The following is a 57,671-nucleotide window of genomic DNA, read 5'->3' as shown; positions in this document are numbered from 1 at the left end:
ATGGGCCACAGTCCGTAAGCAAAGCCATAACCGGCGGCGGCGAACGCCATGTCGACCGGCATCTGGAAGGCAAAGATCGCCACGGCAATGGACAACGCCAGGGTGATGCTGCCGGCCACGTGGCCTTTGAGGCGGAACACCGCCAACGCCAGGAAGAAAAACACGATAGGGATAACGGCCGCGAGGGCGGAGATGCCGAGACTGCCGAGCGGGGTATAGAGCTGTTGCCAGGTTTGCATATGGGGTGGCCCCTAATTGTTGTTGGTCAGGCACTGTGCAGCGTTCTTGGTTAATTGGTAATACCAATTTACAATCGCTGTTGGCTAGGGTAAAAGCGTTATGTGCGGTGTGTCAATTTGCCGCCCTAAAACTTTTGTCGAATAAGCCGTGCGCAATGCTGCTGACCGGTTTGATCGAGCGTCGTCTTGCCAGGTGCTGGCGTCGCGCCAATAGGCCAGAATAGAGAGCCCGGCGAGCGGTCGGGATCGTGGAGAATTGAGTTATGGGGTTTGATCAGATTCGTCAGCGCCGTTTGTCTGACGATATTGTCGAGCGGCTCGAGGGGATGATCCTCGAAGGCACGCTAAAGTCCGGTGAGCGCTTGCCGGCTGAACGTGCACTGGCCGAGCAGTTCGGCGTGTCACGCCCTTCGTTGCGCGAGGCGATTCAGAAACTGGCCGCCAAGGGCTTGCTGGTCAGTCGTCAGGGCGGGGGCAATTATGTCGTCGATTCGTTGGGGTCGACCTTCAGCGATCCATTGCTGCACCTGCTGGAAAATAACCCCGAGGCGCAGCGCGATCTGCTGGAGTTTCGCCACACCCTGGAAGCGTCCTGTGCTTATTACGCGGCATTACGCGCCACTGATGTGGACCGTGAGCGGCTGACAGCTGCGTTTGAAGTATTGCAGGATTGTTATTCGCGTCATGACGACGTGAGTCGGGCCGAAGAAGGCGCGGCGGACGCCAGTTTCCACTTGGCCATTGCTGAAGCCAGTCATAACGCGGTGTTGCTGCACACGATTCGCGGGCTGTTCGATCTGCTCAAGCGCAATGTGGTGACCAACATTGGCGGCATGTATAAACAACGCACCGAAACCCGCGACATGCTGATCACGCAGCACCGGGAGTTGTACACGGCGATTATCGAAGGGCGAGCGGAGCAGGCGCGGGAAGTCTCCAGTCGACACATTTTGTATGTGCAGGAAGTGCTGGAAGAGGTGCGTCAGGAAGTGCAGCGTATGGCTCGGGCGGAGCGGCGCAAGGGGATGTAGTCAGTTGGATTTGCGATGATTTGTGCTATCGCCTTCGCGAGCAGGCTCGCTCCCACACTGTATTTGTGAGCGACACAAAACAAATGTGGGAGCGAGACCGGCTTGCCGGCGATGGCGGTATCAAGCAGCAGGGGAATTAATCTTCCTTGCCCTTGTTGCGCACAGCACGCGCCAATTCACGACCGGCGTCGCGTTCGCGTTCGGTGTCACGCTTGTCGTATTCCTTCTTGCCCTTGCCCAGCGCGATCTCGCACTTGACCATGTGCTTGCTCCAGTACCAGGACAAGCACACGCAGGCATAACCTTTTTGCTGCACGGCGGTGGCCAGCTTTTCCAGCTCGCGACGGTTGAGCAGCAATTTTCGGGTACGGGTCGGGTCAGCGATGACGTGGGTGCTGGCCGTCATCAGCGGCGTAATGTGGCTGCCGAGCAGCCAGGCTTCGCCATCCTTGAGCAGCACGTAACTGTCGACCAGTTGCAGCTTGCTTGCCCGCAAACTTTTTACTTCCCAGCCGGCCAGGACCAGACCAGCCTCGAACTTATGCTCGATGAAGTAATCGTGTCGCGCCTTTTTGTTCTGCGCGATGGTCCCTGTGGGGTGTTTCTTCTGTTTAGCCATAGGGGCGGCATTATAGGGAGTTGCGCGCGAGTCGGCTACGGTATCGCTACGTGCTTGAGCAGGTTGATTGAATCCCGGACAATGCGGCCTCTTTTTTGAACGCTTGGGCGTGATAACGATGTCGACAGACAAGGTTTCTGTCCACGGCAGTTGGGCTAGCCGCTGGGTCTTCATACTCGCCGCGACCGGTTCGGCCGTGGGCCTGGGTAGTATCTGGAAATTCCCGTACATGGTCGGCGTCTACGGCGGCGGGGCTTTCGTGCTGATGTTCCTGGCCTGTATCGCGCTGATTGGTGTGCCGGTCATGTTGGCTGAAACCCTGATCGGGCGTCGTGCACGGCAAAGTCCGGCCAACGCCTTGAAGGTGCTGGCGCTGGAGGCAGGGCACTCGGCCAAGTGGTCCTGGGGCGCTTTCGCCGGGATGATCACGGCGTTGCTGATCCTGTCTTTCTATAGCGTGGTCGGCGGCTGGTCGCTGGATTACATCATCGACATGGGGCGTGGCGATTTTCAGGGGGTGACGGCTGATCAGGTCGGCGCGTACTTCGGCAATGTGATTGCCGATCCGTGGCGCCTGACACTTTGGCACACGATTTTCATGCTGCTGTCGGCCGTCGTGATCGCCAAAGGCGTGGTCGCCGGGCTTGAGCGCAGCTTGCGCATCATGATGCCGCTGCTGTTTGTGATGGTTATCGTTCTGCTGGGTTACAGCATGACCACCGGCCATTTCATGGATGGTGTGCATTTCATGTTCGACTTCCACCCGGAAAAAGTCCTCGACGGTTTGCTGCCCGCCATGGGTCACGCGTTCTTTTCGCTGAGTGTGGGTGTTGGCTCGATCATGATCTACGGCGCTTATATGCCGAAGCACTCGTCGATTTCCGGCACTATCGTCGGCGTGGCGCTGCTCGATACGTTCGTTTCGTTGGTGGCCGGTCTGGCATTGTTTCCGATTGTGTTCGCCGCGGGTCTGAACCCGAGTGAAGGCCCTGGCCTGATGTTTGTCAGTCTGCCATTTGCCTTTGGTAACGTAGCGTTTGGCCAGTTGATGGGCGTAGTGTTCTTCGTGCTGGTCGCGGTCGCCGCCTGGAGTTCGGCGATTTCACTGCTGGAGCCGATGGTTGCGTACCTGGTTGAGCGCACCAAAGTCAGCCGCGCCTGGGTGACGTTCTGGTTGGCATTCATCTGCTGGTTCGTCGGGCTGGGCACGGTGTTTTCCTTCAATATCTGGAAGGAAGCCAAGTTTTTCGTGAACGAAGGCGGAATGTTTCACCTCTACCAATGGGGCGCGGCCGGCGGTCTGGACTTCTTTGGCGTGATCGACTTCTTCACCTCGCGGATCATGTTGCCACTCGGTGGTTTGTGTTTCGTGGTGTTTGCAGGCTGGATCATGGGGCGTGAAGCGGTGCGTGACGAGTTGTCGATCCGCAGCCCGATGCTGTTTGGCTTGTCCCTGTTCTTGATGCGCTATGTGGCGCCCATCGGCATTCTCGTAGTGTTTGCCGCCCAGCTGTGGAAGTGACGCTGACATGACGACGCATATTCAACGTTCGGCCCTGCTGCCGTACCCGGCGCAGGCCCTGTATGACCTGGTCAACGACGTAGCGCGTTATCCCGAGTTTCTGCCATGGTGCTCGGCTGCCGAGGTGCTGGAAAGCTCACCTGAGCATATGCGTGCCAGTGTGGGTGTGGCCAAGGGTGGTTTGAGTCAGCATTTCGTTACTCGAAACACATTAGTGCCCGGCCATTCGATCGAAATGAATCTTGAAGAAGGCCCTTTCACTCAATTGCACGGCATCTGGGTGTTCAAGCCGCTGACTGAGAAGGCCTGCAAAATCAGTCTGGACCTGTCGTTCGACTACGCCGGACCGATTGTTCGCGCGACGCTGGGGCCCTTGTTCAATCAGGCTGCCAACACGCTGATGGACGCGTTCTGCCAGCGCGCCAAACAGATTCATGGTTGAGTCCGTGATCGAGGTCGAGGTGGTGTATGCCGCCGTTGATCGTCAGGTATTGCAGGTGGTCGCTGTGCCTGAGGGCACATCGGTGCGCGAAGCGTTGCGCCGATCTACGGTCGGCGCTCAATTTCCTGAGCTGGATCTGGGTAATTGCCCGGTGGGAATATTCGGCAAGGTCATTGCCGACCCGCAGGTGCGCCCGGTTCAGGCAGGAGATCGCATCGAGATTTACCGGCCATTATTGGCGGATCCGAAGGAGGTTCGTCGGTTGCGTGCCGCCAAGGCGGCCGAGGCTAAAGCCCGGAATCAGTGAGTCGCTAAACGCTGGACAATAAAAAACCCGGATATTCCGGGTTTTTTATTGCGTCGCAAATTATTGCGGCGTGGTGCCCAGCGGTTCTGGCGTCGGGACTGGGACCGTTTCTACGCCGTCGACGTCCTTCTGGATCTGGTCCAGCAACGAACCTGGCTTGACCGGTTTTTCCGGTTTCGGCAGCTCGAGGTGTTCTACTGGTTCTTTGATTGGCGTGTCGGTGCCGAGAATGGCTTCATCGCGGCTCATGCCGGGCATGAAATCACCAGAAAGGCTGACAAGCTGATCATTTGAGTTGAAGATAACGGTAACGCGTTCCTGCTGGCGTTCACCGCCCCCCGGTTGCATGCTGTACAGATAATCCCAGCGATCGGCGTGGAACGTGTCGGTCAGCAGAGGGTTGCCCATGATAAACCGTACTTGCTTGCGGGTCATTCCCGGGCGTAACTGGTCTATCATGTCCTGCGTGACGACATTGCCCTGCTGGATGTCGATTTTGTAAACCCCGGGGAATGAACAACCGGCGAGTGCGAGCAGTCCCACAAAGGTGAAACTGGTTAGCAAGAGCTTGGTGTTTTGCATCGGTGGGCGACTTCCACTATCTTGGCTGGGACAACGTAAACGCCGATCATACCCGCATTAAGAGAAGCTGCGAAGCAGCATCGCGAGAAAGCTGACCATGGTTGAAAATAGCGAACTACGCAAAGCCGGCCTCAAAGTGACCCTGCCACGGGTCAAAATTCTGCAAATGCTCGATTCCGCCGAGCAGCGCCACATGAGTGCCGAAGATGTATATAAGGCGCTGATGGAGGCTGGTGAGGACGTCGGTCTGGCCACGGTTTACCGTGTACTGACTCAGTTCGAGGCAGCTGGCCTTGTGGTGCGGCACAACTTCGACGGAGGCCACGCGGTCTTCGAGCTGGATGATGGCAAGCATCACGACCATATGGTCAATGTCGAAACCAGCGAAGTGATCGAATTCTTCGACGAAGAAATCGAGCGCCTGCAGAAAGCCATCGTCGACAAGTATGGGTTCGAGATGGTTGATCACAATCTGGTGCTGTACGTACGCAAGAAAAAGTAAGCATGTCGCGCGAATTTCACATTCGCGAAACGAACGAAGGCGACCCCAGGGTCGCCTTCGTGCTGTCTGCCGTTCTTAAATTTTTGCGGTGACGACCATTTTTTTCGCGTGAGCCAAGGACTCCTTGGTCAGGTCGATGCCACCCAGCATTCGCGCCACTTCCTCCACTCGATCATTCTTGCTCAGCTTGGAAACGGCTGTGTGGGTCGCCTCTTCGCCGCGAACCTTGTGCACGAATAAATGTTGGTGACCCTGCGCCGCCACTTGCGGCAAGTGAGTCACTGTCAGCACTTGCCCGCGCTCTCCGAGGCGCCGCAACAACTGGCCTACGATCTCGGCGGTCGGACCACCGATACCCACGTCCACTTCGTCGAACACCAGTGTCGGTACACGAGAGGTCTGTGCGGTGATCACCTGAATCGCCAGGCTGATCCGCGATAGCTCACCGCCGGATGCCACTTTGGCCAGGGCCTTCAATGGTTGGCCAGGGTTGGCGCTTACCAGCAACTCGACCTGCTCAAGGCCGTTAGGCAGCAACTCATCACTGCTGTTAGGGCGCAGTTCGATAGTGAAGCGACCACCAGGCATACCCAGTCGTTGAATCTCTTGTTCGACGGCGCTGGCCAGGCTGCTCGATGCTTGATGGCGCAAGTCACTCAGCTCGCGCGCCTTCTCCTGATAATGGCGGGCATAGGAAGCTAGCTCATCGCTTAGCCGTTCGATGGATTCATCGTTGGCATTCAGGGTTTCGATTTCATCCAGCAGCCGCTGCTGCATCTCTGCGACTTCCGTCGGCTGGATGCGGTGTTTGCGGGCCATGGTGTAGATCGCATCGAGGCGTTCTTCCAGATATTGAAGTCGCGCCGGATCGGCGTCGAAATTGTCGAGGAAGCGGTTCAACTCGCCCACTGCTTCTTCTACCTGAATCTGCGCACTGGTCAGCAGACTGCTGGCTTCACCCAGGGCGCCGATCGAATTGTTGACGCTCGAGAGGCGGTTGAGGCTGACGGTCAGGGCGTTCAGGACATTGCCGGAATCACTTTCGCTGCACTGCTCGACGACTTGTCGGCAGATGCCCAGCAACGTTTCGGCGTTGGTCAGGTTCTTGTGTTCCTGTTCCAGTTGCTCCAGCTCGTTTTCACCGAGACCGAGGTTCTCCAGCTCTTCAAGTTGATAGCTGAGCAATTGATGCCGAGCGCGTTGCTCGTCACCGGAGTTGGAAAGGCGTTCCAGTTCCTGGCGGGTCTGGCGCCAGCGTTGGGCCGCCAGTTGGACCTGGCGGGCAAGGTCCGTCGCGCCGGCGTACTCGTCGAGCAGGCGGCGGTGGGTGTCGGTCTTGAGCAGCGATTGGTGTTCGTGCTGGCTGTGGATATCGATCAGCAGCTCGCCCAGGGCTTTGAGGTCGCCGAGCGGGCAGGGCGTGCCGTTGATATAGCCGCGGGAGCGGCCTTCGGCGGTGATCACCCGGCGCAGGATGCACGGGCCATCACTTTCGAGGTCGCGCTCGGCGAGCCAGGCGCTGGCTTCCGGGATGTCGACCAGGTCAAAGGTCGCCAGAATGTCGGCCTTGTCGGCGCCGGGGCGAACCACGCCACTGTCGGCTCGATCGCCCAGCGTCAGACCCAGGGCGTCGAGCATGATCGACTTGCCGGCGCCGGTTTCCCCGGTGATCACGCTCATCCCACGATCGAGTTCGAGATCGAGGTGTTCAACGATGGCGTAGTTATGTACGGACAGGTGCACCAGCATAAAGGCCGCTCCCAGGCTTTAGGTCTGGTTATTTATACAGTGTTTTATTTGCGCCTGACAATGCCCCTGCTTGGCTCTATTTGCTCGGTCTGACGAAATGCCTGGTGCATCGGCTAATCGCAATGCAGCGCTTTTTGTAGGGTTAATCACAACAACCCCCTTGAAGCTGATTTTTGCGGCCCCATATACCGGGGCAGAAGCGTGAGTTGAGCTCACGGACGATATTGAAAGGAGAAATCTATGGCTGACGAACAGACAGTGGATACGCAAAATCAAGACGCCAACCAGGGCTCCGCGGCTTCGGGTGAAGACCTGGCGGCTCGTGTACAAGTGCTCGAAGAGCAACTGGCAGGCGCGCAGGATCAGGCTTTGCGTGTTGCCGCCGATCTGCAGAACGTCCGCCGTCGCGCCGAGCAGGATGTAGAAAAAGCGCACAAATTCGCCCTGGAAAAATTCGCAGGCGATTTGCTGCCGATCGTCGACAGCCTGGAGCGTGGTCTGGAGTTGTCCAACCCGGACGACGAAACCATCCGCCCAATGCGCGAAGGTATCGAGCTGACCCTGAAAATGTTCCAGGACACCTTGAAGCGCTATCAGCTGGAAGCCATCGATCCGCATGGCGAACCGTTCAATGCTGTTCAGCATCAGGCAATGGCCATGCAGGAAAGCGCCGACGTCGAGCCGAACAGCGTGCTCAAGGTGTTCCAGAAGGGCTATCAGCTCAATGGTCGCCTGCTGCGCCCGGCCATGGTCGTGGTCAGCAAGGCCCCTGCGCCAGTTTCGCCTTCGATTGACGAGCAGGCTTGAAATTGGCCGCAAGGCCCCCATTTATAAGTCAAGCGTTTAAGTGCTACCGCAGTTAGCCACCACTGCTGCGGCAACCAAATCCAAAGTTTCGGGAGAGTGAACATGGGCAAAATTATCGGTATCGACCTGGGGACTACCAACTCCTGCGTCTCCGTGCTGGAAAACGGCGTAGCCAAAGTTATTGAAAACGCTGAAGGCGCGCGTACTACGCCGTCGATCATCGCTTACGCCAACGATGGCGAAATCCTCGTGGGCCAGTCGGCCAAGCGTCAGGCTGTGACCAATCCGCATAACACCCTGTACGCGGTGAAGCGTCTGATCGGTCGTAAGTTCGACGAGGAAGTCGTACAGAAAGACATCAAGATGGTGCCTTACAAAATCGCCAAGGCTGACAACGGCGACGCATGGGTGGAAGTGAACGGCCAGAAAATGTCGCCGCCACAAATCTCGGCTGAAATTCTGAAGAAAATGAAGAAGACCGCCGAAGACTACCTCGGCGAGCCAGTGACTGAGGCGGTGATCACCGTTCCGGCCTACTTCAACGACAGCCAGCGTCAAGCCACCAAAGACGCCGGCCGCATCGCGGGTCTGGACGTTAAACGTATCATCAACGAACCAACCGCGGCCGCTCTGGCTTACGGTATGGACAAGGCGAAGGGCGATCACACCGTGATCGTTTACGACCTGGGCGGCGGTACTTTCGACGTTTCCGTGATCGAAATCGCAGAAGTCGATGGCGAGCACCAGTTCGAAGTACTGGCCACCAACGGTGACACGTTCCTGGGCGGTGAAGACTTTGACATTCGCCTGATCGACTACCTCGTCGACGAGTTCAAGAAAGAAAGCGGCATGAACCTCAAAGGTGACCCGCTGGCCATGCAGCGCCTGAAAGAAGCCGCTGAAAAAGCCAAGATCGAACTGTCTTCGAGCATGTCGACCGATGTGAACCTGCCGTACATCACTGCAGACGCTACCGGTCCTAAGCACTTGAACGTGAAGATTTCCCGCGCCAAGCTGGAAGCACTGGTTGAAGACTTGGTTCAACGCACCATCGAACCTTGCCGCATCGCTCTGAAAGACTCCGGTATCGACGTTGGCGCGATCAACGACGTGATCCTGGTAGGCGGTCAGACCCGTATGCCACTGGTTCAGAAGCTGGTGACCGAGTTCTTCGGTAAAGAAGCTCGTAAAGACGTGAACCCGGACGAAGCTGTTGCCATGGGTGCTGCTATCCAGGGCGCGGTATTGGCCGGCGACGTTAAAGACGTTCTGCTGCTGGACGTCAGCCCGCTGACCTTGGGTATCGAAACCATGGGTGGCGTGATGACCGCGCTGATCGAGAAAAACACCACGATTCCTACCAAGAAATCGCAAGTGTTCTCGACTGCCGATGACAACCAGGGCGCTGTGACCATTCACGTGCTGCAAGGTGAGCGCAAGCAAGCGGCTCAGAACAAGTCCTTGGGCAAGTTCGACCTGGCCGAGATTCCACCAGCACCACGTGGCGTGCCACAAATTGAAGTGACCTTCGACATCGACGCCAACGGCATCCTGCACGTAGGCGCCAAAGACAAGGCCACCGGCAAGACTCAGTCGATCGTGATCAAGGCTAACTCCGGTCTGTCCGAGGAAGAAATTCAGCAGATGATTCGCGATGCTGAAGCCAACGCCGAGGAAGATAGCAAGTTCGCAGAGCTGGCCGCTGCCCGTAACCAGGGCGATGCACTGGTTCACTCGACGCGCAAAATGGTCGCAGATGCTGGCGACAAAGTGACCGCTGAAGAGAAGACTGCCATCGAAGCTGCAGTGGTTGCCCTGGAAGCCGCCGTCAAAGGCGACGACAAAGCTGCAATCGAAGCCAAGGTTGAAGAGCTGTCGAAAGTCTCTGCTCCAGTGGCGCAGAAGATGTACGCCGAACAGGCTCAGCCTGCTGAAGGCGCGGCACCGCACGACGAAAAAGCTGAAAAGGCTGACGACGTTGTCGATGCCGAGTTCGAAGAAGTCAAAGACCACAAGTAAGTTGTTGGTCGCCCGGTTGACTGCCTTCAGGCGGTGACTGGTAGGATGTCGCCGCGCGGGAGCTTGCTCCCGCGTTGGCGTGTCTGGAGTTAGCGAATTTTTACAGCATGCGACAGCGCTCGGATGTTGGGTATGGCCGGGAATGCTCCTGCTTTTCGAGCCGAAAGTACCGTAATGAATCAAAGACCAGGATCGTTGAATTGACGTGAGTTGGGTCCGGGCCTGTATTGGGGCTCAACGAGTTTGGCAAGGCTCAGGAGAGGTTTGCCGGACGTCCTTAAGAGTGCAAAGACTTATGGCAAAGCGTGACTATTACGAAGTATTGGGTGTTGAGCGTGGCTCAAGCGAAGCGGACCTGAAAAAGGCCTACCGTCGCCTGGCGATGAAGCACCACCCGGACCGTAATCCCGATGACAAAGCGTCGGAAGATATGTTCAAGGAGGCCAACGAGGCCTACGAAGTACTGTCCGATTCCAGCAAGCGCGCGGCCTACGACCAGTACGGTCATGCCGGTGTCGACCCAAGCATGGGCGGCGGCGGTGCCGGGTTTGGCGGTCAGAACTTCTCCGACATCTTTGGCGATGTCTTCAGTGACTTCTTCGGTGGCGGTCGCGGCGGTTCCCGTGGCGGTGCCCAGCGCGGCAGCGACCTGCGTTACACCCTGGAATTGAATCTGGAAGAGGCGGTGCGCGGTACCACCGTGAATATCCGCGTTCCGTCACTGGTCAACTGCAAGCCGTGCGACGGCTCGGGTGCCAAAAAAGGCTCCTCGCCAGTCACTTGCCCGACGTGCGGCGGTATTGGCCAGGTCCGCATGCAGCAGGGTTTCTTCTCGGTGCAGCAAACCTGCCCGCGCTGCCACGGCCAAGGCAAGATCATTTCCGATCCGTGCAGCTCCTGCAATGGCGAAGGTCGTGTCGAAGAGTACAAAACCCTTTCCGTGAAAGTGCCGGCCGGTGTCGATACCGGTGACCGCATTCGTCTGTCCGGCGAAGGCGAGGCAGGCGCTCAGGGTGGGCCGACGGGCGACCTGTACGTAGTGATCAATGTGCGCGAGCACGCGATCTTCCAGCGTGACGGCAAGCACCTGTTCTGCGAAGTGCCGATCAGCTTTGTCGATGCGGCGTTGGGCGGTGAGCTGGAGATTCCGACCCTCGATGGTCGAGTCAAACTGAAAATCCCTGAGGGGACCCAGACCGGCAAGCAGTTCCGTGTTCGCGGCAAAGGCGTTGCGCCAGTGCGTGGCGGCGGAGCAGGTGATTTGATGTGCCGTGTGGCGGTCGAAACCCCGGTCAACCTGGGTCGTCGTCAGCGTGAATTGCTGGAAGAGTTCCGCAGCTCCCTGGCGGACGACAACAGCCATTCGCCAAAAACCACCGGTTGGTTTGAAGGTGTGAAGCGCTTCTTCGGCGATTTGTAAGGAGACAGGCATGCGACGTATTGCAGTGATGGGCGCCGCCGGGCGCATGGGCAAAACCCTGATCGAAGCGGTGCAGCAAACGCCAGGCGCCGGTCTGACGGCTGCCATTGATCGTCCTGATAGCACGTTGGTTGGCGCAGATGCCGGTGAGTTGGCTGCGCTGGGCCGTATCGGTGTGCCGTTGTCGGGTGATCTGGATCGGGTGGTTGACGAGTTCGACGTGTTGATCGACTTCACGCACCCGACGGTGACGCTGAAGAACCTCGCGTTCTGCCGCAAACATCACAAGGCGATGATTATCGGCACCACCGGTTTCGGCGTTGAAGAGAAGCAATTGCTGGCGGAAGCGGGCAAGGACATTCCGATCGTCTTCGCCGCCAACTTCAGTGTCGGCGTCAATCTTTGCCTGAAGTTGCTCGACACGGCTGCTCGCGTGTTGGGTGATGATGTCGATATCGAAATCACTGAAGCCCATCATCGGCATAAAGTCGATGCGCCGTCCGGTACCGCTGTTCGCATGGGTGAAGTGATTGCCGATGCGCTGGGGCGTGATCTGAAGAAAGTGGCGGTTTATGGTCGTGAAGGCCAAACCGGCGCTCGTGCTCGCGAGACAATCGGCTTTGCCACCGTGCGTGCCGGTGACATCGTGGGTGATCACACGGTGCTGTTCGCTGCCGACGGTGAGCGTGTCGAGATCACCCACAAGGCGTCGAGCCGCATGACCTTTGCCAAGGGCGCGGTGCGTGCTGCGTTGTGGCTGGATGGTCGTGAGCCTGGCCTTTATGACATGCAAGACGTACTCGATCTGCGTTAAGATGCACCCGAAATCGGGTTCAAGCCCTGCGTTTGAGCCCGTTTTTACCCCGCCAAGCGACGACCTGTCGCATTCTCCAGCCTTTCGGGCTCATTGGCGGTAGACCAAAAATGCCTTTTTCTGTAAGCTACAGCTTTAGTGTGTCCACTAAAAGCGCGCAGAATTATTCGGTGAAGAAGCGGGGTGACGTGTCCATACGTCACTCCGCTTTTTTACAACCTGCGATCGCCCTTTCAGGCTTTATTTACGGGAGGTCTTCTTGACTAAGCCAGCCATACTCGCCCTTGCTGATGGCAGCATTTTTCGCGGCGAAGCCATTGGAGCCGACGGTCAAACCGTTGGTGAGGTGGTGTTTAACACCGCAATGACCGGCTATCAGGAAATCCTTACCGATCCTTCCTACGCCCAACAGATTGTTACCCTGACCTACCCGCACATCGGCAACACCGGCACCACACCGGAAGACGCCGAGTCCGACCGTGTCTGGTCCGCTGGCCTGGTCATTCGTGACCTGCCACTGGTTGCGAGCAACTGGCGTAACACGATGTCTCTGTCCGATTACCTGAAAGCCAACAACGTTGTGGCTATCGCCGGTATCGACACCCGCCGCCTGACGCGCATCCTGCGTGAAAAAGGCGCACAGAACGGCTGCATCATGGCCGGTGACAACATTTCCGAAGCCGCCGCCATCGCCGCCGCACAGGGTTTTCCTGGCCTCAAAGGCATGGATCTGGCCAAAGTCGTCAGCACCAAAGAGCAGTACGAATGGCGCTCGACCGTCTGGGATCTGAAAACCGACAGCCACGCGACCATCGACGCTTCCGAGCTGCCGTACCACGTGGTGGCCTACGACTACGGCGTCAAGCTGAACATCCTGCGCATGCTGGTCGAGCGCGGTTGCCGCGTGACTGTAGTGCCTGCGCAAACGCCTGCTGCTGATGTGCTGGCTCTGAAGCCGGACGGCGTGTTCCTGTCCAACGGCCCTGGTGATCCGGAGCCTTGCGACTACGCGATCCAGGCGATCAAAGATGTGTTGGAAACCGAAATTCCGGTATTCGGCATTTGCCTTGGTCACCAGCTGCTGGCTCTGGCCTCCGGCGCCAAGACCCTGAAAATGGGCCACGGCCATCACGGTGCCAACCACCCGGTCCAGGATCTGGACAGCGGTGTAGTGATGATCACCAGCCAGAACCACGGTTTTGCGGTAGACGAAGCGACCCTGCCAGCCAACGTTCGCGCGATCCACAAATCGCTGTTCGACGGCACCCTGCAAGGCATCGAGCGTACCGACAAGAGCGCCTTCAGCTTCCAGGGTCACCCGGAAGCCAGCCCTGGCCCGAACGACGTAGCGCCATTGTTCGATCGCTTCATCAACGAGATGGCCAAGCGACGCTGATCGCTCGTCTTGATGGTGCAAAGCTTGAGGGCGGTCCCGACACCGGCGGCCCCCTCAAGGCTTCAAAGATTGAACAAGACGGCTTGCCGACTGACCTGCGGATTTGAGTGACAAACCCATGCCAAAACGTACAGACATTAAAAGCATCCTGATTCTCGGCGCTGGCCCGATCGTTATCGGCCAGGCCTGCGAATTCGACTACTCCGGCGCCCAGGCCTGTAAAGCCCTGCGCGAAGAGGGTTACCGCGTCATCCTGGTGAACTCCAACCCGGCGACCATCATGACCGACCCGGCCATGGCCGACGCGACCTACATCGAGCCGATCAAGTGGCAGACCGTTGCCAAGATCATCGAGAAAGAGCGTCCGGACGCCCTGTTGCCAACCATGGGCGGCCAGACCGCTCTGAACTGCGCACTGGACCTGGAGCGCGAAGGTGTTCTGGAGAAGTTCGGCGTAGAAATGATCGGCGCCAACGCTGACACCATCGACAAGGCTGAAGACCGTTCGCGCTTCGACAAGGCGATGAAATCCATCGGCCTGGACTGCCCGCGTTCGGGTATCGCCCATAGCATGGAAGAGGCCAACGCGGTCCTCGAAAAACTCGGCTTCCCGTGCATCATCCGTCCGTCCTTCACCATGGGCGGCACGGGTGGCGGTATTGCTTACAACCGTGAAGAGTTCGAAGAAATCTGCGCTCGCGGTCTGGATTTGTCGCCGACCAAAGAGCTGCTGATCGACGAATCGCTGATCGGCTGGAAAGAGTACGAGATGGAGGTTGTCCGCGATAAGAAGGACAACTGCATCATCGTTTGCTCGATCGAAAACTTTGACCCGATGGGCGTGCACACCGGTGACTCGATCACTGTTGCGCCAGCACAGACCCTGACGGACAAGGAATACCAGATCATGCGTAACGCCTCGTTGGCGGTACTGCGTGAGATCGGCGTGGAAACCGGCGGCTCCAACGTCCAGTTCGGCATCTGCCCGGACACTGGCCGTATGGTAGTCATCGAGATGAACCCGCGTGTATCCCGCTCTTCGGCACTGGCCTCGAAGGCCACTGGTTTCCCGATTGCGCGTATCGCTGCCAAGCTGGCGATCGGCTACACCTTGGACGAGCTGCAGAACGAAATCACCGGCGGCGCTACTCCTGCATCCTTCGAGCCGTCCATCGACTACGTCGTCACGAAGCTGCCACGTTTCGCCTTCGAGAAATTCCCGAAAGCTGACGCACGCCTGACTACTCAAATGAAGTCGGTCGGCGAAGTCATGGCCATCGGCCGGACATTCCAGGAATCCCTGCAGAAAGCCCTGCGTGGCCTGGAAGTGGGCGTTTGTGGTCTGGACGAGAAGCTCGACCTGAGCAATCCGGAAAGCATGAGCGTGCTCAAGCGCGAGCTGACCGTGCCGGGCGCCGAGCGTATCTGGTACGTGGCTGACGCCTTCCGCGCCGGTCTGTCGGTCGAAGATATCTTCGGCATGAACATGATCGACCCGTGGTTCCTGGTGCAGATCGAAGATCTGATCAAGGAAGAAGAGAAGGTCAAGACCCTGGGGCTGGCCAGCATCGACCGCGACTTGATGTTCCGCCTCAAGCGCAAAGGCTTCTCCGACATGCGTCTGGCCAAGCTGCTGGGCGTGACCGAGAAGGCTCTGCGCCGCCACCGCCACAAGCTTGAGATTTACCCGGTCTACAAGCGCGTTGACACCTGCGCGGCCGAGTTCGCCACCGACACCGCTTACCTCTACTCGACGTACGAGGAAGAGTGCGAAGCCGCGCCATCGGGTCGCGACAAGATCATGATCCTCGGCGGCGGTCCAAACCGAATCGGCCAAGGCATCGAGTTCGACTACTGCTGCGTACACGCTGCACTGGCCCTGCGCGAAGACGGTTACGAGACCATCATGGTCAACTGCAACCCGGAAACCGTTTCCACCGATTACGACACATCCGATCGCCTGTACTTCGAACCAGTGACCCTGGAAGACGTGCTGGAAATCGTCCGCGTCGAGAAGCCAAAAGGCGTGATCGTCCAGTACGGCGGCCAAACCCCGCTGAAACTGGCGCGCGCCCTGGAAGAAGCCGGTGTACCGATCATCGGCACCAGTCCTGACGCCATCGACCGTGCCGAAGACCGTGAGCGCTTCCAGCAAATGGTTGAGCGCCTGAACCTGCGTCAGCCGCCAAACGCTACCGTGCGCAGCGAAGACGAAGCAATTCGTGCTGCCGCCAAAATCGGTTACCCGCTGGTGGTTCGTCCGTCCTACGTACTGGGCGGCCGCGCGATGGAAATCGTTTACGAAGAAGAAGAGCTGAAGCGCTACCTGCGTGACGCGGTGAAAGTGTCCAACGACAGCCCGGTGCTGCTCGATCACTTCCTCAACTGCGCCATCGAAATGGACGTGGATGCGGTTTGCGACGGCACCGACGTGGTGATCGGCGCGATCATGCAGCACATTGAGCAGGCTGGCGTTCACTCCGGTGACTCCGCGTGCTCCCTGCCGCCGTACTCGTTGCCTGCACACATCCAGGACGAGATGCGCGAACAGGTCAAGAAAATGGCCCTGGAACTAGGCGTTGTCGGCCTGATGAACGTTCAGTTGGCGCTGCAAGGCGAAGACATCTACGTCATCGAAGTCAACCCACGCGCGTCCCGTACCGTTCCGTTCGTGTCGAAGTGCATCGGTGTTTCCCTGGCGATGATCGCGGCTCGCGTGATGGCCGGTAAAACCCTGAAGGAAATCGGCTTCACCAAAGAAATCATCCCGAACTTCTACAGCGTGAAAGAGGCGGTGTTCCCATTCGCCAAATTCCCTGGTGTGGACCCGATTCTCGGCCCAGAGATGAAGTCCACCGGTGAAGTGATGGGCGTGGGCGACACCTTCGGCGAAGCATTTGCCAAGGCCCAGATGGGCGCCAGCGAAGTGCTGCCGACCGGCGGCACTGCGTTCATCAGCGTGCGTGATGACGACAAGCCACTGGTTGCAGGCGTAGCCCGTGATCTGATCAACTTGGGTTTCGAAGTGGTTGCCACTGCCGGTACTGCCAAGCTGATCGAGGCCGCAGGCCTGAAAGTGCGCCGTGTGAACAAGGTGACCGAGGGTCGTCCGCACGTGGTCGACATGATCAAGAATGACGAAGTCACACTGATCATCAACACCACCGAAGGTCGTCAGTCGATCGCTGACTCGTACTCCATTCGTCGTAATGCCTTGCAGCACAAAATCTACTGCACCACGACTATTGCTGCTGGCGAAGCCATCTGCGAAGCGCTGAAGTTCGGTCCCGAGAAGACCGTGCGCCGCTTGCAGGATCTACACGCAGGATTGAAGGCATGATCAAATACCCAATGACCGTCCAGGGCGCGAAAGCCCTGGAAGAAGAACACGCTCACCTGACCAAGGTCGTCCGTCCCAAGCTCAGCCAGGACATCGGGACGGCCCGTGAGTTGGGTGACTTGAAGGAAAACGCCGAATACCACGCTGCTCGTGAGCAGCAGGGGATGGTCGAGGCGCGGATTCGTGACATCGAAGGCCGGATTCAGAATCAGGTCATCATCGACGTCACGACCATTCCTCACACCGGCAAAGTGATCTTCGGCACCACCGTTGAAATCGCCAACGTCGAGACTGATGAAAGCGTCACTTACCACATCGTTGGTGAGGATGAGGCTGATTTCAAACTTGGCAAGATTTCGGTCGGGTCGCCACTGGCCCGCGCCTTGATTGCCAAGGAAGAGGGTGACGTGGTGGCCGTGAAAACGCCAAGCGGCGTCATCGAGTACGAGATTGTCGAAGTTCGCCACGTCTAAAGGCCTGCGCCCGCTTCGTGCAGGCGCGATGGCTTGGCAGCTGGCTCAGATGTTGTGGGTTGGCGGCCTGTGGCTGTTACACATCGGTCTGGTGCCGGCGTTGGGTCAAATAGGCCTGGCGCCGCTGCTGATCGACGAAATTGCAGGCATGCTGAATGCGCTGTTGGCGGGATTTGCCGCAGCGTGTGTGATTTTTCAGGCTTTGGTGCTGGTTCAGGCCGAGGGCCTTGTCAGTCTATGGTGCGATATTCGTGGGCAGCTGCTGCTGATGGCGCTGTGTGCGTGCGCGATGTTTTTCGCTGTGCGCTTCGGTTGGCCGGATGCAGTGCGTTGGCAGGTATTCAGCTATCTTGTTCTGGGCTTTTCCGGGCTGGTGCTGGTGTTGCAGCCGGCGCCGGGGAGGAGCGGCAGGGTGCGCGAAGCACACCCTTGACCCTTGCCATCACTTGAAGCGATGGACGTTCGACAGTTGCTTGTTGACGCTGAAGTTCTTGCGGTAAATCAGTGCCATCTTGCCGATGACCTGAACCAGATCCGCTTTACCGACCTTGCAGAGTTCTGCAATGGACGCCAGGCGCGATTCGCGATCGAGGATGTTGAGCTTGATTTTAATCAGCTCGTGATCCGCCAACGCGCGTTCAAGTTCGGCTAACACACCTTCAGTCAAACCGTTGTCAGCCACAATCAAAACTGGTTTCAGATGGTGGCCAATGGATTTGTACTGTTTCTTCTGCTCTTGAGTGAGCGGCATAATCTGACCCCTGCGTCTGATCTTGTAAAAAGCGGCGGCCAGTTTACCCGAGCGAGTCCGGGACCGCCCAGTTAATCACGACCCGTTTTATTTTCGAGGTGGCCCGTGGCCCGTTCCAAGACAAGTCTTAAATGGCTGCAAGAGCATTTCAATGACCCATTCGTCAAAATGGCGCAAAAAGACGGGTACCGCTCCCGTGCCAGCTACAAGTTGCTGGAGATCCAGGAAAGAGATCGTCTGATCCGCCCGGGCATGAGTGTGATCGACCTTGGTGCCGCGCCCGGTGGCTGGTCCCAGGTGACCAGTCGTCTGATTGGCGGGCAAGGTACACTGATCGCTTCCGACATCCTGGAAATGGACAGCATCCCTGATGTGACCTTCATTCAGGGCGACTTCACCGAGGATGCCGTGCTCGCACAAATCCTTGAGGCTGTCGGAAATAAAGAAGTGGACCTTGTGATTTCTGATATGGCCCCCAATATGAGTGGACTGGCCTCTGTTGATATGCCGAAATCGATGTTTCTGTGCGAATTGGCACTGGATCTCGCAACTCGGGTGTTGAAGCCAGGTGGTGACTTTTTGATCAAGATCTTCCAGGGTGAAGGCTTTGACGAATACCACAAGAGCGTACGCAAGCAGTTCGAGAAGGTCACGACGCGCAAGCCGAAATCGTCGCGCGATCGCTCTCGTGAGCAGTACTTGCTGGGCCGTGGTTTCCGCGGACGCAGTGAGGAATAAAAGTTTTTTCTACCGGGGTGATAGGTTTTTCGTATTTCGCCCCGTGTGCTTTAGCGAATATTGTGTAGAAAGTGTTTCACAAAGGGTTACAGACGGCGCCTGCCAGAGCCGTAGGTAATGTAGTAAGTTAGGCCGGTGAATATCATGCGAAGCGCGCGCCATTAGCGGAGCTTGCTTCAGAGGGTAGTTAATTGAACGATATGGCAAAGAATCTGATCCTGTGGTTGATCATCGCGGCTGTCCTGGTGACAGTGATGAACAACTTCTCCAGCCCTAACGAGCCGCAGACCCTCAACTATTCCGACTTCATCCAGCAAGTCAAGGATGGCAAGGTCGAGCGCGTAGCAGTTGACGGCTACGTGATTACCGGTAAACGCACCGATGGCGACAGTTTCAAGACCATCCGTCCGGCAATCCAGGACAATGGTCTGATCGGCGACCTCGTGGACAACCACGTCGTAGTCGAAGGCAAGCAGCCTGAACAGCAAAGCATCTGGACTCAACTCCTGGTCGCAAGCTTCCCGATCCTGGTGATCATCGCCGTGTTCATGTTCTTCATGCGGCAGATGCAGGGTGGCGCGGGCGGCAAAGGCGGGCCAATGAGCTTCGGCAAGAGCAAGGCGCGCCTGCTCTCCGAAGATCAGGTAAAAACTACCTTGGCTGACGTTGCCGGTTGCGACGAAGCCAAGGAAGAAGTTGGCGAGTTGGTCGAGTTCCTCCGGGATCCGGGCAAGTTCCAGCGCCTGGGCGGTCGTATTCCACGCGGCGTGCTGATGGTCGGTCCTCCGGGTACCGGTAAAACCTTGCTGGCCAAGGCGATTGCCGGCGAGGCGAAAGTGCCGTTCTTCACCATCTCCGGTTCTGACTTCGTCGAGATGTTCGTCGGTGTCGGTGCCAGCCGTGTTCGCGATATGTTCGAGCAGGCCAAGAAGCACGCGCCATGCATCATCTTCATCGATGAAATCGACGCCGTTGGTCGCCACCGTGGCGCCGGCATGGGCGGTGGTCACGATGAGCGCGAGCAGACTCTCAACCAGTTGCTGGTAGAGATGGACGGCTTTGAAATGAATGACGGCATTATCGTTATCGCTGCAACTAACCGTCCGGACGTATTGGACCCGGCATTGCTGCGTCCAGGCCGTTTCGACCGTCAGGTTGTGGTGGGTCTGCCAGACATTCGTGGTCGCGAACAGATTCTTAAGGTTCACATGCGCAAAGTGCCAATGGGTGACGACGTCGCTCCGGCAGTGATCGCTCGTGGTACACCTGGTTTCTCCGGTGCTGACTTGGCTAACCTGGTGAACGAGGCCTCCTTGTTCGCAGCCCGTGCCGGCAAGCGTATCGTCGAAATGAAAGAGTTCGAACTGGCGAAAGACAAGATCATGATGGGCGCCGAGCGCAAATCCATGGTCATGTCCGAGAAAGAAAAGCAGAACACTGCTTATCACGAAGCCGGCCACGCTATCGTTGGTCGCGTCGTGCCTGAGCATGATCCGGTCTACAAGGTCTCGATCATCCCGCGCGGTCGTGCGCTGGGTGTGACCATGTTCCTGCCGGAAGAAGATCGTTACAGCCTGTCCAAGCGTGCGCTGATCAGCCAGATCTGCTCGCTCTACGGCGGCCGAATTGCTGAAGAAATGACCCTGGGCTTCGATGGCGTCACCACGGGTGCGTCCAACGACATCATGCGTGCCAGCCAGATTGCGCGGAACATGGTGACCAAGTGGGGCTTGTCGGAAAAACTCGGTCCGTTGATGTATGCCGAAGAAGAGGGCGAAGTGTTCCTTGGTCGCGGCGGTGGTGGACAGGGCGCAAGCTTCTCCGGTGAGACAGCCAAGCTGATTGACTCGGAAGTGCGCAGCATCATTGATCAGTGCTACGGCACGGCCAAGCAGATCCTCACGGATAACCGCGACAAGCTTGATGCCATGGCGGATGCCTTGATGAAGTACGAGACGATCGATGCTGATCAGATCGATGACATCATGGCGGGTCGTGCGCCTCGCGAACCTCGTGACTGGTCAGGCGGTACCGGTACTTCCGGAACACCTCCGGTGGTGCAGGATGAGCGTCCGGAAACACCGATCGGCGGTCCGGCTGCTGACGTATAAGGTTTGAAATGACTTCTGTTCAGTCCTCGACCCGGTTGCCTTGCGGCAACCGGGTTCTTGATTTGGCCCAGACGCATGTCATGGGCATACTCAATGTCACTCCTGATTCCTTTTCTGATGGCGGCCGATACAGTCAGCTCGATGTGGCTCTGCGTCACGCCGAGTCGATGGTGGCTGCAGGTGCCACGCTCATTGATGTCGGTGGCGAGTCAACCCGGCCAGGTGCCCGGGCGGTTTCGCCGCTTGAGGAGCTGGAGCGCGTAGCGCCTATCGTTGAGCGCATCAATCGCGAACTGGATGTGATTATTTCTATCGATACCTCCACACCAGCGGTTATGCGCGAGACTGCGCGGTTGGGTGCTGGCTTGATCAATGATGTGCGCTCGTTACGTCGAGACGGCGCCCTGGATGCTGCGGCAGCCACCGGGCTGCCCGTGTGTCTGATGCATATGCTCGGTGAGCCGGGTGACATGCAGGACAATCCGTTCTACCAGGACGTCACCAAAGAAGTGGGCGAATTTCTCGCTGAGCGCATGGCTCAGTGCGCGTCGGCGGGAATTCCGTCGGAGCGGATTATTCTTGATCCGGGTTTTGGCTTCGCGAAAACCTTGCAGCACAATCTAAGCTTGTTTAAGCATATGAAAGCCTTGCATGTCTTGGGGCGGCCTCTGTTGGTCGGGGTTTCGCGAAAGAGCATGATTGGTCAGGCCTTGAATCGCCCGGTTGGGGAGCGTCTGTACGGTGGTCTGGCGCTCGCAGCGCTGGCTTCGGCCAATGGGGCGCGTATATTGCGCGTCCATGATGTAGCCGAAACAGTGGATGTGGTGCGGATGATCGCCGCAGTGGAATCAGCCGAATAAAAATGATGGAGCACTTATGAGTAAAAAATACTTTGGCACCGACGGTATTCGTGGCCGGGTCGGTGAATACCCGATCACTCCTGATTTCATGCTCAAGCTCGGTTGGGCTGCGGGCATGGCGTTCCGCAAGATGGGCGCCTGCAAGGTGTTGGTAGGCAAAGACACCCGAATCTCCGGTTATATGTTCGAGTCGGCACTCGAGGCCGGTCTGACGTCGGCAGGCGCTGACGTGATGCTGCTGGGCCCGATGCCTACACCGGCGATCGCCTACCTGACGCGCACCTTTCATGCCGAAGCCGGTATCGTGATCAGTGCCTCGCACAATCCTCACGATGACAACGGCATCAAGTTCTTCTCCGGAAAGGGCACCAAGCTTCCGGATGAGGTCGAATTGATGATTGAAGAGTTGCTCGATACGCCGATGACCGTGGTTGAGTCGAGCAAGATCGGTAAAGTGTCACGTATCAACGACGCCTCTGGCCGTTATATCGAATTTTGCAAAAGCAGCGTCCCGACCAGTACCAGCTTCGCGGGCCTGAAGATCGTCATCGACTGCGCTCACGGCGCGACCTATAAGGTTGCCCCGAGTGTGTTTCGTGAGTTGGGGGCTGAAGTCGTTGTGCTGTCCGCTCAGCCTAACGGGCTGAACATCAATGACAATTGCGGTTCGACCCATATGGGTCAATTGCAGGCTGCCGTATTGGCCGAACACGCCGATCTGGGTATCGCATTCGATGGTGACGGTGATCGCGTCCTGATGGTCGATCATACGGGTGCCATTGTTGACGGTGACGAGCTGCTCTACATCATCGCCCGCGATCTGCATGAGCGAGACATGCTGCAAGGTGGCGTGGTCGGTACGCTGATGAGTAACCTGGGGCTGGAGCTGGCACTGGCTGATCTGTCGATTCCATTTGTGCGCGCCAACGTTGGCGACCGGTATGTTATCGCTGACTTGCTTGAGCGTAACTGGTTGGTGGGTGGTGAGAACTCGGGGCATATCGTCTGCTTTAACCACACTACTACTGGTGATGCGATCATCGCGGCATTGCAGGTTCTGATGGCGCTGAAAAGGCGTTCCGAAGGTCTGGCGCAGGCTCGTCAGGCGCTTCGTAAGTGCCCGCAGGTGCTGATCAATGTCCGATTTGGCGGTGGTTCGAATCCGCTCGAGCATCCTTCGGTCAAGGAGGCCAGCGATCGCGTCACCAAGGCTATGGCGGGTCGTGGTCGTGTGCTCTTGCGCAAGTCCGGGACAGAACCATTGGTGCGTGTCATGGTCGAAGGCGAGGACGAAACACAGGTTCGCGGTTACGCCGAAGAGCTGGCAAAACTGGTTACTGAAGTTTCTGCCTGAATTCGGCTTGCCAGCCATGATTGTGTTGGGTAACATCTGCGCCCACTTTGACCGACGAGGTACAGCATGCGTCGCCCTATGGTAGCTGGTAACTGGAAGATGCACGGTACCCGCGCCAGCGTCGCTGAGCTGATCAATGGCCTTAGTCATCTGGCCTTGCCGAGCGGTGTTGATGTAGCGGTATTCCCGCCTTGCTTGCATATCAATCAAGTGATTGATGGCTTGGAAGGAAAGTCGATTTCGGTCGGCGCGCAGAACTCTGCGGTGGAGTCCGGGCAAGGCGCATTGACCGGTGAAATCGCGCCGAGTCAGTTGGTGGACGCAGGCTGTTCCCTGGTGCTTGTCGGGCACTCTGAGCGCCGCCAGATAATGGGCGAGCGAGACGAGATGCTGATTCGCAAGTTTGCCGCGGCACAGGCATGTGGCTTGATTCCGGTGTTGTGTGTAGGGGAAACCCTTGAGCAGCGTGAAGCCGGGAAAACTCTTGAGGTTGTCGGGCGTCAGCTGGGCAGTATCATAGAGGAGCTGGGTGTCGGTGCTTTTGCAAATGCAGTAATTGCTTACGAGCCGGTCTGGGCCATTGGTACCGGGCTGACTGCTTCGCCGCAACAGGCGCAGGATGTGCATGCAGCCATTCGCGCTCAGTTGGCGGCAGAGAATTCTGAAGTCGCACAAGGTGTGCGGCTTCTATACGGCGGCAGCGTGAAGGCGGCCAATGCGGTCGAACTGTTCGGCATGCCGGATATCGATGGGGGGCTCATTGGTGGAGCTTCCCTGAATGCAGATGAGTTCGGTGCGATCTGTCGCGCCGCGGGAAACTGAAAAAATGCTGGAAACAGTCGTAGTCGTTTTTCATCTGTTGGGTGCATTGGGCGTAGTTGCTCTGGTATTGCTGCAGCAGGGTAAAGGTGCGGATGCTGGCGCGTCTTTCGGAGCAGGTGCTTCAAATACTGTGTTCGGAAGCCAAGGTTCCTCTACCTTTCTTAGTAAATTTACTGCTATACTTGCCGCAGGTTTTTTCATAACCAGCTTAGGGTTAGGTTACTTTGCTAAAGAGAAAGCTCACCAGCTGACTCAAGTAGGTCTCCCAAATCCAGCGGTGTTGGAAGTTCCAAAGCAGCAACCGGCTTCTGATGATGTCCCGGTGCTTCAAGAGCAAAAGTCGGCTAATCCAGCGACTGACGTGCCTCCAGCTCAAGAGCAAAAGTAAGAAGGGTTTCAAACGTAGTATTGCCGAGGTGGTGGAATTGGTAGACACGCAACCTTGAGGTGGTTGTGCCCATAGGGTGTAGGGGTTCGAGTCCCCTTCTCGGTACCAATTATCAGGAGAGCCCGCTGTTGCGGGCTTTCTTGTAGGTGGAAGGTTACATTGACCCTGTCAGGGATCGGTCGTATACTTCCGCCCCAGCTTTGTCGCGGGGTGGAGCAGTCTGGTAGCTCGTCGGGCTCATAACCCGAAGGTCGTCGGTTCAAATCCGGCCCCCGCAACCAGTTTAAGGAGCCCCTTTTAAGGGGCTTTTTGTTAGCTGGACACTTTCTACGCCGCTGTTCGACGGCGTTTCAAGGATGGGCGTTTCGCCCATTTTTTTATTTTGCATAGCATGCACATACATGCACGAGGGGGTTCAGGTGTCGAGCAAGCTAGAAGAGTTGCAGGCCTTGTTGGCCCCGGTGGTCGTGGCCCTGGGCTATGAATGCTGGGGTATTGAGTTTTCGGCTCAGGGTCGTCACTCGATGTTGCGCGTTTATATCGATAAAGAGGGCGGTGTGCTGGTGGACGATTGTGCCATTGTCAGCCGTCAGATCAGCGGTGTCCTGGATGTTGAAGATCCGATCGCCGTTGAATATACCCTTGAGGTTTCCTCGCCTGGCATGGAACGCCCACTGTTCACTATTGAGCAGTTTGCAAAATTTGCCGGTGAACAAGTGAAGATCAAGCTGCGCTCGCCTTTTGAAGGACGACGCAACTTTCAGGGCCTTCTGCGTGGTGTAGAAGAGCAGGACGTCGTGGTGCAGGTAGAAGACCATGAGTTCCTGTTGCCGATCGATATGATCGACAAGGCCAACATTATTCCCAGTTTTGACTGAGACGCGGATCCCGCGGATCCAATGGCTTGCGAAAGGCGAGGCGTACGATGAGCAAAGAAGTACTGCTGGTTGTTGAGTCGGTATCCAATGAAAAGGGCGTACCGGCAAACGTAATTTTTGAAGCGCTGGAGCTGGCTCTGGCCACTGCTACCAAAAAGCGTTTCGAGGACGAAGTTGATCTGCGTGTGGAAATCAATCGCCACACCGGTGCTTACGAAACATTCCGTCGCTGGACGGTCGTCGAAGAAGCAGACCTGGACGATCCGGCCATTGAAACGTGGCCGAGCAAGGTTGCCGAAACGCATCCTGGTTCCAAGGTTGGTGATGTAGTCGAAGAAAAAATTGAATCCATCGAGTTCGGCCGTATCGCTGCACAGACTGCCAAGCAAGTCATCGTGCAAAAAGTTCGTGAAGCCGAGCGCGCCCAAGTCGTTGACGCCTATCGCGAGCGCCTGGGGGAAATCATCTCCGGCACCGTGAAGAAAGTGACCCGCGACAACGTGATCGTCGATCTGGGCAACAACGCTGAAGCGTTGCTGGCTCGTGAAGACATCATTTCTCGCGAAACCTTCCGTGTCGGCGTGCGCCTGCGTGCGCTGCTCAAGGAAATCCGCACCGAGAACCGCGGCCCGCAGTTGATCCTGTCGCGTACCGCGCCGGAAATGCTGATCGAGTTGTTCCGCATCGAAGTGCCGGAAATCGCTGAAGGCCTGATCGAAGTAATGGCTGCGTCCCGTGACCCGGGTTCGCGCGCCAAGATCGCGGTCCGTTCCAAGGACAAACGCATCGACCCGCAGGGCGCTTGCATCGGTATGCGCGGTTCGCGCGTCCAGGCAGTGTCGGGTGAGTTGGGCGGTGAGCGTGTGGACATCGTCCTGTGGGACGACAACCCGGCTCAGTTTGTGATCAATGCAATGTCGCCGGCTGAAGTGGCGGCAATTATCGTTGACGAAGATGCCCATGCAATGGACATCGCCGTTGGCGCAGACAATCTGGCTCAGGCCATTGGTCGCGGTGGTCAGAACGTGCGTCTGGCTAGCCAATTGACTGGCTGGACCCTGAACGTGATGACCGAATCGGACATCCAGGCTAAGCAGCAAGCAGAAACCGGCGACATCCTGCGCAACTTCATCGACGAGCTGGAAGTCGACGAAGACCTGGCACAGGTGCTGGTAGATGAAGGCTTCACCAGCCTGGAAGAGATTGCCTACGTACCGTTGGAAGAAATGCTCAACATCGACGGCTTTGACGAAGAAACCGTCAACGAGCTTCGCGCTCGTGCCAAGGATCGTTTGTTGACCAAAGCCATCGCTACTGAGGAAAAGCTGGCAGACGCCCATCCGGCCGAAGACCTGCTCTCGCTTGAGGGTATGGACAAGGATTTGGCGATGGAACTGGCGGTGCGCGGCGTAATTACCCGCGAAGACCTGGCCGAGCAGTCTATTGACGACCTGCTCGACATCGACGGCATTGACGATGATCGTGCCGGCAAGTTGATCATGGCCGCCCGAGCCCACTGGTTCGAGTAATTAGGCGCGGCCTGAGGAGAGAAGTGCATGACGCAAGTCACGGTGAAACAACTGGCCGATGAGGTCAAAACACCGGTAGAGCGCCTGTTGCAGCAGATGCGTGAGGCAGGTCTGCCGCACACCGCCGCCGAAGAAAATGTGACTGACAGTGAGAAGCAATCTTTGCTGACTCATTTGAAAAGCAGCCACAAGGCGAAAGTGGAAGAACCACGCAAGATCACGCTGCAGCGTAAAACCACCAGCACCCTGCGTGTTGCTGGCAGCAAAAGCATCAGCGTTGAAGTGCGTAAAAAGAAAGTTTTCGTACAGCGCAGCCCGGAAGAAATCGAAGCCGAGCGCAAACGTGAACTGGAAGAACGTCGCGCAGTAGAAAATGCTGCTCGTCAGAAGGCTGAAGAAGAAGCCAAGCGTCGCGCCGAAGAAGAAGCGCGTCGCCAGCCTGCTGCTGCGCAATCTGGTACTTCCAACGCTGTTGCAGCGCCTGCTGCAGTTGCCGAACCTGTGCGTGAAAGCGCGCCGGTTGTCGCCGCTGCTCCAGCCCCGTCTGCCGACGTTCGTAACAAGCAGAACGAACAGCGCCGTCCGGACAAACCACGTGCCGACGATAACAATCGTCGCAGCGGCGGTGGCGATGGCGAGCGCAAAAACGCTCCGCATCGTGCTTCGGTCAAAGAGAAAGCGCCTGCTCCACGTGTTGCGCCACGTACTACCGACGAAGAAAGCGATGGCTTCCGTCGTGGTGGTCGCGGCAAGGCCAAGCTGAAGAAACGCAACGCCCACGGTTTCCAGAGCCCAACCGGCCCTGTCGTGCGTGATGTGCAGATTGGCGAGACCATCACTGTTGGCGATCTCGCCAATCAGATGTCGGTCAAGGCTGCTGAAATCATCAAGTTCATGTTCAAACTGGGTACTCCAGCGACCATCAACCAGGTGCTTGATCAGGAAACTGCTCAGCTGGTAGCCGAAGAACTGGGCCACAAAGTGACCCTGGTCAGCGACACCGCTCTGGAAGATTCCCTGGCCGAGTCCCTGAAGTTTGAAGGTGAGACGTTCTCCCGTGCACCGGTTGTGACCGTAATGGGCCACGTTGACCACGGTAAAACCTCGCTGCTCGACTACATCCGTCGTGCCAAGGTAGCTGCTGGCGAAGCCGGCGGTATCACCCAGCACATCGGTGCGTACCACGTTGAAACTGATCGCGGCATGGTCACTTTCCTCGACACCCCGGGTCACGCCGCGTTTACCGCAATGCGTGCCCGTGGTGCCAAGGCGACCGATATCGTGATCCTGGTGGTTGCAGCGGACGACGGCGTGATGCCGCAGACCATTGAAGCCGTTCAGCACGCTAAGGCTGCCGGTGTTCCACTGGTTGTTGCAGTGAACAAAATCGACAAGCCGGGCGCTGATCTCGATCGCATCCGTAGCGAACTGTCGGTTCACGGCGTGACCTCGGAAGAGTGGGGCGGCGACACCCCGTTCGTATCGGTTTCGGCGAAAGTCGGTACTGGCGTGGACGAGTTGCTCGAAGCTGTTCTGCTGCAAGCTGAAGTTCTCGAACTGAAAGCGACTCCATCGGCTCCAGGCCGTGGCGTCGTGGTTGAATCGCGTCTCGACAAAGGTCGTGGCCCGGTAGCTACCGTTCTGGTTCAAGACGGTACCCTGCGCCAAGGCGACATGGTCCTGGTCGGTTCGAATTATGGCCGGGTACGTGCCATGCTCGACGAGAACGGCAAGCCGATCAAAGAAGCCGGTCCTTCCATCCCTGTCGAGATCCTCGGCCTGGACGGTACCCCGGACGCTGGCGATGAGATGAGCGTGCTGTCGGACGAGAAGAAAGCCCGTGAAGTGGCTCTATTCCGTCAAGGCAAGTTCCGCGAAGTCAAGCTGGCCCGTGCTCACGCCGGCAAGCTGGAAAACATCTTCGAAAACATGGGCCAGGCAGAGAAGAAGACGCTCAACATCGTCCTCAAATCCGACGTCCGTGGTTCGCTGGAAGCGTTGAACGGTGCCTTGAACGGCCTGGGTAATGACGAAGTGCAAGTGCGTGTTGTCGGTGGCGGTGTCGGTGGTATCACCGAGTCCGACGCCAACCTGGCACTGGCCTCCAATGCTGTACTGTTTGGCTTCAACGTGCGTGCCGATGCGGGCGCTCGCAAGATCGTCGAGCAGGAAGGTCTGGATATGCGTTACTACAACGTGATCTACGACATCATCGAAGACGTCAAGAAAGCCCTCACCGGTATGCTGGGCAGCGATGTTCGCGAGAACATCCTGGGTACCGCTGAAGTGCGAGACGTGTTCCGTTCGCCGAAGTTTGGCGCGATCGCCGGTTGCATGGTTATCGAAGGTGTTGTTCACCGTAACCGTCCAATCCGTGTACTGCGTGAAGACATCGTTATCTTCGAAGGCGAGCTGGAATCCCTGCGCCGCTTCAAGGATGACGCTTCCGAAGTACGTGCCGGCATGGAATGCGGTATCGGCGTCAAGAGCTACAACGACGTCAAAGCTGGCGACAAGATCGAAGTCTACGAGAAGGTTCAGGTTGCTCGCAGCCTCTAACTTGCGCACTTCAAGGGCCACGGTGAGCCGCCGCATGCAGATGCGCGGCACGGCGTCAGGACTCTAAACGCAACGCCCGGTCTGGCTTTTGTCAGGCCGGGCGTTTGCCGCTTTCAGACCCCTCGGGTTTCACCGTGGGGCAGTAACAGGTAACAAGACATGGCAAAAGAATACAGCCGTACCCAACGTATCGGCGATCAGATGCAGCGTGAGCTGGCACAGCTGATCCGTCGTGAAGTCAAAGACCCGCGCGTCGGCCTGGTCACCATTACCGCTGTTGAAGTCAGCCGTGACGTCGGTCACGCCAAGATCTTCATCACCGTGATGGGGCAGGACAACGCCGAAGACATCGCACAAAGCATCAAGGTGCTCAACTCCGCCGCTGGTTTCCTGCGTATGCAGTTGGCTCGTGAAATGAAGTTGCGCAGCGTTCCTCAGCTGCACTTCCACTACGACGAAAGCGTCGTGCGTGGTGCGCACCTGTCGGCCCTGATCGAGCGTGCGGTGGCTGAAGACAATCAGCACCCGGTAGCGGCTGAACCCGAAGACGCCAAGGAGTAATCGGTGGCTCAGGTCAAACGTATCCGTCGTAACGTCAGCGGTATCATCTTGCTCGACAAGCCGCTGGGGTTCACCTCCAACGCCGCGTTGCAGAAGGTTCGCTGGTTGTTGAACGCCGAGAAGGCCGGGCACACCGGCAGTCTTGATCCGCTGGCCACCGGCGTGTTGCCGTTGTGCTTCGGTGAGGCCACCAAGTTCTCGCAGTACCTGCTCGATTCCGACAAGGCTTATGAAACCCTGGCGCAACTGGGCAAGACCACCACCACGGCCGATGCCGAGGGTGAAGTTTTGCAGGAACGCCCGGTGACCGTTGGTCGCGCGGATGTCGAGGCTGTTTTACCCGGTTTTCGTGGGCAAATCAGTCAGATACCGCCGATGTACTCGGCACTCAAGCGTGATGGGCAGCCGCTGTACAAGCTGGCCCGTGCAGGCGAAGTAGTGGAGCGCGAACCGCGTTCTGTTACTATTGCGCGCTTGGAATTGCTGGCCTTCGAGGGTGATACTGCGCGGCTTGCGGTGGATTGCAGCAAAGGCACCTATATCCGCACCCTGGTGGAGGATATCGGTGAGAAACTCGGTTGTGGCGCTTACGTTGCTGAATTGCGACGTACCCAGGCCGGGCCTTTCACGCTGGCGCAGACGGTCACGCTGGAAGAGCTGGAAGCGGTACATGCCGAAGGCGGCAATGAAGCGGTTGATCGCTTCCTGATGCCATCGGACAGCGGCCTGCTGGATTGGCCACTGTTGCAGTTCTCGGAGCACAGTTCGTTCTACTGGCTTAACGGCCAGCCGGTACGCGCCCCGGATGCACCGAAGTTCGGCATGGTACGGGTACAGGATCACAATGGTCGCTTCATCGGTATCGGTGAAGTGAGCGAAGACGGGCGCATCGCGCCACGTCGACTGATTCGGTCAGAATGACCGGAACCAGTTTGCTGTAAAAGCGTAGCGAGCGAAGGGAAGACAAGGAAAAAACAGGCGAGGAAGCGGAGTTGACTGCTGTCAATGAGCATTCCGAGCCGGTTTTTGACGCAGGATTACCGAGCGCAGCAGCTTTTGCACAAACTGGGACGAGGGTGGCTGTTAACAGGCACGGTCACTACTCATTTTTAGATACAGGGATTTGTCCCTGGCCTGTTGAAGCTGTTTCTTTGAAACAGTTTCCTGATAAAAGGATTGCCTCATGGCTCTCGACGTTCAAGAAAAAGCTCAAATCGTAGCTGACTACCAGCAAGCTGTTGGTGACACTGGTTCGCCAGAAGTGCAAGTTGCACTGCTGACCCACAACATCAACAAGCTGCAAGGTCACTTCAAGGCCAACGGTAAAGATCACCACTCCCGTCGTGGTCTGATCCGCATGGTAAACCAGCGTCGTAAGCTGCTGGACTACCTGAAAGGCAAGGATCTGGGTCGTTATCAGACTCTGATCGGTCGCCTGGGTCTGCGTCGCTAATAAGCGATTGCGCTAGAGGTTGGTTGTCTGTCGCGCGTCAGTGGGTTTCCCGCTGGCGCATGGCAGGCTCCCAGCCTCAAGTTTTATCTGGACACACGTTTTACCCTGGACAGGCGTTGGGCCGATTCCCGGCATTGCCCAAGAATTTCGCAAGAAGACAAGTTCCCCAAGAGCCACAAAAGAAGGTAGGACACCGTGAACCCGGTAATCAAAAAATTCCAGTTCGGTCAGTCGACCGTTATCCTCGAGACTGGCCGCATCGCCCGTCAGGCCTCCGGCGCAGTATTGGTCACCGTTGACGACGACGTCAGCGTATTGGTGACTGTCGTTGGTGCCAAGCAAGCCGATCCAGGCAAGGGCTTTTTCCCTCTGTCCGTTCACTACCAGGAAAAAACTTACGCTGCCGGTAAGATCCCTGGCGGTTTCTTCAAGCGCGAAGGCCGTCCTTCCGAGAAAGAAACCCTGACTTCCCGACTGATCGACCGTCCGATCCGTCCGCTGTTCCCAGAAGGCTTCATGAACGAAGTGCAGGTTGTCTGCACCGTCGTTTCCACCAGCAAGAAGACCGATCCGGACATCGCTGCGATGATCGGTACTTCGGCTGCCCTGGCTATCTCCGGCATTCCTTTCGATGGCCCGATCGGCGCTGCCCGCGTTGCGTTCCACGAAAGCACCGGTTACCTGCTGAACCCGACTTACGAACAACAGAAAGCTTCGAGCCTGGACATGGTCGTTGCCGGTACTTCGGAAGCCGTGTTGATGGTTGAATCGGAAGCCAAAGAGCTGACCGAAGACCAGATGCTGGGCGCGGTACTGTTTGCTCACGACGAGTTCCAGGTTGTGATCAACGCTGTTAAAGAACTGGCCGCTGAAGCTGCCAAGCCGACCTGGACCTGGGCTCCACAGCCTGAAGCCACCGCACTGCTGGGCGCTATCCGTGCCGAGTTCGGCGACGCGATCTCCCAGGCTTACACCATCACCATCAAGGCCGACCGTTACGCTCGTCTGGGCGAACTGAAAGACCAGGTGGTTGCCAAGCTGTCCGGTGAAGAAGGCCAGCCTTCTTCCAGCGAAGTCAAAGCTGCTTTCGGCGAAATCGAATACCGCACCGTTCGCGAAAACATCGTAAACGGCAAGCCACGTATCGACGGTCGCGACACCAAGACCGTACGTCCGTTGAACATCGAAGTCGGTGTTCTGCCAAAGACCCACGGTTCGGCTCTGTTCACCCGTGGCGAAACCCAGGCTCTGGTAGTCGCGACTCTGGGTACTGCCCGTGACGCACAGCTGCTGGACACCCTGGAAGGCGAGAAAAAAGACCCGTTCATGCTGCACTACAACTTCCCTCCGTTCTCGGTAGGTGAGTGTGGTCGCATGGGTGGCGCTGGTCGTCGCGAAATCGGTCACGGCCGTCTGGCCCGTCGTTCGATTGCAGCCATGCTGCCTGCCGCTGACGTGTTCCCGTACACCATTCGTGTTGTGTCGGAAATCACCGAGTCCAACGGTTCGAGCTCCATGGCTTCGGTCTGCGGCGCTTCCCTGGCCCTGATGGATGCCGGCGTTCCGATGAAGGCACCAGTTGCCGGTATCGCCATGGGTCTGGTTAAAGAAGGCGAGAAATTCGCCATCCTGACCGACATCCTGGGTGACGAAGACCACCTGGGCGACATGGACTTCAAAGTAGCCGGTACCGCCAAAGGTGTTACCGCGCTGCAGATGGACATCAAGATCAAAGGCATCACCGAAGAAATCATGGAAATCGCTCTGGGCCAAGCCCTGGAAGCGCGCCTGAACATCCTCGGTCAGATGAACCAGATCATTGGCCAGTCGCGTACCGAACTGTCGGAAAACGCTCCGACCATGATCGCGATGAAAATCGACACCGACAAAATCCGTGACGTTATCGGTAAAGGTGGCGCGACCATTCGTGCGATCTGTGAAGAGACCAAGGCTTCGATCGACATCGAAGACGACGGCTCGATCAAGATCTTCGGCGAAACCAAGGAAGCGGCTGAAGCAGCACGTCAACGCGTTCTGGGCATCACCGCTGAAGCTGAAATTGGCAAGATCTACGTTGGTAAGGTTGAACGCATCGTCGACTTCGGCGCATTCGTCAACATCCTGCCAGGCAAGGACGGTCTGGTTCACATCTCGATGCTGAGCGACGCTCGCGTAGAGAAAGTGACCGACATCCTGAAAGAAGGCCAGGAAGTGGAAGTACTGGTACTGGACGTGGACAACCGCGGCCGTATCAAGCTGTCCATCAAAGACGTAGCAGCAGCCAAGGCTTCGGGCGTTTAATCACTCCCCACGCCTGACCGCTTCAACGTTATAAAAAATGCCCCGCAGTGAAAGCTGCGGGGCATTTTTTTGTCTGTGGAACAGGGCGTGAAGTTGCCGGCCTTGAAACCCGGTGCTAGGTTTAGCCCACTGCCCGTGTAGCTCAGTCGGTAGAGCAGCGCACTCGTAACGCGAAGGTCGCAGGTTCGATTCCTGTCTCGGGCACCATTCCTCTGTTGTTTCACCTTTGCGCTCAAAGCCCTTCCAGCGTTTTTTGTCGAATTGATGTAAAAGTCCATATAAATCGTCAACCAAACGTCCTATATTCGGTGCTTGTACACGTACCATTTTGCAGTTTTCAGATGATCCCCGAATGGTTCTGAAGGCCAGACAAACCGGGCTTCAACCGGTTTTTTTGCGTCAGAGAGATCCTTGATGATCCAGATCCATCTTCCATTCCCCAGATCAGCGAGAACGACATGACCGTTAAAGAATTGACCCAAGAAGCCAGACACGAAGAAGCGCTCAAGAAGTACTTGCTGGATTCGCCCCAGCTTGCCGAAGAGATCAAGGACCTGCCGGCCGACGATCAGAAAGACCAGATTCAATGGGCGTTCGAGGATGAGGCGGAGTCTCAGGGCTTGCAGCCGTGGGAATTGACGCTCAAGTACACCTCGACCCCGGAAGAGTACGAGGTTGTGCGCCTGGTGCTGCACAAAGAGGCGGCCGAGGTACTGGGCGTCGAGTGGGAAGAGTATTGCGAGATGAACAATCTGGTGGTCTGACAAAAACTCCTTCGGAGCCGCCTTTGTAGGAGCCTGGCTTGCCGGCGATAGCGTCCTTGAGATCGCTATCGCCGGCAAGCCAGGCTCCTACAGGTTTGCGATGCGGATCAGAGGCTCAAACGCATCGACAGATCGACAGCCTTCACGTCCTTGGTCATCGCGCCAATCGAAATGTAATCGACCCCGGTTTCGGCGATCGGCAACAACGTACTTTCATTGATCCCGCCGCTGGCTTCCAGTTTGGCCTTGCCTGCGTTCAGGCGCACGGCTTCACGCATGTCATCCAGGCTCAATTCATCGAGCATGATGATGTCAGCACCCGCCGCCAGAGCTTCTTTGAGCTCGCTCAGGCTTTCCACTTCGATCTCCACCGGTTTGCCCGGGGCAATCTTGTGCGCGGCGTTAATGGCTTCAGGGATGCCACCGCTGGCGGCAATATGGTTTTCCTTGATCAGGAAGGCGTCATACAGACCGATGCGATGGTTGTGGCAGCCGCCGCAGGTGACGGCGTACTTTTGTGCCAGACGCAGGCCGGGCAGGGTTTTGCGGGTGTCGAGCAACTTTACTTGGGTGTTGGCGACAAAATCCGCCAGATACTGCGCACGCGTGGCCACGCCCGACAGCAGTTGCAGGAAGTTCAGTGCACTGCGTTCGCCAGTGAGCAGCGAGCGCGCCGGGCCTTCGAGGTGGAACAGCGCCTGATTGGGTTTTACCCGTTCGCCGTCACACACCTGCCAATGCACTGCGACCCGTGGGTCCAGTTGCCGGAAAACCGCATCAACCCACGCAGTGCCGGCAATGACGGCAGCATCACGAGTGATGATGGTGGCTTTTGCCAGGCGTTCGGCCGGGATCAGCTGCGCGGTGATGTCGCCGCTGCCGATGTCTTCGCGCAACGCACGGCGTACGTTGGCTTCGATTTCGGCGGTCAAGTCGGCGAGACGTAGATTCGGCATAACGGACTCCACAAACAAAGTGGCTCGATTATAGGGCCATGGCACGAGCCAACCCAAGGTCTCATAGACTTTCCATTTGCGGCAATGATCGCATCCGGAGGGGCTATCGCGGCATACTGGGTGCCAACACAGTCGTCGTTGAAGGAACCTGTATGCAGTTGGACCCCGCGAGTGGTTGGTGTCAGGGCGTGCGTTTATGCCCCTCACCCAACTTCAATGCGCGCCCCTCGGGCGAAATTTCCCTGCTGGTGATCCACAACATCAGCTTGCCGCCAGCGCAGTTCGCTACCGGCAAAGTGCAGGAATTCTTCCAGAATCGTCTGGATGTCACGGAGCATCCTTATTTTGAAGGCATTGCTGACTTGCGGGTGTCAGCACACTTTCTGATTGAGCGTGACGGCACTGTCACTCAGTTTGTCTCTTGTAGTGAGCGTGCCTGGCACGCCGGTGTTTCGAGTTTTGAGGGCCGGGAAACCTGTAACGATTTTTCGGTGGGCATCGAGCTTGAAGGCACGGATGATCTGCCATTCACCGATGCTCAGTATCTCGTGCTGACGGCGTTGACCCGACAGCTGCAAAACGCCTACACCGGCATCACTGCGCAGCGCATTTGTGGGCACAGCGACATCGCGCCGGGGCGCAAGACCGATCCAGGACCGGCATTCGACTGGGCACGCTATCGCGCAGCCCTGGCAGAAGAGGAAGGAAAATGAGTTTTCTGGTGTTGCTGTTGGCGGTGTGGATCGAGAAATTCTCGGCACTGCGCCATCGGGTCCAGCGTGATGGCGGTTGGGTGCGCGAGTTGAACAAGCTTGAGGTCACGCCACGTCTGATCGACCGGCCATGGTTGATCCTGGTCATTATGGTGTTGTTACCGGTCGCGCTATTGGGGTTGCTGCTGGTGGTGCTGGACCCCGTGGTCTACGGTTTGCTCGCGTTACCGGTGCATTTGCTGGTGGTGATTTACAGCCTGGGCCGCGGCGATCTGTTGGCCGACCTGGGGCCGTTTCGCGATGCCTGGCGCCGGGAAGACCTGCAAGCCGCTACGCATGTGGCCACTCGTGACCTGGATATTTGCGCCGAAAGCGCCGAGCAATTGCTGGAGCGGGTCGAGGCGCACCTGCTGTGGGAGGCTTACCAAAGTTTCTTTGCGGTCATTTTCTGGTACTTCTTGCTGGGGCCGGTTGCTGCCCTGAGTTATCGCTTGCTGGCATTGGCCGAGGAGCATGGGCAGAACCCGGCCGTGGTCGAGCGCGCGGCACAATTGCGTCACGCCTTTGATTGGGTGCCCGTGCGGTTGCTGGCGATGAGTTTTGCACTGATCGGCAACTTTGTGGCGGTCAGCCGGGTGATGTTGCATGAGTTACTGAACTGGAACATCAGCGCCGCTCAGTTGATCGAGAAAGTCGGTCTGGTAGCCGGTGAAATTCCGGCTCCGGTCGTCGGACCGGATGGCATCAACAGCCTGGACCGGATCTGGGAGTTGCTGCTGCGCGCGGCGGTGCTCTGGTACGCCGGTTTTGCGCTGTGGACTGTCCTGCCTTAACACATCAATCCCTGTAGCAGCAGGCTGCGCCAGCTGCTACAGGCGCGTACTTCCCCGCGTTAACCTTAAGTTACAAAACATCCTGCCGATTTAAGATATACAGGGATAGCGCTGAATGGTGGCTATCTGCCGCCGATCTGCGCCTGCCAAATAAAAATAAGAACTCAAAGGGAGACTTCCAGTGAAGAGCTTGCTCTATCCCGCCGTCGCGCTGATGAACCGCCTGAGCTTCGGCATGAAGTTCAGCCTGATCAGCGTACTGTTCCTTGTGCCCATGCTGGTCACCAACTTTTATCTGGTGCGCGACTCCTATCGTGAATTTCAGGGCACGCAAGTCGAACTGCAGAGCCTCGAGCTGCTGGGCAGCGGCCTGACCCTTCGGCGAGACCTGGAAACCCTGAACAATCTGGTACAGATCAACGTCACGCTCGGCCAGTCCGGTAAGGCCGGCAATGTCGAGTCGAAGATCGGCGCGCTGGAGCAAAGCATCCTCGCGCGCCTGCAAGGGCTGACGGCGATGACCACTGATTCGGAGCAGATCACGGCTTTCGACGGCAAACGCGATGAAATGATCGCCGCGTTCAAAGCCCAGCAAGCGGAAACCTCCCTGCAAAGCAAAAGTGGCATGATCGGAAAACTGCTCGGCAACGCGCAGATTTTCAGCCAGATCATCGCCACTCAGGCCGGCCTCAGTCGCGACAGCCAAAGTGACATGCGTCAACTGAGTGAGCTGATCACCAACGTCACTCCGCGTGTGACCCAACTGCTGGGCGAAGGCCGGGCGATGGGTTCCTTTTCGCTGGGGCAAGGCTTTATCAACTCTGCGTCGAGCACTCGATTTGATGAACTGTTGGCGCAGATCGAAAAGCTTCAGGGCGAATACGGCTTGAGGTTGCAGGACACCTTGGGCTCCAGCAAGGCGGCGCGCGAAACCCTGGCTGCGCAAGCTGATAGCAGCAAGGCCTCGCTGAAAAAAGCCAGTGAGCTGTTCGAAGAAAAAGTGGTGATGGCGGACACACTCGATACACCCTGGCAGAGCTTTTACGATCAGGTCACCGGCCTGATGGACCAAACTTACCAACTCAACGAAGCCACACTGAAGTTCCTCGGCACCCAGTTGCAGCAGCGACTGGAGCAAAATCGCACCCACATGGTCTTGCAGGCCGTGGCGCTGTCGGTGGTGTTTGTGCTGATTTTCTACCTTTACGGCGGCTTCTACGCTTCAACCCGCACCACCCTCAAGCGGCTTGGCGAAATGATGGACACGGTCGCTGCCGGCGACATGACGGTGACCTTCCGCGCTGAAAGCCGCGATGAGCTTGGCGAGTTGGGCGAGGTGTTCAACGGCACCGTGAAGAAAATCCATGACCTGATCGAGCGAGTCGGGAAGACCGTCAATGAGGTCGAGCGTCAGGCCGGGCAGGTTCAAAGTGTTTCTACCCAGAGCAACCAGGCGGTGGCCGGGCAGCGTACGCAAATCGAGCAGGTCGCCACGGCCATGAACCAGATGTCGGCCACCTCCCTTGAGGTGGCGCGCAGTGCGGCTGCTGCGGTCAGCAGCGCCCACAGCGTCAACGACGAGACCATCAACGGTCGCGGGCTGGTAGCGTCCCAGCAGGGCAGCATCGCGCAATTGGCCAGTGAGATCGATCAGTCGGTGCTGGTGATCAATCAACTGGCCAGCGACAGCCAGTCCATCAGCCGCGTGCTGGAAGTGATCAAAAGCATCGCTGAACAAACCAATCTTTTGGCCCTTAACGCGGCCATTGAAGCTGCGCGGGCCGGAGAGCAGGGGCGTGGTTTTGCGGTGGTGGCCGATGAGGTCCGGACGCTGGCCAAACGCACCCAGCAATCGACCGAAGAAATCGAACAGATGATCAGCAAGCTCCACAGCGGAGTCGGCGCGGCGGTGAAAGCCATGGGCATCAGTCATCAGGTGGCCGATGGCACGGTCGGGCAGTCGGAAAAGGTCCAGCAGGCGCTGGAAAACATCCTCGGCGCCGTTGGCATGATCGTTGACCAGAACCAGCAAATCGCTGCTGCTGTCGAGCAGCAGACCGCCGTCGCCCACGATATCGATCAGAACATTGTCGAGATCAACCGTGCCGGTGAGCGCACCGCAGAGGGGGCGCACCAGACCGAGGATGCCAGCCGTGCGTTGTCGGCTCAGGTGGTGGAACTCAAACACCTGATCAGCGCGTTTCGAGTTTGATGGCACACCGCGAACAAATGTGGGAGCTGCGGTGCGACGATTCGAGTTGCTCGCGAAAGCGGCATAACAGTCGACCTGGATGTTGAATGTTAGTCAGTCTTCGCGAGCAAGCTCGCTCCTACAGGTTTTGTACACGATTTGTAGTACTTTTCTTTTTTCGGGCAGATAATGGCCTGTTGTCCTCAGTGCTCTGATTTTTCGTCTTCAATGAAGGAGGATCATTCACTCAGGCTTGCCATGAGGAAGCACGGTTATGTCTGTCGCAACCATCGGAATCCAGGGGCAATGCGCCCATTGCGGGTGTACCTGTGTGCTCGAAGCCTGGCAACTCAACGCCATTGCAATCAACGAGTCGTTCGCCTGTACTCACTGCCATAAAGCCTTGCAGTTGATCGACCCGAAACAGATCAAGCGCTTCAAGTCTCTCGACTCACTTGCCATGCTCCGGGCGAGCACCCTGGTGATGGTGTGCACTGCGGTCCTGGTGGCGTTGGTCATGGAATGGATCGGAATGCTCAGCGTGGTCGAACAGGTGAATTTTTCGCTGGTTGCGATACTGGTCTACTTCCTCGTTATTCAGTTCGCCCGGCACCGGCAACACCTCACGCTGATTCTGGAAGCCGCCAAGGCCCACGCCGACTGATTACCAGTTGAACAGCTCGCAAGCATTAGCCGTGCTGGCGGCGGCCAATTGCTCAGGGTTGATCGCCATGATCTGCGCCAGTGCCGCGCAGATCGCCGGCAAGTGTGCCGGGCTGTTGCGTTGACCGGGAAACATGGCCGGCGCCATATCCGGTGAGTCGGTTTCCAGCACCACGGACTCCAACGGTAAATCAGCGAGCACACGGTGCATCCGCAGCGCCTGTGGCCAGGTCGCGGCGCCGCCCAGACCCAGTTTGAAACCCAGCTTGATGTACTCGCGCGCTTCTTCCCTGCTGCCCGCAAAGGCGTGGATGATCCCTGCTCGTTTCAATCGAAAGCGTTTCAGCGTGGCAATCACCGCCGCATGGCTGCGCCGCACATGAATCAGCGCCGGCAGATTGAAGTCCACCGCCAGTTGCAGTTGCGCATCGAACAGCGCCTGCTGGCGCTCTCGGTCGAGGGTTTCGATGAAGTAATCCAGACCGATCTCGCCCACTGCGCACAGCTGCCGATGGCCGGCCAGACGCGTCAGCCAGTCACCGAGTTCCTGTAGATCTTCAGGTCGATGGTCCTCCAGATACACTGGGTGCAAACCGAATGCAGCATGCAAGTCGGGATCACTTTGCACCAGCTCCCAGACTCGCTGCCAATTTGCCTGATAAACCCCCAACACCACCATCCGCTGCACGCCCAGGGCGCGGCTTTCGGCCAGCAGTGCCTGACGGTCCTCGTCGAAATCCGGAAAATCCAGATGAGTGTGGCTGTCGATCAGCTCCACGGTTCAGTCCCGGTGAATACGCTGCTTGAAAGTCCGCGCGATGGCCTGCACGCCGGGTTGGTAATCGGACTGCTCGATGGCGGCCAGTGCGAGTTCAAGGGCTTTATCGGCGATCAACTGATGCTGCTGAGCCATGGCGTTGACCGGCAGCGGCAGGAAGTCCAGCAGCTGCGTGTCGCCGAACGTACCCAGGCGCAACGGACGGGTTTTTAGCGGATAGTCGTGCAAGGCATCGAACACACCCTGAAGCAGCACGTAGGAGGTGGTCACCAGAGCATTCGGCAGATGTCCCAGACGCTGGAGCATTTCTTCCATCAACTGCTTGCCGCACTCGCGGCTGAACGACTCGCCGTGCTCGATCAACACCTCGCCCTGGAACCCGTCCAGCGCTTGTTTGAAGCCGGCTGCGCGTTCCTGGCTAATGCTCAACTCGGGGCGCGCGCCAATCAAGGCGATCTGCTTGGGCAACGGGTCCAGTAGACTGCGGGTCAAGTGCAGGCTGGCCTCGCGGTCATCACTGATCACCGAGCAGAAATGCTCGGGTTCCATGACCCGGTCGATGGCGATGATCGGAATACCTTTGGCCTGCAACTGGCGATAGCTGTCATCACCCGTCGGCAGGCAACTGGCGACGATCAGCGCATCGCAGCGCCGGGCACGGAACAGTTGCAGCAATTGCCGTTCACTGTCCGGCGCATCGTCGGAACTGGCGATCAGCAATTGATAGCCGCGCGCCCGGGCACCTTGTTCCAGCAGTTTGGCGATTCGCGCGTAACTGGGGTTTTCCAGGTCCGGCAGAATAAAGCCCAAGGTGCGCGTGTGCCGACTGCGCAACCCGGCCGCTTGAGGATTGGGTGTAAAGCCGTGTTGTTCGACGACCGCGCGCACGCGCTCGACAGTGGCACTGCTGATGCGTTGCTGTTCGGCCTTGCCATTAATGACATAACTGGCGGTGGTTACGGACACACCGGCCAACTGTGCGATATCACTGAGTTTCAACTCGGGATTTCCTTGTTTTTTCGAGCTTGCCCCGACATTTTCGCCAATCCTACCCGAATCAGGCAGACGACTAATGTCCAAGCACATCCGACAAGTTGGGCTTCAAGGATGAGACATTATCGAGTAACGTGCCAAGTATTCTAGATTAAACGTTTCAGCAGGCGTATTTTCGGGACTGTAAGCACCTATGGCCGGTTCTGCCGTGAAACCGCCAAAAGTGAAGATTAAGCGCCTAAGCTGATCCATTCAAAACAATACCTGGCGTCATCAGACGCCAAAAAGGAGAAAGCATGCTCGAGCTCACCATAGAGCAGATTTCCATGGGCCAGTCGGCTGTGGATAAGTCCGCTGCGTTACAGCTATTGGCCGAGCATCTGGTCGACGATGGCCTGGTTGCCGAGGGGTATCTGGCCGGTTTGCAGGCGCGTGAAGCTCAGGGCTCGACCTTTCTCGGACAAGGTATTGCCATCCCCCACGGTACACCGCAAACCCGCGACCTGGTGTTTACCACCGGCGTGCGGCTGATGCAGTTCCCCGAGGGCGTGGATTGGGGGGACGGCCAGATCGTTTACCTGGCGATCGGTATCGCGGCCAAGTCCGATGAGCATTTGCGTTTGTTGCAACTGTTGACCCGCGCCCTCGGCGAAACCGATCTGGGCCAGGCCTTGCGCCGTGCGAGTTCCGCCGAGGCCTTGTTGAAACTGCTGCAAGGCGCGCCGCAGGAGTTGGCGCTGGATGCACAGATGATTGGCCTGGGTGTGTCCGCCGATGACTTCGAAGAACTGGTCTGGCGCGGTGCACGTTTGCTGCGCCAGGCCGATTGCGTGAGCAATGGTTTCTCCGCCGTGTTGCAACAGGTCGAAGCGTTGCCGCTGGGCGACGGCTTGTGGTGGTTGCACAGCGAGCAAACGGTCAAGCGCCCTGGCCTGGCCTTCGTCACCCCAGACAAACCGATACGCTACCTCGGCCAGCCGCTCAGCGGCCTGTTCTGCCTGGCCAGCCTCGGTGAAGCGCATCAGGCCTTGCTCGAACGTCTGTGTGCGTTACTGATTGAAGGTCGCGGCCACGAACTGGGACGCGCCACCAGCAGCCGCAAAGTGCTCGAAGTCCTCGGCGGCGAACTGCCGGCGGATTGGCCGAGCGCGCGCATCGCCCTGGCCAACGCCCATGGTTTGCATGCGCGCCCGGCGAAGATCCTTGCGCAACTGGCGAAAAGTTTTGAAGGTGAAATTCGCGTACGCATCGTCGACGGCCAGGACAGCGCGGTGTCGGTAAAAAGCTTGAGTAAACTGCTCAGCCTCGGCGCCCATCGGGGCCAGGTGCTCGAATTCGTTGCCGAACCGAGCATTGCTGCCGATGCCTTGCCGGCCCTGTTGGCTGCCATCGAAGAAGGCCTCGGTGAAGAGGTCGAGCCATTGCCGGCGGTGAGCCAACAGCGCGAAGAAGTCGCCGATGAGGCCGAAGTGCTGCTCGCCCCGGCGTCCGGCAGTGTGGTTCAAGCCATCGCCGCGGCCCCGGGCATTGCCATCGGTCCGGCGCATATTCAGGTGCTGCCAATCATCGATTATCCACTGCGCGGTGAGTCTGCCGGCATAGAGCGCGAGCGTCTCAAACACGCATTGGCGCAGGTGCGTCGCGACATCGACGGCTTGATCGAACGCAGCAAGTCCAAAGCCATCCGCGAGATTTTCATCACTCACCAGGAAATGCTCGACGACCCGGAACTGACCGATGAAGTCGACACCCGCCTCAAGCAAGGCGAAAGCGCCGAGGCGGCGTGGATGGCGGTGATCGAAGCGGCGGCCAAACAACAGGAATCGTTGCAGGATGCGTTGCTCGCCGAGCGTGCGGCTGATTTGCGCGACATCGGCCGGCGCGTGCTGGCGCAATTGAGCGGCGTCGAAACACCGAGCGAGCCGGACCAGCCTTACATTCTGGTGATGGACGAAGTGGGGCCGTCCGATGTGGCGCGTCTCGATCCGGCTCGCGTCGCCGGCATTCTCACGGCTCGCGGCGGCGCAACGGCCCACAGCGCCATTGTCGCCCGAGCGCTGGGTATTCCGGCGCTGGTCGGTGCAGGGGAGGCCGTGTTGCTGCTGGCGCCGGGTACGCCGTTGCTGATTGATGGTCAACGCGGCCGCTTGCATGTGGACGCCGATGCGCTGACCTTGCAGCGCGCCACCGAAGAGCGAGACACCCGCGAACAGCGCCTGAAAGTGGCGGCAGAGCTACGTCATCAACCGGCGCTGACCACCGACGGTCACGCGGTCGAAGTGTTTGCCAACATTGGCGAAAGCGCGGGCGTCACCAGCGCGGTGGAGCAGGGCGCCGAAGGCATTGGCTTATTGCGCACCGAACTGATTTTCATGGCCCACTCGCAGGCGCCGGACGAGGCCACTCAGGAAGTCGAATACCGCCGCGTCCTCGACGGCTTGGCCGGTCGGCCGCTGGTAGTGCGAACCCTCGACGTCGGTGGCGACAAACCGCTGCCGTATTGGCCCATCGCCAAGGAAGAAAATCCGTTCCTCGGCGTGCGTGGCATTCGCCTGACACTGCAACGCCCGAAAATCATGGAAGCGCAATTGCGCGCCTTGCTGCGGGCCGCCGACAACCGTCCGCTGCGGATCATGTTTCCGATGGTGGGCAGCGTCGATGAATGGCGACAGGCGCGGGACATGACCGAACGTTTGCGTCTGGAAATCCCGGTCGCCGACCTGCAACTGGGGATCATGATCGAAGTGCCATCGGCCGCCTTGCTGGCGCCGGTGCTGGCCAAAGAGGTCGACTTCTTCAGCGTCGGCACCAACGACCTGACGCAATACACCCTGGCCATCGACCGCGGTCATCCGACCTTGTCCGCCCAGGCCGACGGCTTGCACCCGGCGGTGCTGCAACTGATCGACATCACCGTGCGCGCGGCGCATGCCCATGGCAAATGGGTCGGTGTCTGCGGCGAGTTGGCGGCCGATCCGCTGGCGGTGCCGGTGTTGGTCGGACTGGGGGTGGACGAACTCAGCGTGTCGGGCCGCAGCATCGCCGAGGTCAAGGCGCGCATTCGCGAACTCAGCCTCGCCCAGACCCAAATTCTCGCCCGACAGGCCCTGGCCGTGGGCAGCGCCAATGAAGTGCGCGCATTAGTGGAGGCTCTGTAATGGCCCGGATTTTAACCCTGACCCTCAACCCGGCGCTGGATCTCACCGTCCAGTTGCCACGCCTGGTGCCCGGTCAGGTCAACCGCAGCGATGCCATGCACACTCACGCTGCCGGTAAAGGCGTGAACGTGGCGCAAGTGCTGGCGGACCTTGGTCATCAGGTGACCGTCAGCGGATTCCTCGGGGAGGACAACCTCCAAGCGTTCGAAACCCTGTTTGCCAAACGCGGTTTTGTCGACGCGTTCATCCGTGTTCCCGGCGAGACTCGCAGCAATATCAAACTGGCGGAAAGCGACGGGCGCATCACCGACCTCAACGGTCCGGGGCCGAGGGTCAGTGAAGCCGCGCAGCAGGCGTTGTTTGACCGGCTCGTGCAGATTGCGCCAGGTCATGATGTGGTCGTCGTCGCCGGAAGTTTGCCGCTAGGCGTCAGTGCGCATTGGTTACAGGCGTTGATTGTGCGTCTGAAAAAACTCGGGTTGAACGTCGCCCTCGACACCAGCGGTGAAGCGTTGCGTGTGGCGCTCAAGGCCGGACCGTGGCTGATTAAACCGAACACCGAAGAGCTGGCCGATGTGCTGGACTGCGAGGTCGTTTCGGTTGCGGCACAGGCCGAAGCTGCGAGCCGTTTGCACGCTCAAGGCATCGAGCACGTGGTGATTTCGCACGGGGCTGATGGCGTGAACTGGTTCAGTGTCGGTTCGGCGCTGCATGCCACGCCGCCCAAGGTCAGCGTCGCCAGCACGGTGGGCGCGGGCGATTCGTTATTGGCCGGCATGCTGCATGGATTGCTCAGCGCCGATACGCCAGAACAGACCCTGCGCACCGCCACGGCGATTGCCGCGATGGCGGTCACCCAGATCGGTTTTGGCATCGGTGATGCCGCGCAATTGGCGCAGCTCGAACAGGGTGTGCGCGTGCGCGTCCTGACAGAACAATAAGAGGGTTTGTGATGAAGTTAGCCATTGTTACGGCCTGCCCGAACGGCATGGTTACCAGTGTGCTGTGCGCACGCTTGCTCGATGCGGCGGCTCAGCGTCAGGGCTGGATGACCTGTGTCGAAGTGGTGGATGCGGCGCATCCGGAGCGGCAACTGTCGGCGACCACAATCGAGGGCGCCGAGTGGGTGTTGCTGGTGACCAGCGCGCCGGTGGACATGACTCGATTTGTCGGCAAGCGCGTTTACCAGAGCACCCCGGCGCAAGCCCTGCAAGATGTTGAAGCGGTGCTGCGGCGCGGCGCTGAAGAAGCTCAGATGTACGCTGCCCCCGAAGTGGTCGCCGAGCCCGTCGCCCCCACGAAAAACGCGCCACGACTGGTCGCGGTCACCGCATGCCCGACCGGCGTCGCACACACGTTCATGGCCGCTGAAGCCTTGCAACAAGCGGCCAAGCGTCTTGGTTATGACTTGCAAGTAGAAACCCAGGGCTCGGTCGGCGCGCGCAATCCGTTGAGCGCGGCGGTGATTGACGATGCCGATGTGGTGCTGTTGGCTTGTGATATCGAAGTCGCCACCGAGCGTTTCGCCGGCAAGAAGATTTACCGCTGCGGCACCGGCATTGCGCTGAAACACGCCGAAGCGACGCTGAACAAAGCGCTGGTCGAAGGTCGGCAGGAAACTGCGGCCATCGGCTCCAAAGGCCCGGCCAAGCAAGAGAAGACGGGCGTCTACAAACACCTGCTGACCGGCGTGTCGTTCATGCTGCCGATGGTGGTGGCGGGCGGGTTGATGATTGCCTTGTCCTTTGTGTTCGGCATCACCGCGTTCAAGGAGCAGGGCACGCTCGCGGCAGCGCTGATGCAGATTGGCGGTGAGACTGCATTCAAATTGATGGTGCCGCTGCTGGCGGGCTACATCGCCTACTCGATTGCCGACCGGCCTGGCCTGGCGCCCGGGATGATCGGCGGTATGTTGGCGAGCACCCTGGGGGCCGGTTTTATCGGCGGGATCATTGCCGGTTTCATCGCCGGTTATGCCGCTCAGGCGATCAACCGCTACGCGCGTTTGCCGCAGAGTCTTGAGGCGCTGAAGCCGATTCTGATCATCCCGTTGCTGGCGAGCCTGTTCACCGGTCTGGTGATGATTTACGTGGTTGGCAAACCGGTGGCCGGGATGCTCGAAGGGCTGACGCACTTCCTCGATAGCATGGGCACCACCAACGCGATTCTGCTCGGTGTGCTGCTGGGCGGCATGATGTGCGTCGACCTTGGCGGGCCGATCAACAAAGCGGCTTACGCGTTCTCGGTGGGGTTGCTGGCGTCGCAAAGTTATGCACCGATGGCCGCGACCATGGCTGCCGGCATGGTGCCGCCGATTGGCCTGGGCATCGCCACGTTCATCGCACGACGCAAGTTTGCCCAAACTGAGCGTGAAGCCGGTAAGGCGGCGCTGGTGCTGGGGTTGTGCTTCATCTCTGAAGGGGCGATTCCGTTTGCTGCGAAAGACCCGTTGCGGGTGATCCCGGCGAGCATTGCCGGTGGCGCGCTGGCCGGGGCATTGTCGATGTATTTCGGCTGCAAACTGATGGCGCCGCATGGCGGTTTGTTTGTGCTCGCGATCCCGAATGCGATCAACCATGCGCTGTTGTACTTGCTGGCGATTGTCGCCGGGAGTTTGCTGACGGCAGTGGCGTATGCGCTGCTCAAACGGCCTGAGGCAGTGGAGCTGGCGCTAGAGCCCGCCAACGCCTGACACCAATCCTCTGTAGGAGCCGAGCTTGCTCGCGATGACGGTTTAAAATTCAACGAAAATGTTGACTGTTACACCGTCATCGCGAGCAAGCTCGGCTCCTACAGGGGGTGGGTCACAGTCATTTATGTTTTTCCGTTTCAGGGAGAACACCATGAGCGAATTCGACCTCAGTCGCCGTCGTATCATGCAGGCGGTGGGCGCCGGGCTGCTGTTGCCGGGGCTTGCGCCGGCCGTGATCGCCTCGGTCAAGGATCGTCCGAAACTCACCGACGGTGTGCAGTCCGGCGACGTGCTGGGTGACCGGGCGATGATCTGGAGCCGCAGCGACCGCCCGGCGCGGATGGTCGTGGAATGGGATACCCGCAGCCTGTTCAGCAACCCGCGCCGATTTGTCTCGTCGGTGGCCGATGCCCGCACCGATTTTACCGCGCGCGTGGAGCTCACCGGGCTGCCCGCCGATCAGGCGATTTTCTATCGCGTGTCCTTCGAGGACGCGCAAAGCGGTGTCGCCAGCGAACCCTGGTTCGGCCATTTGCGCAGCGTGCCGCAAACTCGCCGTGACATTCGTTTTGTCTGGAGCGGCGACACCGCCGGCCAGGGCTTCGGCATCAACCCGGACATCGGCGGCATGCGCATCTACGAAGCCATGCGATTGCGCCTGCCGGATTTCTTTATCCACAACGGCGACACCATCTACGCCGACGGCCCGATACCCGCGCAACTGACCACCGAAAGTGGCCGGGTGTGGCGCAACATCACCAGCGAAGCCAAGAGCAAGGTCGCCGAAACCCTGGATGAGTTTCGCGGCAATTATCGCTACAACCTGATGGATGAAAACATCCGCCGCTTCAACGCCGAGGTCCCGCAGATCTGGCAATGGGACGACCACGAAGTGGTGAACAACTGGTCACCGGGCAAGCAACTCGATGCACGCTACCAGGAGAAAGATATCCACAGCCTGGTGGGCCGCGCGCGTCAGGCCTGGCTCGAATATGCACCGATGCGCTTGCAGAGCGCCGACAACGGCGGGCGGATTTATCGCAAGCTCGGCTATGGGCCGCTGCTCGATGTGTTTGTGCTCGACATGCGCAGTTATCGCGGCGCTAACGATGACAACCTCGGCGCTGCCAAACCCTTTCTCGGGCGTGAGCAACTGGACTGGCTCAAGCAGGCATTGAAAGGCTCGCAAGCCCAGTGGAAAGTCATCGCCGCCGACATGCCGATTGGCCTTGGCTCACCCGACGGAGAGGTCAGCCCCGGCGTGACGCGGTGGGAAGCGGTGGCCAATGGTGATCCGGGACCGGCCCAGGGACGTGAACTGGAAATCGCTGAACTGTTGGGATTCTTGCGGGCGCAGCAAGTGCGAAATTTCGTATTTTTGACGGCGGATGTGCACTACTGCGCGGCGCATCACTACCACCCGGATCGTGCCGCATTCCAGGACTTTGAGCCGTTTTGGGAGTTTGTCGCCGGGCCCCTGAACGCAGGGAGTTTTGGGCCGGACTCGCTGGATAAGACGTTCGGGCCTGAGGTGGTATTCGAAAAGGCATCGCCTACGCAGAACGCCTCGCCGTTTGCCGGGTTTCAGTTTTTTGGCGAGGTGAATATTGACGGGCAGACAGGGGAGATGAGGGTGGTGTTGCGGGATCTGGATGGGGTTAGTGTGTTTGAACAGAGGCTGCAGCCAGTTTAATTGAAGTGGCACCACCCCCTGTGGGGTGTCAGTAAACGTCGCGGCGGTAGCGGCCCTGTTCGATCAGGCGATCTACCTCAGCAATCCCGAGCAGTTCGTTGAGTACGTGATCGACGCCCGATGCCATTCCTTGCAAGCTGCCGCAGATGTAGATGACGGCGCCATCAGCCAGCCATTTCTTCAGCTCATCTGCTGACTCACGCAGTCGATCCTGCACATAAATTTTCTCGGCCTGATCCCGTGAAAACGCCAGGTCGAGTCGCTCCAGATCGCCCGAAATCAACCACTCCTCCAGCTCATCGCGGCACAGGTAATCGTGTTCCCGATTACGTTCGCCAAACAACAGCCAATGCCGTTGTTGACCATCGGCAATCCGCGCCTTGAGCAAACTGCGCAGCCCGGCCAGGCCGGTGCCGTTGCCCAGCAGGATCATCGGCACCGGCTCGGCCGGCAGATGGAACCCACTGTTGCGCCGCACTCGCAGGCTGATGGTACCTCCCACGGGTGCGTGTTCGGTCAGCCAGCCGGAGCCGATGCCCAGGCTGCCGTCGGCGTGCATTTCCTGACGCACGATCAGTTCCAGAATGCCGTCAGCCGCAATCGAGGCGATGGAGTATTCGCGCATGGCCAATGGCACCAATGCATTGAGTAATGCCTGAGCATGCAGGCCGACCAGGTGGGCTCTGTTTTCCGGTAGCTGGCGCGTGGCGAGCGCTTGCTCCAGAGGTTGTGACAAGCCATCAAACGCCACCGAAGCACGACCGTCGATGCCCAGACCATCGAGGAAGTGCTCGATGGCCCACGGGCAATTACGCGGCAACACTTCCACCAGATCACCGGCCAGCCAACTGCTGGTGGACGGGGCGGTGAGCCCCAGCAAGTACACGGGCGAACCGCTGCTGTCCGGGTTCATCAAGTCGCGGCGGGTCAGTGTCCAGTTGTCGTAACTCGGTGCTTGCCAGGTGTCGACCGGTGTTTGCCCGGTCAACAGGCCCAGTTGTTGCTGCCAGTGACGCAAGGCGTACGGGTCGCCGCTGTCGACTTCCACCGGCGCGAACAAAGTCTTGCCGCCATGCTCACCCAACCAGACGTGCAAGCGTCGGGCGAAGCCGCAGAAGTGTTGATACTGGCGATCACCGAGGCCCAGTACCGCATAGTTCAGGCTTTGCAGGCTCGACGCCCGACCCAGCACCTTGCGTTCGAACCCGCGGGCACTGTCCGGCGCTTCGCCATCACCGAAGGTGCTGACCACGAATAACGCATTACTGGAATCAAGCAAATCCTGTTCGCTGACACTCGCCAGCGGCTGCACGTTCACCGGCAGTCCGGCGGCCTGCAATTGTCCCGCTGTCTGCCACGCCAGTTGTTCGGCGAAACCGCTTTGGCTGGCGAAGCCGATCAGCCACGCCGGTGCATCGCTGCCCGGTTGATCGAGGCCTTTGCGTGCGTCCTTGATCTGCTTTTTCTTGCGCCGACGATCCAGGTACAGCAACCAGCCCGTGACGAAAAACAACGGCATGGTCAGCGCGGTAATCGTCAGGATGATCCGCCCGACAATGCCGAAGTAGCTACCGACGTGCAGTGCATAAATGCTGGTCAGCCATTGCGCCTTCAGGCTCTTGTCACTGTAGCGATCGTGCTGCTTGACGATACCGGTCACCGGATCGAGGGTGATCTGGTTCATGGCACGGTCGTGGGGGGATGTTTTCAGCAGGTAGAACACGGTCGCCGGCTGACCGGCCACTGGCGGCATACGGACGTTGTAAGCACTGAGTGCCGGGCCCGCGGCGCTGTAGACGCTGCTCCAGATCGCCGCGTAGTCGGCGGTTGGTGCCGGACCGCTCGGCGCAGGACCGCGACCACCGCGCGCGCGCTCGTTTTGCGGTGCGTCGGACAGCAAACGGGTCAGGCCTTTGTTGTACCACTCATACGACCAGGACAACCCGGTCAGCGCCGCAAAGAGGTAAAACACCAGGCACCAGGTGCCGGCCACCGAGTGCAAATCCCAGTTGAAGCTACGACCCTTTTTCTTCCAGTCCAGAGTCAGCCAGGCACGCCAGCTTTTCCACTGGCGCGGCCAGCGCAGGTACAGACCGGACAAGCAAAAGAACACCAGAATCAGCGTGCACGCGCCGGTGATGTTGCGACCGGTGTCGCCCATGGCGAGAAAACGGTGCAGTTGCAGCACGAAGCCGAAGAAATCCTGGCCGGTGGCGTCGCCCATGAACTCGGCGGTGTAAGGATCGAAGTAGCGCATCTCGCCACGGCGTTGGCCCGGTGGAGGCGTGAAAAACACCTTGGCCGCATTGCCACTGTCGGTCTCGACGAAGAGCATCGAGACTTTTTTGCCGGACGCGGCTTCGATGTGCTCGACCAGTTCGACGGGCGGCAGGACGCCAGCAACCTGCTTCTCGACCTGCAACACGGAAGGGTTCAGCACACTCAGGATTTCATCCTGAAACGATACCGTTGCCCCGGTGATGCCCATCAGGGCCAGGACCAGCCCGGCGCTGATGCCGAAAAACCAGTGCAACTGGAACAGGGTTTTCTTCAACACGTCGCTCGCCTTGTTCGTTCAAAAAGTGTCATCACGGCGCGCATTATGCCGTGGGTTGTCGAGAAACATTCTTTTTTACGCACAAAAGCCCCGCTCATGTAGATGAACGGGGCCTGGCGTTATTGCCAGCCACTCTCCATGTGGGAGCGAGCCTGCTCGCGAAGGCTATGTCAGCCGCAACCGATTAAGTGCGACAGACACCGTATTCGCGAGCAGGCTCGCTCCCACTTAGATCAGAAGTGGAAGTTAGTGCTCAGCAATGCCGTACGGCCCGCCGCCTGGTTGGCGAAGTGGGTCGAGAAGGCTTTGTCGTAATACGTTTCGTTGGTCAGGTTCTGCACGTTCAGTTGCAGGTCGACGTTTTTGCTCAGCTTGTAGGCCGCCATCGCGTCGTAACGAACGTAAGATTCAACCATGGTGGTGTTGGCCACGTTGCCGAATACATCGTCGACATAGAACGCACCGCCACCGACAGTCAGCCTCGGCATGACCTGATAGGTCGTCCACACGCTGGCGCTGTTTTTCGGCGTGTTAGGCAGTTCGTTACCATCATTGACTGCACCCAGCGGGCCGCCGTCGATTTGCTCGCTGTCCATGTAGGCGTAGCCGGCGAACACTTGCCATTTGTCGGTGATCCTGCCGGTGGCCGACAGCTCGACACCTTGAACGCGGGTTTTGCCGACGTTTTCAAACGTCGTTGTGTTGACTTGAACGCGGGCGTTATCTTTTTCGGTGCGGAAGATATCGGCGGTCAGCGACAGCTGATCATTCATCAGGTCCCACTTGGTACCGATTTCGTAGTTCTTGGTGGTTTCCGGTTCCATGTCGCTTTTCAGCAGGTTGCCGTTGCGATCCGGTGTGCCACCCAACGGGTTGCCTTCCGCACCATCACCCAGGGTGTTGCCCGGTGGCGTGGCAGACGTCGCGTAGGACGCATAGATGCTGCCGTTTTCCGCCGGTTTGTACACAACGCCGAACTGACCGGTGACGAATTCGCTGGTGTCATCGCCCTTGGACGTGGTCACGCTGGAACCGTTGAAGGTTTTGTAGTCGGTGTCGAAATGGTCGTAACGCAGACCCATGTTCAACAACCACTGCTGGGACAACTCCAGGGTGTCGAACACATACAACGCGTACGTATCGGCCTTGGTGTCGGTGCCGGCATAGTTACGCGAGATCGCACCGTTCCATGGATCGTTCGGGTTCGGGTTGGACAGCGAGGTGCAGTTGTAACCGCTTGGTGCACCGATAATCGCAGGGTTGCAGTTGAAGCTTGGAGGAGGGGTTGTCGTCAGTGGCGTAGTGTCGGTGTTGACGTTGTACGAGGATTTCTGGCTCTCCTCGTGGGTGTACTCGATACCGGTGGAGTAGCTGTTCTTGAACCCGGCGATGTAGATGTCACCAAACAGATCGGTCTGGTTAGTCGTGGTCTCGGTGTTGCTGACCCGGGTGTTGGCCCGACGCCAGACGGTGCCATTGTTGACGTTGCCCTTGCTGTCGTCCGGCTGGGTCAGGATGTAATCCTGCATGCTGGAACCGTGGCGCAAGGTGTTCTTGACGGTCATCGCGTCATTCAGATCGTGCTCGATGGCGAAGGTCGCGGTGTCGGTGCGGCCCTTGCGGAAGTCTCGGTCATTGAGGCCGTAGAAGTTTGTGCTGTCGCCGCCGTCGTCCGGTTTGTCCGGGTTGGATTTGGTCCGGGCAGCCGAACCTGCAGCCGGAATGGAGTAGGGAATGCCCGAATCCGGTGTGTCGTTATTTTCCAGATGGTAGTAATCGAGGTTGACGCGGGTGTCGGTGCCCAGGCCGAAAGCCAGCGATGGCGCAACGCCCCAGCGGTCGTAGTCGACGCTGTCACGGCCAGCGACGTTGCTTTCGTGGCTCAACAGGTTCAGACGGCCAGCGGTGGTGTCATTTAACTGATAGTTGCCGTCCACGGTGTAACGTTGGGTCTGGTCCGAACCCCAGGTAAAACCACCATCAAACGAGTCACCCAAGTGGGCCTTTTTGCTCACCAGGTTGATGGTGCCGCCAGCAGCGCCACGGCCACCCATGGCCGAGTTCGGGCCTTTACTGACTTCAATCGATTCGACGGCGAAGATCTCGCGGCTCTGCGAACCGGTGTCGCGCACACCGTCCAGATAAGTATCGCCCTGCGCGTCGAAACCACGAATGAACGGTCGGTCGCCTTGTGGGTTGCCACCTTCACCGGCACCGAAGGTGATGCCCGGAACGGTGCGCAGCGCGTCCTGCATATTGAGGGCGCCGGTGTCCTTGATGACTTGTTGCGGGATGACGGTGATCGAACGCGGAGTATCGACCAGCGGCGCTGTGTACTTGGATGAGGAGGCTTTTTCGACGAAGTAGGATGTCTCGTCCTGAGCCTCGCCAGTGATGGCGGTAGCGCCCAGCGACAGCACATTACTCGGTGCTTTTTCGTCGGCTTTTTCCGCCGCGAAAACCATGTGGCCCGCAGAACCGGCAGTAATTGCCATGCCAATGGCCGATGCGAGCAAACGTGGTGAACTGACCGGTACGTGTGGTTGTTGACGCGACATTTTGAATTCCCCTCCCCAAGGATTTGAGGCCGCGGAATATAGGGTAGACGCGTATTTGTATCAATTGCGAAACGTTATTATTTGCGAAGAATTTACATTCTTTACAATTTAACCTTACGGTTTTTGGTGGTTCGTCCGTCGTGAGGGTTTTACAGAAGCAATAAGAATCAATACCATTAGCGCCCCTTTGATTTCAGGTGTCTTTGCCATGCTGCTGCACATTCCCGGCTTGTTCGCGAAAGAAGAAGTGCAGCGCATTCGGGAGGCTCTGGAGCAGGCCGATTGGGCGGACGGCAAGATCACCGCCGGCTATCAGTCGGCCAAGGCCAAGCACAATCTACAGCTGCCTGAAGGTCATCCACTGGCCAAGGAAGTGGGAGCGGCGATGCTCGATCGGTTGTGGAAAAATCCGCTGTTCATGTCCGCCGCGTTACCGCACAAGGTTTTTCCTCCATTGCTGAATTGCTACACCGCCGGCGGCAGTTTCGATTTTCATATCGATAACGCCGTACGCCAGCCCAAGGGCAGCATCGAGCGGGTGCGCACCGATCTTTCGGCGACGCTGTTCTTCAGCGAGCCTGCGGACTACGACGGCGGTGAACTGGAAATCCAGGACACCTTCGGCACGCAACGCGTGAAGCTGCCGGCGGGGGACATGGTTTTGTATCCCGGCACCAGCCTGCACAAGGTCAACGCCGTCACACGCGGCACGCGTTACGCCTCGTTCTTCTGGACACAAAGTCTGGTGCGCGAAGACAGTCAGCGCGCGCTGCTGTTCGAGATGGACGGGGCGATCCAGCAGTTGACGCAGGACATGCCGGATCATCCTTCGTTGATTCGCCTCACCGGCACCTATCACAACTTGCTTCGCCGCTGGGTCGAGGTATGAGTTATCAACTGCGCCGCGAGGAAGTCCTCGACGGTGATTCGCTCAAGGCCATGCTGGAGGAAAGCCCGGCGCGCGCAGCCCAGGCGATTTTGATGGCTGCTCGCGAAGGCGTACTCGATGCTCAGGCCTTGCTGGGGCAGATTCTGCTGGATGGGAACGGCATCGCACAGGATCAGACGTTGGCGTTGCGCTGGTTCGTGATCGCCGCGCATGGCGGGCACCTGATGGCTCGCAACATGCTCGGGCGTTGTCATGAGCATGGGTGGGGTTGTGTGGCGGATGCTTCGGTTGCCGCACGGCATTACCGAATCGCGGCGCAGAGGGGGCTCGATTGGGCGATGTACAACTACGCCAACCTATTGGCGACCGGGCGTGGAGTGGGGGTGAATGAGCTACACGCGCTGGGTCTATATCGACAGGCCGCCGAACTAGGCCACGCGAAATCGATGAATCTGCTGGGGCGGTATCTCGAAGAGGGGCGGCTTTGTAAAGCAGACCCTGTCGCTGCAATCGATTGGTATCGACGCTCGGCTGAAGGCGAGGACTTCCGTGGGCAATTCAGCTACGGCGCTGTGCTGGCAGCACAAGGGCGGATCGATGAGGCGCTCGGTTGGCTGACCAAGGCGCTGGAGGGTGGGAATCTTAACTTTTTGCAGGTCGCCGGTAGAGCATTGGTCAACGCTTCACATCCGACTATTCGAGCGCTGTCCGACGCTTATCGCCAACGAGCCGAGCAGTTGACTTTGACTTGACGGTCTTGTCGTCTCAAACACGCCAGCTACTTTCTGAGTTCGTCATTTAATGGGCGACTGACGCAAGAACTTACTGCTTTCGCCAAACTCATTGGAATCCCATTCTGGTGAAAATTGGTTTCTCTCTTTTTGCTTGCCCAGAGTTGATGGCGTGTCGAGCGAATATCCGTTAGCGCCTTCCTGTGCATACAACATGTGTTTAAATAAGTGTGGGTGGATGAAAATTAAACACTCGCGTCAGCTCTTTATTGGATTCATATTTGGTGTGACTAGGTGTTGGTAATGTTTAGTTGTGGTTGTGAATTGAATAGAGGTTGACTGTATTTTCATTATTTTGGATAGTTTGGTTCGTTGGTATGTTCACGTGATGGATATGTTGCGCGATGCAATAACTAAAACTTTAATATTGTAATTAATGGAATAATTATGACTGATAATTTGTTGTGGGATGAAGCTCTAAGGGATGCGAGTGCTGCGCAGGTCGCCGAACTTGCGGTCAGGGTACCTTTCACCATTGTGAATGCTTCGATTGGTAAACCGCTGGGTGAATCGAATGGTTTGATGGAGGTCGCAACTAGAGAGTCCGGGCTGTTGTTGACCAAGGAGGAGATTGTAAGTTTAAGAAAGTATGAGGCGCTGGGCTTGAAACTGCCTTACACCCTTCAGGCTGTTATCGATTATTTACGCTTCGGGGCTGGCGAAGACGGTGGCCAAGGTTTGCGGGCGGAAGATTTTTTAAGAACATTTTCCACTACTCGAGAGCATGCCAAGAAATGGTCAGACATTCGCTCGAAGATCATGTTGACGAGCGAGCATCTGAGGTTGTTTGGTAGCCGGATGGCTAACTATGGTGTGGCGATGGACAGGCTGGAGTCAGAACTGTTTGCGTCGGGTCTGCTGAAAGAACATAACGTCAAAACGCTTGCAGATCTCGAAAGACTGAAGCTGAGTCTGGGCGACAAGTTTCCAGACCTTTCGTTGGGTGAAGATACGATCATCGATTTCAAATATGTATTGGGTGAAATCAAGAAAAATATCACTTCCAATCTCGATAACGTAGAACTTATAAAAGTAGAGCTGGACAGCTTTGGTAATGAGCTTCGGCTTGAAGTCCTGCCAGAAATCAAACACCGCTTGACATTGATTTCGACCAATTCTTACCCTCAGGAAGTTAAGGACCTTGATGCCGCGATCACTCTGCGTGCAGTCCAGATCGCTGAAAAAAATACCCAATATAAGGCACTTGTCGAAAAATCGCTCGGCTCCGCAGCAGCGCTTAATATATTCGGCCTGGGCATGGCTATTTATTATGGTGTTGAAGCCGAAGCTATACGCAAAGAGCGAAACGCGTTGAGTGAGGCRCAAAATAGTGCAATTGACGTGTTGAGAAACAAGAATCAGACACTTGCAAGCTTGAAGAGGGTAGAGTTGGAACTGCAAAATCTTGACATTGCTGCCGTGCAGGCAGATGTTGCAACCAAAAACCTGAGATACACTTGGAGTGTTCTGCATTTGTATGTTTCAAACTCGCAAGAGGCTGCCGATGAAGTTACGGATGCCATGCTGTTCCGGATGTTTAATTTGCATTTTTCGAATGTTGTAGCTCCATGGGTGGATATTGTAAAAGACGCCCGCGCATTGAACGATATCTTTAAAGAAGCGGACGAAGAATATATTGGTGAAGGCGCATTTGGGGATGCTGTGATGATGAACGGGATGAGTGAAAATATTTACCCTGAGCCGGATCTCTCGCTGATGAAAGAAGCACAGGCTACGATGAACACGGATTTGGCAACCGCAAGGGCGATTTGTACTCGCCAACAGTATCTCCCTGCGTTGAAAGATCGATTTGTCCGGTTGGTGAGTGATATTGACAGTTCCCGGGAGGCACTGCAGGACGGTGCGCTCCAGAGC

48 protein-coding genes, 3 tRNA genes and 1 pseudogene (1 of these 52 running past the window's edge) are annotated in these 57,671 nt (G+C 58.0%); 42 read left to right on the top strand and 10 right to left on the bottom strand.

Annotated features, from left to right (window positions below; translation table 11 throughout):
* Positions 1-239: the beginning of a lactate permease LctP family transporter gene (locus tag AC1DWM_RS18015; protein ID WP_223516352.1), read on the bottom strand. 1,456 nt of this gene lie to the left of the window's left edge; 239 of the gene's 1,695 nt are visible here — the first part of the coding sequence; it begins with the start codon at positions 237-239; its stop codon lies beyond the left edge, outside the window.
* Between the two features lie 263 nt (positions 240-502).
* On the opposite strand from AC1DWM_RS18015, the gene AC1DWM_RS18010 reads away from it, so the two are divergent.
* Positions 503-1,270: an FCD domain-containing protein gene (locus tag AC1DWM_RS18010; RefSeq protein WP_223516354.1), complete on the top strand. Its 768-nt coding sequence runs from the start codon at positions 503-505 to the stop codon at positions 1,268-1,270.
* A 136-nt stretch (positions 1,271-1,406) separates the two neighbouring features.
* On the opposite strand, the gene smpB is transcribed toward AC1DWM_RS18010, so the two are convergent.
* Positions 1,407-1,889: an SsrA-binding protein SmpB gene (smpB, locus tag AC1DWM_RS18005; RefSeq protein WP_007942908.1), complete on the bottom strand. Its 483-nt coding sequence runs from the start codon at positions 1,887-1,889 to the stop codon at positions 1,407-1,409.
* Positions 1,890-2,007: 118 nt separating this feature from the next.
* On the opposite strand from smpB, the gene AC1DWM_RS18000 reads away from it, so the two are divergent.
* The 3 genes from AC1DWM_RS18000 to AC1DWM_RS17990 are packed head-to-tail and all read left to right on the top strand — an operon-like array spanning position 2,008 to position 4,160.
* Positions 2,008-3,411 carry a sodium-dependent transporter gene (locus AC1DWM_RS18000; protein WP_223516356.1) on the top strand — a complete coding sequence of 468 codons (1,404 nt, stop codon included), beginning with the start codon at positions 2,008-2,010 and terminating at the stop codon, positions 3,409-3,411.
* A 7-nt stretch (positions 3,412-3,418) separates the two neighbouring features.
* Positions 3,419-3,853 carry a type II toxin-antitoxin system RatA family toxin gene (locus AC1DWM_RS17995; protein ID WP_223516357.1) on the top strand — a complete coding sequence of 145 codons (435 nt, stop codon included), beginning with the start codon at positions 3,419-3,421 and terminating at the stop codon, positions 3,851-3,853.
* On the top strand, positions 3,846-4,160 hold the full coding sequence (locus AC1DWM_RS17990) for an RnfH family protein (RefSeq protein WP_223516359.1): 315 nt from the start codon (positions 3,846-3,848) through the stop codon (positions 4,158-4,160). Before AC1DWM_RS17995 ends, AC1DWM_RS17990 begins: the two co-directional genes overlap by 8 nt.
* 60 nt (positions 4,161-4,220) lie before the next feature.
* Here the strand turns inward: AC1DWM_RS17990 and AC1DWM_RS17985 are convergent, their stop codons facing one another.
* Positions 4,221-4,742, bottom strand: a complete 522-nt coding sequence (locus tag AC1DWM_RS17985; protein WP_223516361.1) for an outer membrane protein assembly factor BamE — start codon at positions 4,740-4,742, stop codon at positions 4,221-4,223.
* 97 nt (positions 4,743-4,839) lie between these two features.
* Here AC1DWM_RS17985 and fur point away from each other — a divergent pair, with 97 nt between their 5' ends.
* Complete coding sequence (gene fur / locus AC1DWM_RS17980; RefSeq protein ID WP_003197684.1) at positions 4,840-5,244, top strand: ferric iron uptake transcriptional regulator; 405 nt, start codon at positions 4,840-4,842, stop codon at positions 5,242-5,244.
* Between the two features lie 75 nt (positions 5,245-5,319).
* Here the strand turns inward: fur and recN are convergent, their stop codons facing one another.
* Positions 5,320-6,993 carry a DNA repair protein RecN gene (gene recN, locus AC1DWM_RS17975; RefSeq protein WP_477795787.1) on the bottom strand — a complete coding sequence of 558 codons (1,674 nt, stop codon included), beginning with the start codon at positions 6,991-6,993 and terminating at the stop codon, positions 5,320-5,322.
* A 240-nt stretch (positions 6,994-7,233) separates the two neighbouring features.
* On the opposite strand from recN, the gene grpE reads away from it, so the two are divergent.
* The 8 genes from grpE (at position 7,234) to AC1DWM_RS17935 (ending at position 17,695) form a co-directional block, all read left to right on the top strand.
* Positions 7,234-7,800, top strand: a complete 567-nt coding sequence (gene grpE, locus AC1DWM_RS17970; protein ID WP_223516365.1) for a nucleotide exchange factor GrpE — start codon at positions 7,234-7,236, stop codon at positions 7,798-7,800.
* A gap of 102 nt (positions 7,801-7,902) precedes the next feature.
* Positions 7,903-9,819, top strand: coding sequence for a molecular chaperone DnaK (gene dnaK / locus AC1DWM_RS17965; protein ID WP_223516367.1), 1,917 nt, complete (start codon positions 7,903-7,905; stop codon positions 9,817-9,819).
* A gap of 295 nt (positions 9,820-10,114) precedes the next feature.
* Positions 10,115-11,239, top strand: coding sequence for a molecular chaperone DnaJ (gene dnaJ, locus AC1DWM_RS17960; protein WP_223516369.1), 1,125 nt, complete (start codon positions 10,115-10,117; stop codon positions 11,237-11,239).
* A 10-nt stretch (positions 11,240-11,249) separates the two neighbouring features.
* Entirely contained in the window at positions 11,250-12,053 is an 804-nt protein-coding gene (gene dapB, locus AC1DWM_RS17955) for a 4-hydroxy-tetrahydrodipicolinate reductase (RefSeq protein WP_223516371.1), read from the top strand.
* 259 nt (positions 12,054-12,312) lie between these two features.
* On the top strand, positions 12,313-13,449 hold the full coding sequence (gene carA / locus AC1DWM_RS17950) for a glutamine-hydrolyzing carbamoyl-phosphate synthase small subunit (RefSeq protein WP_223516373.1): 1,137 nt from the start codon (positions 12,313-12,315) through the stop codon (positions 13,447-13,449).
* A 118-nt stretch (positions 13,450-13,567) separates the two neighbouring features.
* On the top strand, positions 13,568-16,789 hold the full coding sequence (gene carB / locus AC1DWM_RS17945; protein ID WP_223516375.1) for a carbamoyl-phosphate synthase large subunit: 3,222 nt from the start codon (positions 13,568-13,570) through the stop codon (positions 16,787-16,789).
* The gene (gene greA / locus AC1DWM_RS17940; protein ID WP_223516377.1) at positions 16,786-17,262 is read left to right on the top strand and encodes a transcription elongation factor GreA; all 477 of its coding nucleotides are present in this window, start codon (positions 16,786-16,788) and stop codon (positions 17,260-17,262) included. Before carB ends, greA begins: the two co-directional genes overlap by 4 nt.
* A gap of 28 nt (positions 17,263-17,290) precedes the next feature.
* Positions 17,291-17,695, top strand: a complete 405-nt coding sequence (locus AC1DWM_RS17935; RefSeq protein WP_477795786.1) for an MFS transporter — start codon at positions 17,291-17,293, stop codon at positions 17,693-17,695.
* Between the two features lie 9 nt (positions 17,696-17,704).
* Here AC1DWM_RS17935 and AC1DWM_RS17930 read toward each other — a convergent pair whose 3' ends face one another.
* Positions 17,705-18,013, bottom strand: a complete 309-nt coding sequence (locus tag AC1DWM_RS17930; protein ID WP_007942889.1) for a YhbY family RNA-binding protein — start codon at positions 18,011-18,013, stop codon at positions 17,705-17,707.
* Positions 18,014-18,118: 105 nt separating this feature from the next.
* On the opposite strand from AC1DWM_RS17930, the gene rlmE reads away from it, so the two are divergent.
* The 17 genes from rlmE (at position 18,119) to AC1DWM_RS17845 (ending at position 34,331) form a co-directional block, all read left to right on the top strand.
* The gene (gene rlmE, locus AC1DWM_RS17925; protein WP_223516380.1) at positions 18,119-18,751 is read left to right on the top strand and encodes a 23S rRNA (uridine(2552)-2'-O)-methyltransferase RlmE; all 633 of its coding nucleotides are present in this window, start codon (positions 18,119-18,121) and stop codon (positions 18,749-18,751) included.
* 200 nt (positions 18,752-18,951) lie between these two features.
* Positions 18,952-20,862, top strand: coding sequence for an ATP-dependent zinc metalloprotease FtsH (gene ftsH, locus AC1DWM_RS17920; protein ID WP_033048677.1), 1,911 nt, complete (start codon positions 18,952-18,954; stop codon positions 20,860-20,862).
* An 8-nt stretch (positions 20,863-20,870) separates the two neighbouring features.
* Complete coding sequence (gene folP / locus AC1DWM_RS17915) at positions 20,871-21,722, top strand: dihydropteroate synthase (RefSeq protein ID WP_223516382.1); 852 nt, start codon at positions 20,871-20,873, stop codon at positions 21,720-21,722.
* Positions 21,723-21,738: 16 nt separating this feature from the next.
* A complete protein-coding gene (gene glmM / locus AC1DWM_RS17910; protein WP_223516384.1) occupies positions 21,739-23,076 on the top strand; it encodes a phosphoglucosamine mutase in 1,338 nt (445 codons plus the stop codon).
* Positions 23,077-23,142: 66 nt separating this feature from the next.
* On the top strand, positions 23,143-23,898 hold the full coding sequence (gene tpiA, locus AC1DWM_RS17905) for a triose-phosphate isomerase (protein WP_477795785.1): 756 nt from the start codon (positions 23,143-23,145) through the stop codon (positions 23,896-23,898).
* Between the two features lie 4 nt (positions 23,899-23,902).
* Positions 23,903-24,286 carry a preprotein translocase subunit SecG gene (gene secG / locus AC1DWM_RS17900; RefSeq protein ID WP_109787598.1) on the top strand — a complete coding sequence of 128 codons (384 nt, stop codon included), beginning with the start codon at positions 23,903-23,905 and terminating at the stop codon, positions 24,284-24,286.
* A 22-nt stretch (positions 24,287-24,308) separates the two neighbouring features.
* Positions 24,309-24,394: transfer RNA gene (locus tag AC1DWM_RS17895), tRNA-Leu, on the top strand.
* 96 nt (positions 24,395-24,490) lie between these two features.
* Positions 24,491-24,567, top strand: a tRNA-Met gene (locus AC1DWM_RS17890).
* A gap of 138 nt (positions 24,568-24,705) precedes the next feature.
* Positions 24,706-25,164, top strand: a complete 459-nt coding sequence (gene rimP, locus AC1DWM_RS17885) for a ribosome maturation factor RimP (RefSeq protein WP_010463487.1) — start codon at positions 24,706-24,708, stop codon at positions 25,162-25,164.
* A 47-nt stretch (positions 25,165-25,211) separates the two neighbouring features.
* Positions 25,212-26,693 carry a transcription termination factor NusA gene (nusA, locus tag AC1DWM_RS17880; RefSeq protein WP_007942874.1) on the top strand — a complete coding sequence of 494 codons (1,482 nt, stop codon included), beginning with the start codon at positions 25,212-25,214 and terminating at the stop codon, positions 26,691-26,693.
* 27 nt (positions 26,694-26,720) lie between these two features.
* Complete coding sequence (gene infB, locus AC1DWM_RS17875) at positions 26,721-29,252, top strand: translation initiation factor IF-2 (RefSeq protein WP_223516387.1); 2,532 nt, start codon at positions 26,721-26,723, stop codon at positions 29,250-29,252.
* A 159-nt stretch (positions 29,253-29,411) separates the two neighbouring features.
* Positions 29,412-29,813 (top strand): 30S ribosome-binding factor RbfA, encoded by a 402-nt coding sequence (gene rbfA, locus AC1DWM_RS17870; protein WP_007942872.1) that lies wholly within the window; start codon positions 29,412-29,414, stop codon positions 29,811-29,813.
* Positions 29,814-29,816: 3 nt separating this feature from the next.
* Positions 29,817-30,734 carry a tRNA pseudouridine(55) synthase TruB gene (gene truB, locus AC1DWM_RS17865; protein WP_007942871.1) on the top strand — a complete coding sequence of 306 codons (918 nt, stop codon included), beginning with the start codon at positions 29,817-29,819 and terminating at the stop codon, positions 30,732-30,734.
* A gap of 262 nt (positions 30,735-30,996) precedes the next feature.
* Complete coding sequence (rpsO, locus tag AC1DWM_RS17860) at positions 30,997-31,266, top strand: 30S ribosomal protein S15 (RefSeq protein WP_003177875.1); 270 nt, start codon at positions 30,997-30,999, stop codon at positions 31,264-31,266.
* Between the two features lie 195 nt (positions 31,267-31,461).
* Positions 31,462-33,567 carry a polyribonucleotide nucleotidyltransferase gene (gene pnp, locus AC1DWM_RS17855; protein WP_477795784.1) on the top strand — a complete coding sequence of 702 codons (2,106 nt, stop codon included), beginning with the start codon at positions 31,462-31,464 and terminating at the stop codon, positions 33,565-33,567.
* Positions 33,568-33,698: 131 nt separating this feature from the next.
* A tRNA-Thr gene (locus tag AC1DWM_RS17850) sits at positions 33,699-33,774 on the top strand.
* Positions 33,775-34,025: 251 nt separating this feature from the next.
* Complete coding sequence (locus AC1DWM_RS17845) at positions 34,026-34,331, top strand: DUF6388 family protein (protein WP_477795783.1); 306 nt, start codon at positions 34,026-34,028, stop codon at positions 34,329-34,331.
* A gap of 107 nt (positions 34,332-34,438) precedes the next feature.
* Here the strand turns inward: AC1DWM_RS17845 and nadC are convergent, their stop codons facing one another.
* Positions 34,439-35,287 (bottom strand): carboxylating nicotinate-nucleotide diphosphorylase, encoded by an 849-nt coding sequence (gene nadC, locus AC1DWM_RS17840; RefSeq protein ID WP_223516391.1) that lies wholly within the window; start codon positions 35,285-35,287, stop codon positions 34,439-34,441.
* A 152-nt stretch (positions 35,288-35,439) separates the two neighbouring features.
* Here nadC and ampD point away from each other — a divergent pair, with 152 nt between their 5' ends.
* The 5 genes and pseudogenes from ampD (at position 35,440) to AC1DWM_RS17815 (ending at position 39,688) form a co-directional block, all read left to right on the top strand.
* Positions 35,440-36,000: a 1,6-anhydro-N-acetylmuramyl-L-alanine amidase AmpD gene (gene ampD / locus AC1DWM_RS17835; RefSeq protein WP_223516393.1), complete on the top strand. Its 561-nt coding sequence runs from the start codon at positions 35,440-35,442 to the stop codon at positions 35,998-36,000.
* On the top strand, positions 35,997-36,833 hold the full coding sequence (ampE, locus tag AC1DWM_RS17830) for a regulatory signaling modulator protein AmpE (protein WP_223516394.1): 837 nt from the start codon (positions 35,997-35,999) through the stop codon (positions 36,831-36,833). The genes ampD and ampE overlap by 4 nt, the downstream gene beginning before the upstream one ends.
* Before the next feature lie 214 nt (positions 36,834-37,047).
* Positions 37,048-38,139: pseudogene (locus tag AC1DWM_RS17825) on the top strand (methyl-accepting chemotaxis protein); the annotation flags it as partial.
* Positions 38,116-39,045, top strand: a complete 930-nt coding sequence (locus AC1DWM_RS17820) for a methyl-accepting chemotaxis protein (protein ID WP_477795803.1) — start codon at positions 38,116-38,118, stop codon at positions 39,043-39,045. The pseudogene AC1DWM_RS17825 and the gene AC1DWM_RS17820, both read left to right, overlap by 24 nt.
* Before the next feature lie 253 nt (positions 39,046-39,298).
* Positions 39,299-39,688, top strand: a complete 390-nt coding sequence (locus AC1DWM_RS17815; protein ID WP_223516398.1) for a hypothetical protein — start codon at positions 39,299-39,301, stop codon at positions 39,686-39,688.
* On the opposite strand, the gene AC1DWM_RS17810 is transcribed toward AC1DWM_RS17815, so the two are convergent.
* Entirely contained in the window at positions 39,689-40,465 is a 777-nt protein-coding gene (locus AC1DWM_RS17810; RefSeq protein WP_223516399.1) for a TatD family hydrolase, read from the bottom strand.
* Between the two features lie 3 nt (positions 40,466-40,468).
* Complete coding sequence (cra, locus tag AC1DWM_RS17805) at positions 40,469-41,464, bottom strand: catabolite repressor/activator (protein ID WP_223516401.1); 996 nt, start codon at positions 41,462-41,464, stop codon at positions 40,469-40,471.
* Between the two features lie 290 nt (positions 41,465-41,754).
* On the opposite strand from cra, the gene ptsP reads away from it, so the two are divergent.
* From ptsP to AC1DWM_RS17785, 4 genes are all read left to right on the top strand, one after another.
* Entirely contained in the window at positions 41,755-44,616 is a 2,862-nt protein-coding gene (gene ptsP, locus AC1DWM_RS17800) for a phosphoenolpyruvate--protein phosphotransferase (RefSeq protein ID WP_223516403.1), read from the top strand.
* Positions 44,616-45,557 carry a 1-phosphofructokinase gene (gene pfkB / locus AC1DWM_RS17795; RefSeq protein WP_223516405.1) on the top strand — a complete coding sequence of 314 codons (942 nt, stop codon included), beginning with the start codon at positions 44,616-44,618 and terminating at the stop codon, positions 45,555-45,557. The genes ptsP and pfkB overlap by 1 nt, the downstream gene beginning before the upstream one ends.
* 11 nt (positions 45,558-45,568) lie before the next feature.
* Positions 45,569-47,308, top strand: a complete 1,740-nt coding sequence (locus AC1DWM_RS17790; protein ID WP_477795782.1) for a PTS fructose-like transporter subunit IIB — start codon at positions 45,569-45,571, stop codon at positions 47,306-47,308.
* 151 nt (positions 47,309-47,459) lie between these two features.
* Positions 47,460-49,001 (top strand): alkaline phosphatase D family protein, encoded by a 1,542-nt coding sequence (locus AC1DWM_RS17785; RefSeq protein ID WP_477795781.1) that lies wholly within the window; start codon positions 47,460-47,462, stop codon positions 48,999-49,001.
* Between the two features lie 28 nt (positions 49,002-49,029).
* Here AC1DWM_RS17785 and AC1DWM_RS17780 read toward each other — a convergent pair whose 3' ends face one another.
* Both AC1DWM_RS17780 and AC1DWM_RS17775 read right to left on the bottom strand, forming a co-directional pair.
* Entirely contained in the window at positions 49,030-51,558 is a 2,529-nt protein-coding gene (locus tag AC1DWM_RS17780; protein ID WP_223516411.1) for a PepSY domain-containing protein, read from the bottom strand.
* Between the two features lie 233 nt (positions 51,559-51,791).
* Positions 51,792-54,116: a TonB-dependent receptor gene (locus AC1DWM_RS17775; RefSeq protein ID WP_223516413.1), complete on the bottom strand. Its 2,325-nt coding sequence runs from the start codon at positions 54,114-54,116 to the stop codon at positions 51,792-51,794.
* A 208-nt stretch (positions 54,117-54,324) separates the two neighbouring features.
* Between AC1DWM_RS17775 and AC1DWM_RS17770 the strand changes: the two genes are divergently transcribed.
* The 3 genes from AC1DWM_RS17770 to AC1DWM_RS17760 all read left to right on the top strand — a co-directional run.
* Positions 54,325-55,005 (top strand): Fe2+-dependent dioxygenase, encoded by a 681-nt coding sequence (locus AC1DWM_RS17770; protein ID WP_223516415.1) that lies wholly within the window; start codon positions 54,325-54,327, stop codon positions 55,003-55,005.
* Complete coding sequence (locus AC1DWM_RS17765; RefSeq protein ID WP_477795780.1) at positions 55,002-55,757, top strand: tetratricopeptide repeat protein; 756 nt, start codon at positions 55,002-55,004, stop codon at positions 55,755-55,757. Before AC1DWM_RS17770 ends, AC1DWM_RS17765 begins: the two co-directional genes overlap by 4 nt.
* Positions 55,758-56,183: 426 nt before the next feature.
* Positions 56,184-57,671, top strand: a 1,488-nt coding sequence (locus tag AC1DWM_RS17760; protein ID WP_477795779.1) for an alpha-xenorhabdolysin family binary toxin subunit A, incomplete at its 3' end; no start/stop codon positions are given.

The organism is Pseudomonas sp. P4_C8, assembly GCF_056401975.1.
Note: the sequence above shows the minus strand (reverse complement) of the source record. Positions and strands in the feature narration are given on the sequence as shown.

What these genes read in the sequence shown, in the direction of transcription:
- AC1DWM_RS17820 (WP_477795803.1), top strand. Translation starts at nt 38,116, where the DNA reads ATGACGGTGACCTTCCGCGCTGAAAGCCGCGATGAGCTTGGCGAGTTG.
- pfkB (WP_223516405.1), top strand. Translation starts at nt 44,616, where the DNA reads ATGGCCCGGATTTTAACCCTGACCCTCAACCCGGCGCTGGATCTCACC.
- rbfA (WP_007942872.1), top strand. Translation starts at nt 29,412, where the DNA reads ATGGCAAAAGAATACAGCCGTACCCAACGTATCGGCGATCAGATGCAG.
- ftsH (WP_033048677.1), top strand. Translation starts at nt 18,952, where the DNA reads ATGGCAAAGAATCTGATCCTGTGGTTGATCATCGCGGCTGTCCTGGTG.
- secG (WP_109787598.1), top strand. Translation starts at nt 23,903, where the DNA reads ATGCTGGAAACAGTCGTAGTCGTTTTTCATCTGTTGGGTGCATTGGGC.
- AC1DWM_RS18010 (WP_223516354.1), top strand. Translation starts at nt 503, where the DNA reads ATGGGGTTTGATCAGATTCGTCAGCGCCGTTTGTCTGACGATATTGTC.
- AC1DWM_RS17790 (WP_477795782.1), top strand. Translation starts at nt 45,569, where the DNA reads ATGAAGTTAGCCATTGTTACGGCCTGCCCGAACGGCATGGTTACCAGT.
- tpiA (WP_477795785.1), top strand. Translation starts at nt 23,143, where the DNA reads ATGCGTCGCCCTATGGTAGCTGGTAACTGGAAGATGCACGGTACCCGC.
- AC1DWM_RS17815 (WP_223516398.1), top strand. Translation starts at nt 39,299, where the DNA reads ATGTCTGTCGCAACCATCGGAATCCAGGGGCAATGCGCCCATTGCGGG.
- AC1DWM_RS17775 (WP_223516413.1), bottom strand. Translation starts at nt 54,116, where the DNA reads ATGTCGCGTCAACAACCACACGTACCGGTCAGTTCACCACGTTTGCTC.
- infB (WP_223516387.1), top strand. Translation starts at nt 26,721, where the DNA reads ATGACGCAAGTCACGGTGAAACAACTGGCCGATGAGGTCAAAACACCG.
- carB (WP_223516375.1), top strand. Translation starts at nt 13,568, where the DNA reads ATGCCAAAACGTACAGACATTAAAAGCATCCTGATTCTCGGCGCTGGC.
- AC1DWM_RS17770 (WP_223516415.1), top strand. Translation starts at nt 54,325, where the DNA reads ATGCTGCTGCACATTCCCGGCTTGTTCGCGAAAGAAGAAGTGCAGCGC.
- AC1DWM_RS18000 (WP_223516356.1), top strand. Translation starts at nt 2,008, where the DNA reads ATGTCGACAGACAAGGTTTCTGTCCACGGCAGTTGGGCTAGCCGCTGG.
- ampE (WP_223516394.1), top strand. Translation starts at nt 35,997, where the DNA reads ATGAGTTTTCTGGTGTTGCTGTTGGCGGTGTGGATCGAGAAATTCTCG.
- rpsO (WP_003177875.1), top strand. Translation starts at nt 30,997, where the DNA reads ATGGCTCTCGACGTTCAAGAAAAAGCTCAAATCGTAGCTGACTACCAG.
- fur (WP_003197684.1), top strand. Translation starts at nt 4,840, where the DNA reads ATGGTTGAAAATAGCGAACTACGCAAAGCCGGCCTCAAAGTGACCCTG.
- nusA (WP_007942874.1), top strand. Translation starts at nt 25,212, where the DNA reads ATGAGCAAAGAAGTACTGCTGGTTGTTGAGTCGGTATCCAATGAAAAG.
- glmM (WP_223516384.1), top strand. Translation starts at nt 21,739, where the DNA reads ATGAGTAAAAAATACTTTGGCACCGACGGTATTCGTGGCCGGGTCGGT.
- AC1DWM_RS17845 (WP_477795783.1), top strand. Translation starts at nt 34,026, where the DNA reads ATGACCGTTAAAGAATTGACCCAAGAAGCCAGACACGAAGAAGCGCTC.
- AC1DWM_RS17785 (WP_477795781.1), top strand. Translation starts at nt 47,460, where the DNA reads ATGAGCGAATTCGACCTCAGTCGCCGTCGTATCATGCAGGCGGTGGGC.
- greA (WP_223516377.1), top strand. Translation starts at nt 16,786, where the DNA reads ATGATCAAATACCCAATGACCGTCCAGGGCGCGAAAGCCCTGGAAGAA.
- AC1DWM_RS17765 (WP_477795780.1), top strand. Translation starts at nt 55,002, where the DNA reads ATGAGTTATCAACTGCGCCGCGAGGAAGTCCTCGACGGTGATTCGCTC.
- dnaK (WP_223516367.1), top strand. Translation starts at nt 7,903, where the DNA reads ATGGGCAAAATTATCGGTATCGACCTGGGGACTACCAACTCCTGCGTC.
- smpB (WP_007942908.1), bottom strand. Translation starts at nt 1,889, where the DNA reads ATGGCTAAACAGAAGAAACACCCCACAGGGACCATCGCGCAGAACAAA.
- recN (WP_477795787.1), bottom strand. Translation starts at nt 6,993, where the DNA reads ATGCTGGTGCACCTGTCCGTACATAACTACGCCATCGTTGAACACCTC.
- dapB (WP_223516371.1), top strand. Translation starts at nt 11,250, where the DNA reads ATGCGACGTATTGCAGTGATGGGCGCCGCCGGGCGCATGGGCAAAACC.
- AC1DWM_RS17990 (WP_223516359.1), top strand. Translation starts at nt 3,846, where the DNA reads ATGGTTGAGTCCGTGATCGAGGTCGAGGTGGTGTATGCCGCCGTTGAT.
- grpE (WP_223516365.1), top strand. Translation starts at nt 7,234, where the DNA reads ATGGCTGACGAACAGACAGTGGATACGCAAAATCAAGACGCCAACCAG.
- AC1DWM_RS17935 (WP_477795786.1), top strand. Translation starts at nt 17,291, where the DNA reads ATGGCTTGGCAGCTGGCTCAGATGTTGTGGGTTGGCGGCCTGTGGCTG.
- AC1DWM_RS17930 (WP_007942889.1), bottom strand. Translation starts at nt 18,013, where the DNA reads ATGCCGCTCACTCAAGAGCAGAAGAAACAGTACAAATCCATTGGCCAC.
- dnaJ (WP_223516369.1), top strand. Translation starts at nt 10,115, where the DNA reads ATGGCAAAGCGTGACTATTACGAAGTATTGGGTGTTGAGCGTGGCTCA.
- folP (WP_223516382.1), top strand. Translation starts at nt 20,871, where the DNA reads ATGACTTCTGTTCAGTCCTCGACCCGGTTGCCTTGCGGCAACCGGGTT.
- AC1DWM_RS17995 (WP_223516357.1), top strand. Translation starts at nt 3,419, where the DNA reads ATGACGACGCATATTCAACGTTCGGCCCTGCTGCCGTACCCGGCGCAG.
- AC1DWM_RS17985 (WP_223516361.1), bottom strand. Translation starts at nt 4,742, where the DNA reads ATGCAAAACACCAAGCTCTTGCTAACCAGTTTCACCTTTGTGGGACTG.
- ampD (WP_223516393.1), top strand. Translation starts at nt 35,440, where the DNA reads ATGCAGTTGGACCCCGCGAGTGGTTGGTGTCAGGGCGTGCGTTTATGC.
- nadC (WP_223516391.1), bottom strand. Translation starts at nt 35,287, where the DNA reads ATGCCGAATCTACGTCTCGCCGACTTGACCGCCGAAATCGAAGCCAAC.
- ptsP (WP_223516403.1), top strand. Translation starts at nt 41,755, where the DNA reads ATGCTCGAGCTCACCATAGAGCAGATTTCCATGGGCCAGTCGGCTGTG.